The sequence below is a fragment of the Chloroflexus sp. genome (genome assembly GCF_049970315.1).
Lineage (GTDB): Bacteria > Chloroflexota > Chloroflexia > Chloroflexales > Chloroflexaceae > Chloroflexus.
In genome coordinates this window covers 160820-208836 of record NZ_JBMFNE010000005.1, presented here as the reverse complement: position 1 = coordinate 208836, position 48017 = coordinate 160820, and the positions used below count along the sequence as shown (strand labels likewise).

At 56.4% G+C, this 48017-nt stretch carries 36 protein-coding genes, 1 tRNA gene and 1 pseudogene; 22 read left to right on the top strand and 16 right to left on the bottom strand.

The features are described 5' to 3' along the window. Window positions 1-470: 470 nt before the first annotated feature. On the top strand, window positions 471-1202 hold the full coding sequence (locus tag ACP5OT_RS05880; RefSeq protein ID WP_424676340.1) for a metal-dependent hydrolase: 732 nt from the start codon (window positions 471-473) through the stop codon (window positions 1200-1202). A gap of 100 nt (window positions 1203-1302) precedes the next feature. Further along, entirely contained in the window at window positions 1303-2559 is a 1257-nt protein-coding gene (glyA, locus tag ACP5OT_RS05875; RefSeq protein WP_424676341.1) for a serine hydroxymethyltransferase, read from the top strand. A gap of 74 nt (window positions 2560-2633) precedes the next feature. On the opposite strand, the gene ACP5OT_RS05870 is transcribed toward glyA, so the two are convergent. After that, window positions 2634-4013, bottom strand: coding sequence for a peptidase MA family metallohydrolase (locus ACP5OT_RS05870; protein ID WP_428131620.1), 1380 nt, complete (start codon window positions 4011-4013; stop codon window positions 2634-2636). Window positions 4014-4175: 162 nt separating this feature from the next. On the opposite strand from ACP5OT_RS05870, the gene ACP5OT_RS05865 reads away from it, so the two are divergent. After that, window positions 4176-5369, top strand: coding sequence for a DUF3095 domain-containing protein (locus ACP5OT_RS05865; RefSeq protein ID WP_428131617.1), 1194 nt, complete (start codon window positions 4176-4178; stop codon window positions 5367-5369). Here the strand turns inward: ACP5OT_RS05865 and ppk1 are convergent. Further along, complete coding sequence (ppk1, locus tag ACP5OT_RS05860) at window positions 5353-7455, bottom strand: polyphosphate kinase (protein WP_428112820.1); 2103 nt, start codon at window positions 7453-7455, stop codon at window positions 5353-5355. The genes ACP5OT_RS05865 and ppk1 overlap by 17 nt on opposite strands. A gap of 153 nt (window positions 7456-7608) precedes the next feature. Here ppk1 and ACP5OT_RS05855 point away from each other — a divergent pair. The 7 genes from ACP5OT_RS05855 to pgl all read left to right on the top strand — a co-directional run bounded on the left by ACP5OT_RS05855 (window position 7609) and on the right by pgl (window position 17161). Next, window positions 7609-7685: transfer RNA gene (locus ACP5OT_RS05855), tRNA-Val, on the top strand. 95 nt (window positions 7686-7780) lie between these two features. Then, complete coding sequence (locus tag ACP5OT_RS05850) at window positions 7781-9031, top strand: MFS transporter (protein ID WP_424676345.1); 1251 nt, start codon at window positions 7781-7783, stop codon at window positions 9029-9031. Between the two features lie 23 nt (window positions 9032-9054). Next, entirely contained in the window at window positions 9055-9342 is a 288-nt protein-coding gene (locus ACP5OT_RS05845) for a hypothetical protein (protein WP_424676346.1), read from the top strand. Between the two features lie 93 nt (window positions 9343-9435). Further along, complete coding sequence (locus tag ACP5OT_RS05840; protein WP_428131614.1) at window positions 9436-11880, top strand: flippase activity-associated protein Agl23; 2445 nt, start codon at window positions 9436-9438, stop codon at window positions 11878-11880. Window positions 11881-11986: 106 nt separating this feature from the next. Beyond that, window positions 11987-15355, top strand: a complete 3369-nt coding sequence (locus tag ACP5OT_RS05835) for a flippase activity-associated protein Agl23 (RefSeq protein WP_428112816.1) — start codon at window positions 11987-11989, stop codon at window positions 15353-15355. After that, complete coding sequence (locus ACP5OT_RS05830) at window positions 15352-16359, top strand: aminoglycoside phosphotransferase family protein (protein ID WP_424676540.1); 1008 nt, start codon at window positions 15352-15354, stop codon at window positions 16357-16359. The genes ACP5OT_RS05835 and ACP5OT_RS05830 overlap by 4 nt, the downstream gene beginning before the upstream one ends. 61 nt (window positions 16360-16420) lie before the next feature. Then, window positions 16421-17161, top strand: coding sequence for a 6-phosphogluconolactonase (gene pgl / locus ACP5OT_RS05825; RefSeq protein WP_424676539.1), 741 nt, complete (start codon window positions 16421-16423; stop codon window positions 17159-17161). 70 nt (window positions 17162-17231) lie between these two features. Here the strand turns inward: pgl and bchL are convergent, their stop codons facing one another. The 7 genes from bchL to dps all read right to left on the bottom strand — a co-directional run bounded on the left by bchL (window position 17232) and on the right by dps (window position 25229). Next, window positions 17232-18053: a ferredoxin:protochlorophyllide reductase (ATP-dependent) iron-sulfur ATP-binding protein gene (bchL, locus tag ACP5OT_RS05820; protein ID WP_424676538.1), complete on the bottom strand. Its 822-nt coding sequence runs from the start codon at window positions 18051-18053 to the stop codon at window positions 17232-17234. A gap of 107 nt (window positions 18054-18160) precedes the next feature. Beyond that, on the bottom strand, window positions 18161-19450 hold the full coding sequence (locus ACP5OT_RS05815; protein ID WP_424676537.1) for a Coenzyme F420 hydrogenase/dehydrogenase, beta subunit C-terminal domain: 1290 nt from the start codon (window positions 19448-19450) through the stop codon (window positions 18161-18163). Continuing rightward, the gene (locus ACP5OT_RS05810; RefSeq protein ID WP_428112814.1) at window positions 19447-21081 is read right to left on the bottom strand and encodes a ferredoxin:protochlorophyllide reductase (ATP-dependent) subunit B; all 1635 of its coding nucleotides are present in this window, start codon (window positions 21079-21081) and stop codon (window positions 19447-19449) included. The genes ACP5OT_RS05815 and ACP5OT_RS05810 overlap by 4 nt, the downstream gene beginning before the upstream one ends. A 53-nt stretch (window positions 21082-21134) precedes the next feature. Next, on the bottom strand, window positions 21135-22412 hold the full coding sequence (bchN, locus tag ACP5OT_RS05805; RefSeq protein WP_424676535.1) for a ferredoxin:protochlorophyllide reductase (ATP-dependent) subunit N: 1278 nt from the start codon (window positions 22410-22412) through the stop codon (window positions 21135-21137). A 365-nt stretch (window positions 22413-22777) separates the two neighbouring features. Continuing rightward, a complete protein-coding gene (locus ACP5OT_RS05800) occupies window positions 22778-23323 on the bottom strand; it encodes a zinc ribbon domain-containing protein (protein ID WP_424676534.1) in 546 nt (181 codons plus the stop codon). A gap of 96 nt (window positions 23324-23419) precedes the next feature. After that, window positions 23420-24733: an extracellular solute-binding protein gene (locus tag ACP5OT_RS05795; protein WP_428131611.1), complete on the bottom strand. Its 1314-nt coding sequence runs from the start codon at window positions 24731-24733 to the stop codon at window positions 23420-23422. Window positions 24734-24737: 4 nt separating this feature from the next. After that, window positions 24738-25229, bottom strand: a complete 492-nt coding sequence (gene dps, locus ACP5OT_RS05790) for a DNA starvation/stationary phase protection protein Dps (protein ID WP_428131608.1) — start codon at window positions 25227-25229, stop codon at window positions 24738-24740. Between the two features lie 191 nt (window positions 25230-25420). Between dps and ACP5OT_RS05785 the strand changes: the two genes are divergently transcribed. The 3 genes and pseudogenes from ACP5OT_RS05785 to ACP5OT_RS05775 form a co-directional block, all read left to right on the top strand. Next, window positions 25421-26803 carry a CAP domain-containing protein gene (locus tag ACP5OT_RS05785; RefSeq protein WP_424676531.1) on the top strand — a complete coding sequence of 461 codons (1383 nt, stop codon included), beginning with the start codon at window positions 25421-25423 and terminating at the stop codon, window positions 26801-26803. Window positions 26804-27131: 328 nt separating this feature from the next. Then, window positions 27132-28685, top strand: coding sequence for a hypothetical protein (locus ACP5OT_RS05780; RefSeq protein WP_428131606.1), 1554 nt, complete (start codon window positions 27132-27134; stop codon window positions 28683-28685). Between the two features lie 18 nt (window positions 28686-28703). Continuing rightward, window positions 28704-29666: pseudogene (locus ACP5OT_RS05775) on the top strand (AAA family ATPase); the annotation flags it as partial. Between the two features lie 161 nt (window positions 29667-29827). Here ACP5OT_RS05775 and ACP5OT_RS05770 read toward each other — a convergent pair. Together ACP5OT_RS05770 and ACP5OT_RS05765 are read right to left on the bottom strand one after the other, a co-directional pair. After that, window positions 29828-33130, bottom strand: a complete 3303-nt coding sequence (locus ACP5OT_RS05770) for a sensor domain-containing protein (protein ID WP_428112807.1) — start codon at window positions 33128-33130, stop codon at window positions 29828-29830. A gap of 157 nt (window positions 33131-33287) precedes the next feature. Then, window positions 33288-33713: a hypothetical protein gene (locus ACP5OT_RS05765; protein WP_424676528.1), complete on the bottom strand. Its 426-nt coding sequence runs from the start codon at window positions 33711-33713 to the stop codon at window positions 33288-33290. A 229-nt stretch (window positions 33714-33942) separates the two neighbouring features. On the opposite strand from ACP5OT_RS05765, the gene ACP5OT_RS05760 reads away from it, so the two are divergent. Beyond that, on the top strand, window positions 33943-34455 hold the full coding sequence (locus ACP5OT_RS05760) for a hypothetical protein (protein WP_424676527.1): 513 nt from the start codon (window positions 33943-33945) through the stop codon (window positions 34453-34455). A gap of 89 nt (window positions 34456-34544) precedes the next feature. On the opposite strand, the gene ACP5OT_RS05755 is transcribed toward ACP5OT_RS05760, so the two are convergent. The 3 genes from ACP5OT_RS05755 to ACP5OT_RS05745 all read right to left on the bottom strand — a co-directional run bounded on the left by ACP5OT_RS05755 (window position 34545) and on the right by ACP5OT_RS05745 (window position 36386). Then, complete coding sequence (locus ACP5OT_RS05755) at window positions 34545-34763, bottom strand: hypothetical protein (RefSeq protein ID WP_428112806.1); 219 nt, start codon at window positions 34761-34763, stop codon at window positions 34545-34547. 121 nt (window positions 34764-34884) lie between these two features. Further along, on the bottom strand, window positions 34885-35397 hold the full coding sequence (locus ACP5OT_RS05750) for an arsinothricin resistance N-acetyltransferase ArsN1 family A (protein WP_424676526.1): 513 nt from the start codon (window positions 35395-35397) through the stop codon (window positions 34885-34887). After that, window positions 35394-36386 (bottom strand): MDR family oxidoreductase, encoded by a 993-nt coding sequence (locus ACP5OT_RS05745; RefSeq protein WP_424676525.1) that lies wholly within the window; start codon window positions 36384-36386, stop codon window positions 35394-35396. Before ACP5OT_RS05745 ends, ACP5OT_RS05750 begins: the two co-directional genes overlap by 4 nt. Window positions 36387-36558: 172 nt before the next feature. On the opposite strand from ACP5OT_RS05745, the gene ACP5OT_RS05740 reads away from it, so the two are divergent. The 8 genes from ACP5OT_RS05740 to ACP5OT_RS05705 all read left to right on the top strand — a co-directional run bounded on the left by ACP5OT_RS05740 (window position 36559) and on the right by ACP5OT_RS05705 (window position 45786). Further along, the gene (locus ACP5OT_RS05740; RefSeq protein WP_424676524.1) at window positions 36559-37308 is read left to right on the top strand and encodes a VOC family protein; all 750 of its coding nucleotides are present in this window, start codon (window positions 36559-36561) and stop codon (window positions 37306-37308) included. 7 nt (window positions 37309-37315) lie between these two features. After that, window positions 37316-38587: a hypothetical protein gene (locus tag ACP5OT_RS05735; RefSeq protein ID WP_424676523.1), complete on the top strand. Its 1272-nt coding sequence runs from the start codon at window positions 37316-37318 to the stop codon at window positions 38585-38587. Between the two features lie 474 nt (window positions 38588-39061). After that, a complete protein-coding gene (locus ACP5OT_RS05730; protein ID WP_428131604.1) occupies window positions 39062-39949 on the top strand; it encodes a family 16 glycoside hydrolase in 888 nt (295 codons plus the stop codon). Between the two features lie 16 nt (window positions 39950-39965). Beyond that, window positions 39966-40427, top strand: a complete 462-nt coding sequence (locus ACP5OT_RS05725; protein ID WP_424676521.1) for an SRPBCC family protein — start codon at window positions 39966-39968, stop codon at window positions 40425-40427. Window positions 40428-40463: 36 nt separating this feature from the next. Next, window positions 40464-42065, top strand: coding sequence for a H(+)/Cl(-) exchange transporter ClcA (gene clcA, locus ACP5OT_RS05720; protein WP_428131601.1), 1602 nt, complete (start codon window positions 40464-40466; stop codon window positions 42063-42065). A gap of 51 nt (window positions 42066-42116) precedes the next feature. Continuing rightward, window positions 42117-42815 (top strand): rhomboid family intramembrane serine protease, encoded by a 699-nt coding sequence (locus tag ACP5OT_RS05715; RefSeq protein ID WP_424676519.1) that lies wholly within the window; start codon window positions 42117-42119, stop codon window positions 42813-42815. 21 nt (window positions 42816-42836) lie between these two features. Beyond that, a complete protein-coding gene (locus tag ACP5OT_RS05710; RefSeq protein ID WP_428131598.1) occupies window positions 42837-43664 on the top strand; it encodes an SDH family Clp fold serine proteinase in 828 nt (275 codons plus the stop codon). A gap of 220 nt (window positions 43665-43884) precedes the next feature. Next, window positions 43885-45786 (top strand): hypothetical protein, encoded by a 1902-nt coding sequence (locus ACP5OT_RS05705; protein WP_424676517.1) that lies wholly within the window; start codon window positions 43885-43887, stop codon window positions 45784-45786. 235 nt (window positions 45787-46021) lie between these two features. On the opposite strand, the gene ACP5OT_RS05700 is transcribed toward ACP5OT_RS05705, so the two are convergent. Next, window positions 46022-46729 carry a PHP-associated domain-containing protein gene (locus ACP5OT_RS05700; protein ID WP_428112798.1) on the bottom strand — a complete coding sequence of 236 codons (708 nt, stop codon included), beginning with the start codon at window positions 46727-46729 and terminating at the stop codon, window positions 46022-46024. A 148-nt stretch (window positions 46730-46877) separates the two neighbouring features. Next, a complete protein-coding gene (locus ACP5OT_RS05695; RefSeq protein WP_428112797.1) occupies window positions 46878-47864 on the bottom strand; it encodes a hypothetical protein in 987 nt (328 codons plus the stop codon). Window positions 47865-48017: the final 153 nt, after the last annotated feature.

Sequence of the window (48017 nt, the reverse complement as noted above, 5' to 3'; positions counted from 1 at the left end):
AACCTTCTGTCATTTCGAGCGCAGCGAACCTTCTGTCATTTCGAGCGCAGCGAGAAATCTTCAGGATTTCTCGGGCGCTGGCGCGCCCTCGCAATGACAACGCGGACGGGCATCGCGAGCGTGCCACGGTTCCTGTGAACAACCTTCTGTCATTTCGAGCGCAGCGAACCTTCTGTCATTTCGAGCGCAGCGAACCTTCTGTCATTTCGAGCGCAGCGAGAAATCTTCAGGATTTCTCGGGCGCTAGCGCGCCCTCGCAATGACAACGCGGACGGGCATTATGACGGACAATCACCGGTGATGCGTTGGTGGCCTGCGCGGCACGAGTTTTTGTCCCTGCCTCAACTCATTTTCGAAATCTGAATGGGATGCTCTGTGTTATACTGAAGAAGCAAGCGACGCTATACCTTATCCATCAGACAATCTTCGTTACCTGGTTGTAGTGTTTTGTGACCAGAAGGAGGCAACCCTTGGTAACCTTAGGGCGCAATGTCACGATTACCCTCATCGGTCATGGTACGTTTCATCTGACCACACCGGAAGGTCGTAATATTATGATCGATGCTTGGGTAGATGGCAATCCGGCCTGTCCAGAACCGTGGAAGGCGCGGGTGCGTGAGAAGCTGGTAGCAATCTTTGTGACGCACGGCCATTTTGATCATATCGGCGATCTCGTCGACATAGCTCGTGACACCGGAGCGACGGTTGTTTGTCAATATGATCTGGTCTCCTACTTTGAGGGCGAGGGCATTCCGGCAGCGCAAATGGTTGGGTTTAATAAAGGGGGGACGGTGACGGTCGCCGATGTGCGGGCCACGATGACGACGGCTCACCATTCGAGTACGATCTACGAAAATGGTCAGATTATCCCGCTCGGCACGGCAGCCGGCTATGTGTTACGGTTTAGCAATGGCTTTACGATTTATCATACCGGCGATACCTGTGTGACCATGGATATGCAAATCATCGGTGAACTGTACCGGCCCGATCTGGTCATCCTGCCGATTGGTGATCACTTTACGATGGATCCGCGGCAGGCGGCATACGCGCTGAAGCTGATCGGGGCTAAGTATGCGATCCCCGAACACTACGGTACGTTCCCGATCCTCACCGGCACGCCTGAGGCGTTGGTTGAGCATTGTCGTGAGTTTGGTGTGATGACTGAGGTGATCGCACTCAAACCGGGCGAATCGGTGAGCTAAGGAAGGAAGGCGAGAAAGACGCTCTCGTTCTGTCTGTCGCATCAACGACAGGCAGAACGCATTTTCTCTGGACAATACGTGAGTTACGGGGAGAACAACTATGCTTGAACATCTGCGCGCAACTGACCCGATCATTGCCGATTTGATCGAGCGGGAAGCGCAACGCCAACGACAAGGACTTGAGCTGATCGCCAGCGAAAACTATACGAGTCTCGCGGTGATGGAGGCACAGGGTTCGGTACTGACGAATAAGTATGCCGAAGGGTTGCCTGGTCGGCGTTACTACGGTGGCTGTGAGTTTGTCGATGCAATTGAGCAATTGGCCATCGATCGCGCGTGCCAGTTATTCGGTACGTCGCACGCCAATGTTCAGCCGCATAGCGGTGCGCAAGCCAATATTGCGGTGTTTACTGCTCTCTTGCAGCCCGGAGATACCATTCTTGGTATGCGGCTTGATCACGGCGGTCATCTAACCCACGGCAGCCCGGTGAACTTTTCAGGGAAGTGGTACAACGTTCATTTCTACGGTGTTGATCCCCAAACGGGTCAGATCGATTACGACGATTTGGCGGCAAAAGCGCGTGCTATCCGGCCTAAACTGATTACGTCGGGGGCGAGTGCTTATCCGCGTTTGATCGATTTTGCCCGTATGCGCCAGATCGCCGATGAGGTTGGTGCTTTACTGATGGCCGATATTGCCCATATTGCCGGGTTGGTCGCTACCGGCGAGCATCCATCGCCGGTCGGTCATGCCCACATTATTACGACTACCACGCACAAGACGCTGCGTGGGCCGCGTGGTGGCTTGATCCTGATGGGCGAAGAATTTGCCAAACAGATCAACTCGAGCGTCTTTCCGGGCACGCAGGGCGGCCCCTTGATGCACGTCATTGCCGGTAAAGCAGTAGCGTTTGGCGAGGCTCTCCGCCCTGAGTTTAAACAGTACGCGGCTCAGATTCGGCGTAATGCCAAAGCGTTGGCCGAGGGGCTGCACACTCAAGGTTTAACGCTGGTGAGTGGTGGGACCGATAATCACCTGATGTTGGTTGACCTGCGGAGTACCGGCCTCACCGGTGCGCAGGCACAGCGTGCGCTTGATAAAGCTGCGATCATCGTCAATAAGAATGCGATCCCCGATGACCCCCAGCCACCGATGAAGACGAGCGGGATTCGGATTGGGACGCCGGCGGTCACAACACGGGGGATGCGTGAGCGTGAGATGGCGCAAATCGCAGCGTGGATTGGGGAAGTTCTGATGTATCCCGATGATGAGGTACGTTTAGTACGGATCGCAGCCGAGGTGGCCGAGATGTGTCGCCATTTTCCGGTACCGGCAGATATGGTGCAAGTACGGTAAGGCGTTCCTGCGGTGGAGCGTGACGTAAAGTAGGCAGATCGTTCAGATTGCACCGTCACCGACCACCGGACAGATTACCAGGGTTCGGTGGTTAGCCACAGTTGGCGACTAATCTGTCTGATCGCAAGCCCGGCTGCGCCAAGGAAGAGCAAAGCAGCCGCTAATGTGCGCTGCTGTTCATTGAGGGTACGGCGGAGAGCGAGAGCGTTATCGCGCCGTACCTCATCGCCAAGGGCGGCAAACTCTTGGGCAGCGGCGTCGGCGCTGGTCTGAGCGCCAATCCAGTCAAAGCGCCGTGCTTGCTCGTTGGCTTGGCGTAACGTTTCACTCGCGTGCAACCCGCGTGCGACCCTTCGACGGTATTCGGCTAACACCGTTTCTTGCCGGCGGTCGCCGATCTCGGCATAGGCCTGCTCGGCTTGTCCGATGAGGCGACCAGCTTGCTCGTATTCCCCTTTCAAGAGCGCAGTACGCGCCGCCTCGGCGAGCCGGTTGGCCCGTTGTCCGGTTTCTGCTTTAGTTTGCAGTTCGGTGAGTTTAGACTGAGCCGCCGGGTCGGCAATGGCGCTCAATTGCTCGATCTCACGAAGCGCTCCCTCGTAGTCTCCGGCCGTCAACAACTGTTGGACCGAAGACAGATCGAGCGCAGCGGTAGATGTGGACGGAGCTTCAATTTGTAAAAAGCCCGGTAGCCATGCTCGCCATTCTGCTTCGAGCATGGTGGCCGAGACACCGTACACCGTTGCCATCGCTAATCGGTAGCCACTACTCCGTCCAATTGTCACCAACAGTTGTCGGAATTGGTTGAACCCGTCGCGTTCGATGAGGAATGTAACAATCGACCAGGTTTGTGGGTAGCTCAGATCGGGTTGCCCATAGATCGCGTTCCGATCATCGAGGGTCGACCATGGCCACAGTGCCCCTTGTTGGGTCAGCGCACGTAAGATTGCGATCTTGTCGTCACGATCTGGGAGTTCCATATACTGCGCAATGCCCTCTTGCAAACCGACATTCAAGCGGCCATCACTCAGCTCGGCGGCGAAGATATGGGTCAACTCGTGACGTAAGTTGTTGATCTGAGCTGTTTCACTCTGTAACCGTGCGCGTTCGACAATAACCACCACTTCACGGCGACGAAAATCGGCGTGGGCGATGACGCCCGGTACTTGACGTGCCGTTGGGTTGGCTGCGAAATAGTCGTTGCTGGTCGGGTAGAGGCGTAACATGAGCGGTGGTGTCGGACGCAATGCAAAGACGGTGCTCAATTCTTCGTAGATGCTATCGATGATAGCAGCGTATTGATCGGCTATCAGTGCATCGCTCGGGGTGTAGATGATGTGAAAATAGGAGGTGCGCTGCTCGATCCACTGTGGTTGGGCGAGAAAGGTACCACGTGTGACTAACGCCAGCAGGATGCCGAGAAGGATCGGCCAGATTCGTGATCGGATCATCATCTTTATCATTTGGCAATCCATGACGAGATCAGTGTACCATGCCATTAGTTCGTCCGCTAGTGCTGGAAGTGGCAACGTAGGGAGACATGAGGTACAGTACAGATAGGATTGAGCGTGACGTGCATCGCAGGGTAATGGACGACACCTAGGAAGAGTACACACATGACAGCCGATTTCTTTACCCAGCTTCCCTTGCTTACTCGCTTTCGCGAGATTACCGATTTGAACGCCTATCGGCCATTGCCCGCAGATTGGACGATTTTTGTTAGTGATGTCCGCGGATCGACACGTGCCGTCGCCGAGGGTCGTTATAAAGAAGTAAATATGGTTGGTGCAGCAACGATTACCGCAGCGTTGAATGTAGCCGACGAGATAGAAATACCGTTTGTGTTCGGTGGTGATGGGGCGGTTCTGGCAGTGCCACCACCTTTGGCTGAACCGACGAAACAAGCCTTGAGTGCGGTAAGTGGGCTGGCCCGCGAGACTTTCAACCTTGAGTTGCGGGTTGGCGCCATACCGGTGCAGACGATTTTAGATGGCGGGTATCAGGTGTTTGTCGCACGTTTAGCACTCAATATGCAGGTGGCACAGGCGGTATTTAGCGGTGGCGGCATCCGCTACGCTGAACAACTGGTCAAAGATGCCGTCACGGGCGCAGACTTCAACATTGCACCGAGTGATCCCGCTGCGGCCAATCTGAGTGGCCTTGAATGTCGGTGGGATACTATTCAACCTGCGCATGGTACGGCGCTCTGCGTGATCGTTCAGACACTACCACAATTTGATCCGGAGATAACGATGGCGATCTATCGTAACGTGATCGATGAAATTGAACAGATTTACGGTGGTGATCAAGCGTATCATCCCCTACACTACGATCTGATGCAGATAAGTGCCAAACCGCAGGCTCTTTGGTCAGAGGCGCGGTTGCGTGGTGGTGCGAGTAGCTTGTCCCAATTGACCTATTTGATGCGGATCTATGCGCTCAATCTCGGTATGTACGGCTATCGCTGGCTCCAACAGTTACGAGGTGAGCATCCGTGGTGGGATCAGTATCGCAAACACGTAGTAACTGCCGCCGATTACCGCAAGTACGATGATACGTTGCGTATGATTATCTCCGGTACCGAGGCACAACACGAAGCATTGCTGGCGCGCTTAACAGCTCATTTTCAAGCCGGTGAGCTAGTCTTCGGCGTTCATCGCTCGCCTGAGGTTATGCTAACGTGTCTGGTTTTCAAGCGGATGGAACGGCAAATTCATTTTGTTGATGGTGCTGATGGCGGTTTTACCCTTGCTGCTCAAGATTTGAAACAGCGTCAGCGGCAGTACATGGTCGTTAACAGTCGGGAATAATGCGGGCAGGGTCTTGGCTGTCGATAACTTCGTGACCGTCGGGATGGACGCGCACATAACGACCATCAGGTTGGAGTTCACGGGCGCGTAAGTTATCAGACAGATAGGTAGGAAATAACCGCTCGGTGACGTATTGGATTGCGATTGGGTCGGAGAGGGGGAAAAGTTCTTCAACGCGCCGGTCGAGGTTCCGTTCCATCATATCGGCGCTCCCGATATATACTTTAGGCTTACCACCGTGGGAGAAGTAGTAGATCCGGCTGTGTTCGAGATAGCGACCGACAATCGAGCGCACCCGAATATTGTCGGAGAGGCCGGGAACTTGTGGGCGCAATGAGCACATCCCTCGCACGATCAGATCGATCTGTACTCCGGCTTGTGAGGCAGCATAGAGCGCATCAATTATCTTGCGGTCGACCAATGCATTCATTTTGAAGATGAGTCGCCCATTACCGTACAAGCGGTGAAGTGCGATCTCTTCCTCGATCAACTCGATCATGCGGTGACGCAGATTAACCGGTGCAACGAGTAAGCTGCGATACTCTTTTTGCCGGCTATACGCGGTGAGATAATTGAACAGATCGACCACATCGGCGGCAATCTCGGGTCGACATGTCAGTAATCCAAGATCGGTATAGACACGTGCAGTCACCGCGTTGTAGTTACCGGTACCAAGGTGGACATAACACTGAATACCGTCACTCTCTTGGCGGACGACCAGTGCGAGTTTGGCATGCACCTTCAGGCCGACCAAGCCATACACCACGTGGACACCGGCTCGTTCCATTGCGCGGGCCCACGTAATATTGTTTTCTTCATCGAACCGAGCTTTTAACTCGACGACCACCGTCACCTGTTTACCGTGCTCGCGGGCATGCATCAATGCCTGTACGATTGGCGAGTTACGCCCGACACGGTAGAGTGTCTGCTTAATTGCCAGGACATTCGGATCTTCAGCGGCGGCTTGAATAAAATCGATCACCGGGCTAAACGAGTGGTATGGATGGTGTAATAAGATATCGTTTTTCTTAATCGCCTCGAAGATAATCCCACTATTCTTAAGGATAGCCGGTACATGCGGTACGTAGGGTGGATCTTTCAGATCAGGCCGATCAAGATTGGTTAGTTGCATCAGATCGCTGAGTCCGAGCGGGCCACGCACGGTATAGATGTCATCGGAGCTAACTTTCAGATTGGCGGCTAGCAGTTGGCAGATCCGTTCAGGCATGCCGCTATCGATAGCGAGGCGCACGACCTCACCAAACCGGCGTTGACGCAATCCTTGTTCGATGGTAGCCAGCAAATCGTCGGCTTCATCCTCTTCGATCTCCACATCGGCATTGCGTGTTACACGGAAGGGGTAAACCTCAACCACATTCATGCCGGGGAAGAGCTGTTCGAGATGATCGGCGATCACCTGTTCGATCCAGACGAAGCAGTGGCAACGGCTCGGCGGTAATTCACCGATCGGCGGGCAAAGTTCTTGCGGAAGTGGTATCAGGCGTGGTAGAACTTCGGGAACTTTAACGCGGGCAAAAAGTTCCCCCTTCGCCTGATCGCGAATGACTACGGCGAGGTTGAGACTCAGGTTTGAGATGAAGGGAAACGGTCGGCTCGAATCGAACGCAAGCGGTGTAAGCACCGGAAAGATCTGGCGACGAAAATAATCGGCAACCCATGCCCGTTGTTCCTCGTCGAGCGCAACCGTGTTGAGAATACTAATCCCCTGCTCGCGAAGAGCGGGGAGCAGCTCGTTAAGGAGCAAATCGCGCTCTTGATCGAGCAATGGAAGCAGGGCACGGCGAATAGCACTTAACTGCTCACTCGGTGTCTGGCCGTCAGGTGAACGTTTTTGCACACCGGCGCGGATTTGTTGTTTGATACCGCTCACCCGGATCATGAAAAATTCGTCGAGATTAGAGGCAAAGATCGCAAGAAACTTCACCCGTTCGAGCAACGGGTTTCGCGGATCCATCGCCTCTTCGAGTACGCGACGATTAAACTCGATCAGGCTCAATTCGCGATTAAAGTAACGCGACTCGGCGAGCGGTGGCGTATCGAGTGTTGGTGATTCAGGTACTGTCATCGTAAGTAAATCGTCGGTTGTGCCTGGAATCAGATGGCTGAATACCAAGTATGAACGTATCTACCAATGCCTGCCTTGTGTATGTGCATAGTATAGCCGAGATAGGCTATTTGCACAAACCGTCCAGATGTGCTATACTCTCCGCCAGAACGCGGGCGATTAGCTCAGTTGGTTAGAGCGCATCGTTCACACCGATGAGGTCACTGGTTCGAGTCCAGTATCGCCCACCACCCCACCTGCGCGGCCAATTGGCCGCGCACTGATTTTCACGCCTTTATTCGGGTCACTCGCCACGTGTTGCGAGTTGAGCCAAGGCAGAACAGGTATGCGACCGCTCATTTCGCGCGCCGAGTTACGCGCGCTTGTCCGCCCAACCAATGTCACCGAGCACAACGTGCGTAATGTGTTAATCGATGGCATTGGAGTTGGGATCGTGACGGGGGTGGGTGTCTTTCTCCCCGTCTTTTTGGCTCGTTTGGGTGCGTCGAGTTTGTTAGTCGGTTTGATTACCTCATTACCGGCGCTTACCGGTGCCTTATTTGCCTTACCGATCGGTCGTTTTCTCGAACGGCAGCGCAATATTGTGGCCTGGTATTCTGGGATGCGCTTTTGGGTGCTAGCCTCGTATGCTGTATTCGGCCTCTTGCCGTTTGTACTCCCGCTTGCGGTAGTGCCGTGGGCGATCATCGTCATTTGGGCGTTGGTAACGATCCCATCAACCTTTGTCAATGTCGCCTTCACCATTGTTATGGGTGAGGTTGCCGGACCGCAGCGCCGTTATGCGCTGATGAGCATGCGTTGGTCGAGTCTGGGTTTGGCAACGGCAGTGACGGTAGCGGTGATCGGCGCACTGCTTGATCTGATCCCGTTTCCGCTCAACTATCAGGTGGTCTTTATCGGTTCAATGGCGGGTGGGTTGCTCAGTTTCTTGTTTTCACGGGCGATTACCTTGCCTGAGCGAACGTTCGTAGCAACGCAGCGACGTCAAGAGTCGCTGTTCGTGGCGTTACGCCAAGCTCCGCCGGCATTTATGCGGTATGCGTTGAGCGCCTTCGTGTTTCGCAGTGGTGTGGCAATGGTGATACCCTTGATACCACTGTATTATGTGCGTGAAGCAGGTTTGAACGATGCATGGATTGGTTTGATTAGCACGGTGGGGAATGGAGTCTTGCTGGTGGCGTATGCGGTGTGGTCGGCAGGTGCGCCACGGTTGGGTAATCATGGAGTGTTGTTGCTGAGCAGCCTTGGGATGACGCTGTATCCGTTTGGCGTTGCGCTAACCGAGACGCCGTGGTTGTTGGCTATCTTGGCCGGCTTAGCAACGTTCTGTGTTGCTGGGAATGATTTAGTCAATTTTGATCTGGTATTGAGTGCGATCCCGCCCGAACGCCAGGCAACGTATATTGGGTTGTTTCAGACGTTACAGAACCTTGCGTTATTTGTCATGCCGCTGGTAGCAACGGTATTGGCCGACGTAGTGGGAATTGTGCCAATGCTCGTGATGGCCGGTGGGTTGCGATTATTAGGGGTAGCACTCTTTGCCTGGCTGAAGGTGGGCAAACCTGCTCGTGCATAGTGTGGGGGAAATCATTGAAAACTATGGCGCAACCTTCACTGCGAACAATCTCGGTACTCCGGCGCGGGTATGGCCGGCGCTATACCGATTTGCCGGTTGACGAATTGACGCATCAGCGGATTGTGATTGACTGTAGCGATGGTTATCTGCGCCCAGAGCTGATCGATCTTCGTCAAGGCGATATGGTGTATTGGCGCGAGCAGGAACGGTATGTAACGGGATCCATCGCACAGGTGCGCCGTGAGGGAATGCGATTGGTAGCGCTGTTGAGCGATGTCAAGTTGATGCCGGAGGATTTCTTTCCGTATTGAGAAACGTCTAGCTTTCCCTTGCTACGCCTGTAGCGTTCGTGTACAATGCCTGCGGTTTATCGAGATTGTTTGCAGCGCGAAAAGATGATGTCGATGTCTCAAGCCGTTCATCGGCGCTGGATACCAACTGTTGAACAGCTTGTTTATGCCGGTATTGCCGTGCTGGCGATTATTAGTCGGCTGTGGGCGCTGGGTGATCGTGCGCTGCACCACGATGAAACGCTCCACGCCGCGTATTCGTGGTATTTGATGAGTGGTCGTGGCTATATGCACGACCCGCTCTTGCACGGGCCACTCCTGTATCACCTCGGTGCCTTCTTCTTTTTTCTCTTCGGTGATAACGATACTACGGCACGGCTGAGCGCTGCCCTGTTCAGTATTGCCCTCACACTAAGCCCAATCCTATTGCGCTCGGTAATCGGACGGACGGCGGCGATCTTGGCAAGCCTATACCTGCTTATTTCGCCGGTTGCACTTTACGTTGGGCGCTTTTTTCGCCACGATATCTATTCGGTGCTGTTCGAGCTGTTGGTTTTTGTGGGGATTGTGCGCTATGCCGCCGATCCACGCCCGCGCTGGCTCTATCTCGGTGTTACCGCGTTGGCGTTGATGCTGACGAACCAAGAGACAACGTACCTTTATATACTGATCGTCGCCGTGCCGTTAGTGGCGATATTTTGCTGGCAGGTCTACCGTCCGGGGTTGGCACTGATCGCCGGTTTAGGTTTGGCCTTAGTGCTCCTGATCTTTGTGTTGCCCGGTACGGCAGTCGTTGATGGTGCGCATCATGCGCGACGTGACGCTAACGGTGCAATTATCGTTGACCGACCGGGACCGATTTTTGGCTGGCCACCGCTCGAGACGGAAGATAACGGCTACGCCCTGTTGGTGCGTAACCGCAGTGATACGGATGGTGGACGGACTGTATGGGAAAACGCGGTACGCTATTTGGCCGATATTGGTCGTTTTGTGTGGCATCCGGCGGTAATCTGGGCGCTGATCGTCTTGACCGGTGTGGTAGCCCTCTTGATCTGGCAGATCTGGTTTCGGCGTGATGCGAGTGGGACAACGCGGTGGGAGCAAGCACTGGCCCGTGGTGAACCGGCTGCACTATTGGCCGATAGCCTTCGTCATGATCGGCGCTGGCAGGTAGCACTGGCGATCGCCGCGACCATCTATACGTTGCTGTTTACCGCCATATTTACCAACGTGCTGGGCCTGATTTCTGGAGTGGCCGGCTCGTTGCTCTACTGGTTGACCCAACACAATGTGCAGCGTGGAAGCCAACCGGCACACTATTACGCGGTGATATTGGCAATTTATGAACCGCTACTCATCATGGGGGCAGCCGTTGGGTTGCCATTGGCAGTGCAAGCGGTCCGACGGTGCTGGCCGGAGGCGTTGACCGTTGGCTTGATGGGGTGGTGGTCGGTAGCGGCGTTTGCTATCTACACGTGGGCCGGTGAGAAGATGCCGTGGTTGACAATTCATATTACGCTGCCTCTGACCCTCTTGTCGGCGTGGGCATTGGCGAAAGTGGTGGCGTTAGCGCAAAAACAGACGGTGCAGTGGCAGCAACGTTGGTCAACGCAGATGTTGTCAACGACAGTGACAGCGGCGGTGATTGCCGACAATGAAGTGTCTGGGTCGGGTGATGTCGCTTCTCCGCCTGGCGGTGGTTGGCGTTGGATCGAAGATTGGCAGTTGGGTGCTTTGGGTCTGCCTAAGGGATCGGTATGGAGTTTTGGTCTTCTCTGCGGCCTGATCATTGGCCTAGGCTATTTGTTGCTCTCGATTACTATTGCCGCAGGTCCGGCATCACCGATTCAACCGTGGATGGCTCTCCTCTTTGTCTTGATTTTGTTGACTCTCTTGTTCGTCGGTAGTGGATTGCGGTGGGGGTGGAAAATTGCTGCTGCGATCACAGCGATCTGGTTGGCAATGTTCATCGGCTTGTACACAGTACGAGGTAGTGTACGGTTGGCGTACCAGACCGGTGACGTTGCCCGTGAGATGATGGTATATACTCAGACCTCGCCAGATGTAATGCGGGTTGTCCGGCGGTTGGAAGAGGCGGCGATGCGGCGTGGTGGTGGCACACGTTTGCCAATCCTGTACGATAACGAGACGGTTTGGCGTTGGTATTTTCGTGACTGGCCGGGTGCGGTGTATGTACCAGATGGCCGCTTGAACGGTCCACCCTCTGAAGATATCCAGGCTGTGTTCTTGCTGCAAGAGAATCTCGACCGTTATCCCGAAAATCGAGCGTATTTAGAGGGGTTTGTCATCCAGCGCTACCCGTTGCGGTGGTGGTTCCCCGAAGATCAAGTTTACCGTCTCAATGGCGGATCGTTGCTGGATCGGTTGCTCAAGAACCCGTTTGCGTATGACACAATGGCGCATATGTGGAACTATCTCATGTTTCGTCAACCGCCGGCGGGGTTGGGTTCAACCGATTTTATCATTGCCGTGCGACCCGAGTTGGCGCGACAGATCGGGATCGGTTTGGGTGGGACATTGCGAATGTCGGTGCCGTAAGGTGAGCGAACGCTCGGCCTGAGTCTTAGCGCGAAGGGTTCTCGCTCACTGATTGGACAATGAGAAGGTTCATTTAGGTCTGATCGAGACGCTGATCGGTATTGGTATGGCCGTACAAACACTGACAACGGAAACTGTGCTCGACCGACGATTACGGGCCGGTTGGCTAAGGTGGGAGACGGCACTCTACACCTTGATCGTGATTGCCGGTGTCCTGGCTCATCTGTGGGGGCTGGAGCGTATGGCTCTGCATCACGATGAGTCCATCCATGCGTGGTCGAGTTGGCGGCTCTATAGTGGGGCGGGGTCGTTTTCGTGCTGGAATGGACTGGACGAGAACGGGAATGCACGGGGCGGCTTGTTTCACGAGACATATTGCTACGATCCGGTTTACCACGGCCCATCGCTCTACTTTCTCACGGCATTGATCTATTTTCTGTTTGGTGATGGCGATGCGCAAGCCCGTTTACCGATGGCGCTAGCCGGGATCGGCCTGGTGATGTCGGCGTGGTGGTTACGTCCATACCTTGGCCGTGTAGGAGCATTGATTGCAGCAGTGTTGCTCGGTTTTTCGCCGTCGTTGCTGTACTATACCCGTTTTGCCCGCCACGATGGCTTGATGGTGCTGTGGGAATTGTGGATGGTCATCGGGGCGCTGCGCTGGATCGATAGTGGGCAGCGACAGTGGCTCTATCTAACGGCGGTAGGGTTGGCGTTGGCGATTGCCACCCATGAGCTGTACTATATTTTGCTCTTCATTTTTGGTGTGTTTGTGCTGATGCGATTGTTGGCGGAAAGCCGGTTTGCTCGGTATCAAAATATTGTGCTGCCGGTGATCATCGGTATCTGTGTGGTGTTGATGGTTTTCAACCCGCCGCTGCCGTTTGGTAGAGGGTTATACATCGGTGAGAAAGCCTTCTTGGTTGCCTCAGCCCTGACATTAGCATGGCTTTGCCAGCGCTTGTGGCCGCCGGAGCCGATCCTGCTACCACGCCTGCAACACCTCTGGCGCAGCGAACGTTCGGTGCTCTGGACGGCGTTAGCGATATTGGGTGGGATTTATCTGGTTCTATTCACGAGTTTCTTCACCTACCTGCCCGGTGCGATTGATGGTATCACTGCCGGTTTGATTTACTGGCTGGGTAGTCAGCAAGAGTATGCGCGTGGCGATCAGCCGTGGTACTACTACCTCATCCTATTGCCGCTTTATGAGCCACTGGCCGTACTAAGCGGGATTGGGGTTGTGGTGGCGATGATCGTGGCAGTTGTGCAACGCTGGCGGGTCGATCGAACGGTACCACCGCCGCTCGCTGATGTGACAACGTCGGATACGGACGATGTTGATGTAGCTGCCCGATTGCATGTCGCAAAGCCATGGCCACTCTATCCATTGTTGGTCGTATTTTGGTTTTTTACCGCGATCATTATCTTCTCGTGGGCCGGTGAAAAAATGCCGTGGTTGGTAACACACATGGCGTTGCCGGGCAATCTGTTGGCGGCGTGGGTTATCGGCCGTCTCAGTGACATTATCCAACGCGAGCAGATGTCGGCGCGAATCTGGCTTGTTCCCTTACTTGTGATGTTGCTGCTGGTGGCGGTAGGGGTAGCCTTTTGGCGGTTGGGAAGTGGTGGTACAACGGCATTCTTGCAGGCAATTGTTCCATTGGCGATTGTGTTTGGTTTGATCTATGCCCTGTTGACGCTGATCGGGCAGTTGGGAATACGACAGGCGAGTGCCGCGATTGGGTTGACGGTCGCAGCGCTCTTGGCGATGTATACGATTCGGGCTACGTGGCTGGTTGTCTACGATCATCCCGATGTACCGATCGAGCCGTTGATCTACACCCAAACCGCGCCTGATGTGCCGCGCTACGCCGCCGATATTCGTGATTTGGCGATCAATTTGACTCGTGGTAATCGTAGTCCACAAGATACCACCGGTGGTTTGACGATGCCGGTCATTCTTGATGGTGGTGATCGTACTGCCGAGGGATCGCTGGCGTGGCCGTTGCAGTGGTATCTGCGCGATTTTAAGAATATCGTGTGGGTGAACGGTAGTGAACTAGGGCGGGTGCCGTCGGTTGAGCAACTGACCGTGACGATGCCTGATGGGAGCCGTGATTTGGCGCCAATGGTCATGCTCTACCGCCCGTATGTTACCGACCGGTTGCGCAATATCTTGCGCGAGTCGTATGTGCAGCCCTACGGTACAGCGGGGGTGTTTAACTGGTGGTTCCCTGAAGGCAACAAGTGCGCTCCGCAAAGCCCCGGCTACAAGAAGTTTTACTACAGTACGTGGTCGGCAGCGGCAGCACAGGCCGCTTGTGGTCGTGATCTGAGCAGTGAGTTACACGGGCCGTTTGATGTGCTGTTGTGGCCATTTCAACGCGAGAACTGGCCGGCGTTAGGCCGCTATCTTCTCTTTCGTCAATTGCCGAACCCACTCGTACCCGGTGCGCGTGAGGTGGAGGTCTGGTTGCGACGAGATTTAGCCGGTGGCGTTGGGCAGACGACGACGGCGACTACTACGCCGACGTTGCGGTTGGCTGCGCTAGCCGAGATTCGGCTGTCGAGTGGTGGGAATGGTGCTACCGGAATTGCCTTCGACCGGCAGGGAAATATCTATGTCGCTGATACGCTCAACCATCGGATTGAAGTCTTTGCGGCGGACGGTACGCCGATACGCACGATTGGTACGCAAGGCAATGCGCTCGATCAGTTCTATGAGCCGCGTGGGTTGACCTTCGATGCGCAAGGTAACCTCTACGTGGCCGATACGTGGAACGCACGGATTGTGAAGTACAGTCCTGATTTGCGGCCAATAACGAGTTGGGGTACTGGCGATCTCGATCTCGGCGATGGGCGACGAGCGACGATCACCGAAGGTGATCCGGCACGAAACGCTGCGGCACCGCTTGGTTTCTTTGGACCACGCGGGGTAGCGGTTGATGCCGCTGGTAACGTCTATATTGCCGACACCGGTAATAAGCGGATCGTTGTGACCGATAGTAATGGAACGTTCCTGTACCAATTTGGTGGTGCGGGCAACGCACCCGGCCAGTTCAATGAGCCGACCAGCCTTGCGTTTGATGCTGCGGGTAATCTGTATGTGGCCGATACGTGGAATGGGCGGGTCCAAGTGTTTACCCGTACCGCCGATGGTCGGATCGATCCGACTCCGCTGGCGATGTGGCCGGTGGCGGGTTGGCAGCCTAATACCTATGACGATCCGATGTTGGCAGTTAGTACTGATGGGACGGTATATGTAGCAGTACCGGTGCGCCAGTATATCCTTGTGACGAGCGCCGGTGGCGAGGCGCTGTTGCAATGGACCGGATTTGGAAGGGATGGCGTACCGATCACGAGTCCGAGTGGGTTGGCAGTTGCGACTGATGGAAGCATTTGGGTGGTAGACCGACTCGGTGGACGAGCAGCGCGCTTCGATTTACCGGCACTGGCACCGACGCAACCATGATTATCTCTGATTTTCGTCATCTCAACCAAACTGTTTCGCCGGCGGCTACAGAGTTGGGTGAGGCGTGGCAACGCACGCTCAGTCGGTTAGGCGACTATACCGCTATCGTCGTGCGGGCACTTAACTTACGCCCACAAGCGGCGACGTTGTACCGGCAGACCGAGCGCCATGTGCTGGTGCGGTTGACGTTGCCGACGGAACACGTGGTGTTGCGCATCTCACCGGAAGACGATTTGGCAGCACACGTCGCCTTTTTCCGTGGGATGGCGTTGGAAGGTATTCCGGGCGCACGGATTATTCAGCGCGATTTGAGTAAAGCTGCGGTACCCTTCGCCTATACCCTAGAGAGCTTTGTTGCCGGGCAAACGGCTGACACCCTGCACGACGATCATCTGCTGTACAGCATTGCCCGCCAAGCAGGACGTGCATTACGGCGATTGCACCGGCAAGGGATGCCAGGTGCAGGCCGACCGACGATTAGTGGGCGCTGGCCGCGGCTTAGTTGGCGGCATGTGTTGTTGGCGATTGGACAGCGGCTGGCCAGTCCGCCAATCCCGCAACTGATTTTTCAGACGGAAGAAGTTGCTATATTGCAGGCGATCGTACATAATCCGCTGCTCGATTGCGCAACACCGGTGCTCATTCATGGCAACTTTGGCCCGCAGGCGGTACGCTGTACGGTGGGTGGTCAGTACGTTCATTTGGAGGCATTAGAGGAGCCGGGCTGGTTTATCAGCGGTGATGGTTTATTCGATGTGGCCTTGGGGATGTGTGCCCATCTCCCGGCTGCGTGGCGCGAAGGTCTCTATGAAGGGTATTGTAGTGCTGGCGTGTTGCATGACAGCGAGCGTGAGCGGTTGCAGATGCTCCGTTTACTGGCCTCTGCGTGGAGTGCCTGTGATCACTATGCTCGTGGGTTGCCACACGAAGCGGATCTGGAGGAAGCGCAGCGATTGATTCGGGCTATTACCGTGGCAGATGCGAAATGTCTATCGGCGCAGTGATGGAGCCACCGCTGATCGGCGGCCTGCATCAACCTCGCGGATGTGAAGGGAGGGAACAGTTATGCCGGTACAACGAACGATCCGCGTCTACGATAGTGCTGAGGCACTCTACCAAGCGGCGGCGGCGTTAGTGTCCGAACAGTTGCAAACAGCGATCAATGAGCGCGGACGGGCGCTCGTTGCGTTTTCTGGGGGGAGTTTGACAGCCTACCTCTATCCCTTATTGGCCGGAACGCCGTGGCGCGAACAGATCGAATGGCCGCTGGTAAGCGTACTCTTCGCCGATGAACGGTATGTGCCATTCGATGATGCCGAGAATACCTACCGGGCTACCCGCCAAACCCTGCTCGATCACGTACCGGTGCAGGCCGAGCAGGTCTTTCCGGTACCCACCTACTATCGTGAGCCTGAGCAAGCGGCAGCGATCTACCACTGGCAAACGGCAGCGCTCCTTGCCGCCCATGGCGGCAAATTTGATATGGTCTTACTGGGAATCGGGCCTGATGGACATACCGCCTCGCTTTTTCCTCATCATCCGGCGTTAGCAACACCGGCAGACAAACTAGCGGTCGTCGTGCGTGATGCACCAAAGCCGCCACCGGTTCGTCTCAGCTTGACACCGGCAGCCTTCAATGCAGCCCGATCCATCGTGTTTATCGCCAGTGGTGAAAGCAAAGCTACGGCCGTTGCCGCCGCACTGACCGAGCCAGGTAATCCGCATGCGCAACCGACACGGCTGATTCAGCCGGAAGGTGGCTCACTCTATTGGTTAGTCGATCGGGCGGCAGGCAGATTATTGTAGCCACTGTTTCAACTACAGAGGAGCGGGTTGACGGTGTAAGTACGCACCATCCGCTCCTCTGACAGCGTGATCAGCGCCACCCACCGATAGCCTCAAAAATCGCGCGGTCGTGATAAGGGTTGGGTACAGTAGCTTTGGGTTGGGCCAACAGATACTCGGCCATTTCTTCAAAGGGACGGGTGCATTCCTCTTTCCCCGGCCCTTCCATCTCGAACAGGGTCTTACCGGCGAGCCGCGAGCGGCGGATGAGATCGTGGTACGGGACGCGACCAATTACCTTCGTGCCTACCTTCTCGGCGAACTGGTCGAGCAACGATATCCCGCCACCGTACTCATAATCGACGCGGTTCGCGATAATCCCGGCCAGCTTCACCTTGTGGCGCTGCGACTTCTGGGCAATTGCCAGACAAAGTCGGTTGGCGGCGAAAATACTATCGAAGTCGTTACAGGCGATAATGAGACCGTAGTCGGCATAGTTCAACGGTGCGGAAAAGCCACCGCACACCACGTCACCAAGCACGTCGAAGACAATCACATCGTATTTGTCGTAAAGCCCAAATTCTTTGAGCAACTTCACCGTCTCACCTACGACATAGCCACCACAGCCACTACCGGCCGGTGGACCACCCGACTCAAGGGTATCGACGCCGGCAAAGCCGGTGCGGATGACATCCTCTTTGCTCACATCTTCAAGGTGGAAATTCACACTGTCCAGCACATCGATCACGGTCGGTTGGAGATGACCGGTGAGAGGGAACGTGCTGTCGTGCTTCGGATCACAGCCGATCTGCAAGACTTTCGCACCCTTAAGCGCCATTGCCGCCGAGAGATTAGCCGAGGTGGTTGATTTACCAATCCCACCCTTGCCGTAGATCGCGAGGATCAGAGACATAGACAACTCCTTGTCGTAGGCCGGCTGTGCCGGCGTGCGGATACCGAATCTGCTATGTGAGGCGGAGGCAAAAAGGTGCCAACTTTCACGACTCCGCAGGTTTACCGTTAACGTGCCGGTGGCTGCAATTCACACCCAAATTCACGGCGATAGACATCGGCATAGCGAACGAGCGCGCGATAGACATAACCGGGAACGATCCGCCGTTCGAGCCGACCGTGCCGCTCGCGGACAAATTGCAGATTACGCAGCAACTTCATCTCGATCACCGAGCGGGCAAACTCCAATCCCTTCGGCCCACTCCGCCGCTGGATGAACGCGACCAATTGGCGGATCGGCCATGGCGGACGGCGGCGCGGTTTGCGCAACATCTGGATATAGGCAGGCATCCCGCGCGTGCGGTCACCACCACTGATCGGCGCGCGCTCTTCGATATAGGGACGCAACAGGTTAAACAACTCCACCCCACGCTCGGTGCGGACGAGCGTCCATTGCCAGCGTTCGTCCGGTGGAAGTGGTGCGCCCATATAGCCAATGGTCAAGTCGGAGAGACCGTTTTGGTAATCAAAACAGCTCAGACATGCGGGTGGAAAGACGCCTATCTCACCACCGAGCTTGGCTACATCAAGATCGACAAAATTGACCTTCTCGACCGAGCCATCTTCGTGTTTCAGCCAGATGCGAAAATCCTGCATGAACTCGTGATGGACGACCGTATCCGGCGAGCGTGAGACGACTTGCAAAAAGCGTTGTAAATCGGGATAGGTTGTATTATCGGTGCAGGGTATTCCAATGACGTAGAGACGTTCGAGACCGAGCTGATCCTCAATCGCACGCAGCGCATGGACTTGGCAGCCGGTGCCAATGTACGCAATACGGCGGAGACCGGCTTGCCGCACTTGGGTGAGCACATCGAGGGTAGGGGCGAGACACGGTTTATTGCCACGGGTAGCTCGCACCTCGTCGGGGGTACGGGCAAGGATGGGTAACGGTGCATAGCGAGTACCGGGTACCGCACCGGTGGTAATAACCCCTTCCACCAAACCGTGTTCGAGGAGCAATGCCCCAAGACCGGTCACTGCACCGCTCCATTGCGCACCGGGGACCGGTGGCTTCATACGAAACACGTGTAATTCACGGTAAATACCGAACAGCAGCTCATCGCCATCGTGCCGGTTGCGTCCGTGTAAACGACGCTCGATCTCCTCAGCGCGGTTATTGACGAAGACACAACTCTGTGCCATCAAAGGACGCAGCGCGCCGGTACAGATTCCGCAATCGCTACATAATTTCGGGCGACCGGCCAACCGCTCTTCACGCGACAGGAGTGCAATTTCACTGAGCGGGCGTGGTGGTTGCAGATGGCGCGGTGCTTTAGACGGAAGAGCAGAATTCATGCGCCAAGCTCCTCTTTCGCCGCTAACAGTACTTGGGCCGTAATCACGGCGTGGCCGTGCTGACGTGCGTATTTCTCGACATTCCCGCGTACCCGTCCACGGACAAAGAAGGGAACTTTCTTAAGCATTGCTTCGGCGTCAGCAGCCCACACCGGATCGACCGGGGCAGCAGGTGCGGGTGGGGTAGCAACGGCCGGTGTTAGGCTAGACACCGCGACGGTAGCGACAGCCGGTTCCTGTTCCGGTTTTGGACTCTCGACTGTAATTGCCGCCGGTGCCGGTTCGACAGCCCGAGCTGCGCCATGTTTAGCCTTCTCCGGCAGTTCAAGGCCGGCGTCGCCAAACAGATCGATCAGGTGCTTCTCCATACCGAGGGTGCAGGTGGTATACACCTCATCGGCGATCACATCGGCGCCATCGAAGCCGAGGAAGGGGCGATAGGCCAGCAAATGGTTTTCGATATGGGTTGGCGGTGAAATGACCATACAGTTCAGATCGTAGCGGCGCGACGTATGGCGTTCCATCTGGGTGCCACAGACCAATTCAGGGCGAAGTTCAGCAATACGAGCCGCGACGGTTTGGAACTCATCGGTCACCAACACCTGATCAACATAACCGGCCAACTGTTCGCGCACCCAATCGGCTTGATGCTTAACATACGTCCCGGCACCGGCGATCGGCATCCCCAGCTCATCGTGCAAGAAGCGGGTCACTCCTACCACGTGAGTTGCATCGCCAAAGACAAACGCCGGCTTACCGGAGAAGCTATCCATATCGGCGGTGCGGGCCAACCACGGCACAGCGGAAGGCGCCGACAGACCATCGAGCGAGAAGGCGGTCAGCGGTGGCATAGGAATATCGGCGCCGGCTTGAGCCAGTAATTCACGCAGCCGCTCGATCCAGCGTAGCGTTGGTTGCACGCCAATCGGCGTATCGAGCAGCGCTGGCACACCGAACTGTTCTTCGAGATAGGTAGCGGCGCGCAGACCCAACTCGCGGTAGGGTGCGATTGTTAACCAAGCCGCCGGCAAGCGCCGCAAGTCGGCGATAGTGGCACCCCAGGGTGCCACGACGTTAATCTCTACTCCTAGCGTCTTCAGCATGCGGCGGAGGCTAATCAGATCGTGACGGGCGTGAAACCCAAGTGAGGCCGGGCCGAGGATATTAACGGTTGGGCGCTCGGTGCGTGATTGTGGTTTGGCAAACCGCTTGACCAAATCGGTGAAGAGGCTTTCGGCAGCGACAATCTCTTGCATCCGATACGGATTGGCATCGTAGACCATCACCTCGCACTGCAAACCGGCGTGCTGGGCAGCAATCTCCAGATTTTCTTGCAGCAAGATCGTCGAACACGAAGCCACCACGATGATCAAATCGGGATGCACGCGTTCTTCAACCTGTTTCAACGTATCGGGTAGGCGGATCGTCCCACGGGCGAGATCGGTTCCACTGACCACGCTCGTCGTCATTGCCGGGAAGTTCGGCGAACGTTCGAGCATCGCGAAGATCGCATTGACGTAATCATCACCCTGCGGCGCATGGAAGACAGCGTGGACATTGCGCATACTGTTCGCGATCCGACCAACGCCGTGATGGGCGGTACCCTCGTACATCCAATAGGCTAGACGCATAGATCTGCTCCTCTGCACATAGTGCGACAGTACAGCTTTTTGGTGTCAAGCGACTACGATTGCAACGAAATAACGCCGCCGGGCGCACTTGGCATAATACCGGTCAGCCAAATCGGATCGGAACCAAGTGGGTCGAGCTTCGCGTGGCGTTCGAGTGCGCGCGTGAACGACGTTACTAATGCATTCACACCAGCCCAGCCGTGAATAGGCAGGAAGCAGTACTCCGTTCCCCACTTTGCGACCGTTCCCTGACCGACCAGTGGGTTGGTGGTAATAATGTTGGAGATAATCAGATCAGGCTTTGTTTCGGCAATAGTTTGCAACTGTCGGTGGAAATTGGCCTGTTCAACTAGCCGTACTCCTTCGAGCGCAGCGAGTTCGGCAGCATGGAAGCGACGATTGATGTACGGGGTCGAACACTCGACCACATCAGCACCGCAGGCTTTGAGGAAGCGGGCCAACGGCAGTTCCATCAATGTATCACTGGCGAAGAAGATCTTCTTACCGCGTAGAAGATCGGTATGGCGTTTAATCCGCTCCCATGCGGCAGCTTCGCGATCACTCAGATCGACCTTAATATCGAAATGGGCGGCCAAATCCTCCCAGAAACGGCGTGTGCCGTCAGGACCAAACGGGAAGAGCGATGAGAGGATCGTACAGCCACGTTCGTTGCGCAATTGTGTGGCCGTCTTGTGGAGATAGGGCTGGAGTGGCGCTACAATCGTTCCCGGCCCGATGGGTGGCAATTCATGGAAATGGCTGGCGGGCAAGAAACCGGCAACCGGAATACCGAGACGGGCTGCTTCGAGTGAAAAGTCGTCGGCAATCGCATCGTTGACCGAGCCGAGGAAGACGACCCGCTTATCTTCGGGTGGGGCAGGTGGACAGAAGGGGATGAGCGCTTGCAATACCGAGTCTTCGCTTTGGGAGAAGGTGTAATCGAGACCGGAAGCGGGTACAAACAGCACCGGCACTTCAGGTGTACTAACCGACGCTGCGAGACCTTCAAATTCCACCTTCATCACTTCAGGCGTGCATGACGAAAGGAGGAAGATCACAGAAGGGTGGTGCTCGCGCTTAATCTCTTCGATCTGGGCTGAAATGTCGGGCTGCGACGAGCTGAGATCCGATTCTTCGAGGAGCGATACGGCAAAACGTGGGCGGGCGAAGATCATCACACCAAGCGTGTTTTGGAGCAGGTGAGCGCAGGTATGGGTCCCGAGGATGAGGAAGAAGCTGTCTTTGATCTTCTGGTAGAGCCAGCCAACGCTTACGAGACCGCAGAATGAGTGGTACAGTCCATCCTCACGGATGGTGCTCGCCTTGTGCATAGCGCCTCCTAGCAAGCTGTAGTGCCTATTTGGAACTACCGAGTTTAATAACATTGTAGCATAAAAAGCAAGAAGGTGAAGTATAAACAAATCTGGTGCAAAATTAGTGCATAAGGTGATAAAAAGGATTGAGCTGCTCGGGTTACGCGAGTATAGGTCGTGCGCAGCGAAGAACGGTTCGACCAAGACGCATCGAGCAGGGGATGATACGCGCGTGTGGCGACGTATATACAACAGGCGTACTCCTTGGTAAGATGGTGAGTTATCGGTAGTACGCGCCGTGCAACAACTGGTGAACCGGTGTAATGGTAGTAGATGTGAGGGGGTGAGCTAGACTGATGGGTAACGAACTCAACTCTGTTCGATTACGACCTCTTCCCTCGCCATTGCCAGCTTTCGAGCAGCAACGTCAGCCCAACCAATACGATGAGGCCGGGGAAAAGCAGTCTCGGTATCAGGAACAGTACTCCCATGCCGAACAACCAGATCGCATTGCGCATCCCAGATCGGATGGTGCCACGGCGAATGTGAAAGATTAGTTGGGCAATCCCGATAACCATCAGGATATTGGACCAGATCATGGGTGGTAAGCGAAAGATGATCGGGATGAGCAAAGCGGCTCCGATCAAGAGCAACGTTGCGTTCCAATTAGATACTTGGTAGGTTGGATGGAGCTGTGGTGATGGCGGGGTGGATACCACCGGCCCGCTCGCCGACAATGACTGACCGCAGTGCACACAGAAACGGGCATAACGCGGATTGATAGAGTGGCAATGTGGGCAGGTAATGGTCGTATTGCCTCTGCTCGACAATGGCACTGTTTCACCGGTTGCGATACGCACCGCGGTACCACACTCGATACAGAAGCGCGCATCGTCGGGTAGTTCAGTATTGCAATGCGGGCAGTGCATAGCGCTATCCTTCTTCTAACTCAATCGTGATTGATGTAGGATGCTGCACGGTAGCTAAAGCCCAAGCATTTGTCGAATATGACGTTACCGAGCCGGTTAGGGTTGCACGAATTGGTGCAAGCAGGCCAACGCTGCGCGTTGCATACGGAGAGGGGCTTCGTTGATCGGGAGATCGCCGGTGGTGGCGCTGTACAGGTACGATTCGACGCCGAAAATGGCGCAGCGGGCGGCAGGTGTCGGGGCAAGGCCGGGGGCGTCGGTCGCTTGCATCGCGGTTATAGCCCGGACCGGATCAGTTTGGATGCTGGCGTCGGTTAACAACTCACGCCGGGCCGGTAGGCGGCCTAGGGCTGCACTCAGCCGCAGTTGCACCTCTGGTTGGTAGAGAGTTGCCAGCAGTGTCATCACATCCTCTGGCGTAGCTTGTCCATCGCGATAGCGCATCAACAGACTGCCGCCGATCAGTGAGCGGGCTGGGTTATCGTTGAACGAGGGTAGTGGCGCAATCCCGATCTGGAATGTATCGCTAATGGCGTGATAGGTCGCCCAGGCCCAGTCACCATCGATTGCATAGGCGGCAAATCCTTTGGCTAGCAGACGTTGGCCACGCGCATAACTATCACCGTTGCGTGGCGTAGCCCGGTAGAGGTCGCGAAGGAGGGTAAGGGTTGTCGTCATTGCCGGTGTGTCGAGAGTTGGCTCAGTACCGTCGGGGTTGGTAAATGAGCCACCGGCAGCGTAAAACCACGGTGCGAACCAACGGGCCGCGCCCCAACCTTGTACAAAGCCGGCTCGTTCGGATGTGCGGGCCGCTTGTGCTGCCGCCACCAAATCAGCAGCCGTCGCCGGCGGCGAGCGATCGAGCTGGTAAAGCAGCAGCAGCATATCTTGCGCGGTAATTGGTGCTCCCCACAGCGTATTGTTGCTGCTCGCTAGAGTACGCAAGCCGGGTAAGAGATCGTCGGGCAGTTGAATATCAAGCGGGGCCAGTACCTGATCGGCCAATAACCCGATCAATGCCTCTTGATCGGCCCAGATCAGGTCGGGCGGTGGCAGGCCGAGCAGGCGATCGGTGGCGAGGCTGATGAGCAATCCGTCGGGGTCGCGGGGAATTATGGCGAGTTGGAAGTTGCCGGCTTGCGCAGCCTGTTGCAACTCGGCGGCAATCGCAGATTGGGCCTCAGCCGGTTCGGCGACCCAGATCGTCAATTGGCGCGCCACCGGGGTTGCCGTAGGGGCTGGCACTGCGGTGGGCATTGTAGTCGCCGTGGGCGCTGGGGACACGGTTGGCGCGGCGGTCGCCGTGGGCGCTGAGGTCACGGTTAGCGCGGGCGCCGGCGCAGCGCAGGCGGCGCCAATCAACGCCGCAACGCAGATCAGCGCCGCGGCGCAGGCAATACGAAGGGTCACAGTGCTATCCCTGCAAATGGGCTTCGAGGAACCAGAGATCCTTGTCAATCGTGCGGGCGATTTCGGTCAGCAGATCGGCGGTAGCCTGATCGCCCAGATCGGCGGCGGTCGTAATAGCTCGCCGGGTTGTATGGGCATAGGCGGCGAAGCGGTCGGCCAGCGCAGCAACATGCGCCATACCGTCGATAATGTCGGTAGGGTATTCAGGCAGGCGTGATGTCCCAGCGGCTATGCGGACGGTTCCCATCGCCATACCGCCGAGGGCTGTGACCCGTTCGGCCAGTGTATCGACGAAACCGTTCAAGTGGCCGGCCAGTTCGTCAAATAGTTCGTGCAATTCCATAAAGTGCGGGCCTTTAACGTTCCAATGGGCCTGCTTTGTTTGACTCATCAGATCGAACGTATCGGCCAGTTGTTGATTGAGCATCGCGGTCAATGTCCGCCGCTGTTCAAGCGGCAGATCGATCCGAGTTGCAAATTCCGTGGTCTGAGTCATTGTGTCCCTCCTTGCATTGAACTTTTCAACCGACTTTGCCAAGGCAGTGGGCCTACGACACCGGTGATGACAGCAGACGAGGGTGCCATCTTGGTACTTACATCATACCAAAGTCAGGCTGGTTATGCCAATGTTGGGTTGGTACAATAGCCTGCAGACTTGCCGGTTGAGCGCGTTGTGAGGAGGCTGGAATGTGGTGTTGGCGCGGCTTGATCAACCTGATCGCCAGTGTTGTGATGTTCTTGGCGTTGTTGCCTGTGCAATCCGCGCAGGCCCAATCCCGCATCTGTTTCGCTGAAGTACCCAATTGCATTGAAGGCCGGTTTGCCGAGTATTGGCGGCAAAACGGCGGGTTGCCAGTGTTCGGCTTTCCGATCTCGCCCGCCTTTACCCAAGCAGTCGAAGGGCGGGCGCGGCTCGTGCAGCTCTTTGAGCGCAATCGTTTTGAGCTCCATCCCGAACAAGGGCGGCCATACGATGTCTTGCTAGGCCGGTTGGGCGATGATCTGCTGCAATGGCGGGGGACACCGTGGCAAAACGAACCGAAAGCGCCGGTGACGCAGCAGGTCGGTTGTCGTTATTTTGCTGAAACCCAACATCTCGTCTGTGATGCATTTCTGCGGTATTGGCAATCGCATGGACTTGAGTTTGATGGGCGACCGGGGTTTAGTGAAGCGGAGAGTTTGGCACTTTTTGGTTTGCCGCTGACCGAACCACGGATAGAGACAAACTCGTCAGGTGATACGGTACTGACGCAGTGGTTCGAGCGGGCACGGTTTGAGTTGCATACGCAGCTTGGGCCAGATGTGGTGTTGCTTGGTCTGCTGGGTCGGGAGGTATTCGGCTCACCTACCGATGTTGCTCCGACGCCAGTTTTACCGAGTAATTGGTTGGAGCGGCTCAATAGGTATCGAGCGGCAGCCGGTTTGGCTCCAGTGCAAGAAGATGCAACGCTCAGTGAGCAATGTTGGCAGCATGCCCGCTATATGGCCGAGAACAACGATCTGACTCACAATCAAAATCCATCGCTTCCGTATGCATCGCAGGCAGGACAGCGCTGTGCTCAGAACGGCAACGCCTGGATTGGTTTGGGCACAACGTGGCAACCGGTGCATGCCATCGATAGTTGGATGGAGTCGGTTGGGCATCGGCTGTGGATGTTGTATCCAACGTTGCAGGTAGTTGGGTTCGGTTTCTATACAACGGCGAATGGCGTACAGAGTGCGGCAGCTCTCGATGTGTTGTCGAATTTTAATGAAGGTGTTGATTATCCCGGCTGGCCGGTGCGTTATCCGGGGGCCAACCAACAAGGGGTGCCAGCGACCATCTATCCGATCACGCTGCACTGGCGCTACTTCGGCAATGCTCCAGTGGTCACGGCGACCGAGCTGCGGGTGGTGGGCGGTGCGATGTTGCCGCATACGGTTTCGACCGATTTGCCTGTTGGCCATAAAGGGATCGTGATCATACCAGCACAGCCGCTGCCGGCGTTGGCAACGATTGAGGTGATGGTGGGCGGTAGCTACGATGGGCGACCGTTTACCTATCGGTGGCAGTTTCAGACGGGGTGGTGAGCGTTACCGGTTGATGTGAAATGATAACTGTGGAATGCGGCAGTTGCACTGTCGCACTCCATAATCGGGCGGTATGGATGTGTTGAGCGGGGTGGCAGTTAGAGTTAGACTGCCGCACTCCAGCATAGGGGTGAAGGCGCTGAGTGGGGCGGCAGTTAAACTGCTGCACTCCAGCATGGGACGATGCTGGGCATTCGTGAACGTATCGTTGGGTCAAGAGGTTGCTAACCGGTGTGTGTTGGACTGGGCGTTTGGAGCAGATTGCTTGGGGCGAGATACAGCAGCGTGATCGCCTGCCGCGCTCTTGCCGTAACATAAGGAGGTTGGGATGCGTCAATTTCTGATCATTATCTCATTGCTGTTCGTCGTTACACTCGCTTCTGTCCAAGCCCAAGCCAACCCGGTGACGGTGTGGGTGCCGTTGGTGCAGGCTCCGCCGCCTACGGTGGCCGGTTATCTGGGGAGTGCGCAAGATGATAGGCTGGTCGCGGTGGGGTTTACCCCTGCCGGCGCATTGGTGCTGGCGGGGAATGTGCCGGTGCTGGCTGATGCGCCAGAGACGATCGTGCCGGAGGGTGGGGCTGGCGCGTTGATCCAAATTGCCGCCGATGGGCGGACGATCAGCAGGGTGGTGCGAGTCGCTGCGACACTCAACCACGCGGCGTTAGCCGCCGATGGCAGCGCCGTCGCGTGCGGGCCAGACGGGGTGATCGTGTTGGAACCTGATCTGGTGACGGTGCGGTGGCGGGCGACGCCGGGTGCGATCGCGCGTTGTGCAATTGGCGCTGATGGTCGGGTGGCGGCGTTGCGAGCCGTCGATCGAACGGTGCTGGTCTATCCGCCTGCTGGCGGCTCGCCGTTGGCGATTGTCGTGGCCGGCACTGCGGTCGCCGATATTGCGCTCGATACGGCGAATGGGCTGCTGGTTGCCACTGGCTACACCCAAGCGGCTTCTGATCTGAAAGTGGCCTTTTTGCGCGCCTACCGTCTCGTTGATGGCAGCGTGGCATGGCAGCGCTACGGCTTTAGCGACGCGGCTGTCAAGGGGGCGAATCTGGCTGCCGACAGCGAAGGACGGCATTTGGCGCTAGGGGCGGATGGTCTGCTCTATTTCGCCGGCTTCACCGATGGCGGCAATTCCATCTTTGGCCGCGATCCTGCCGATCTGAACCGCGTGCTGAGCGCGAGCGAGTTAATCAAGTTCGACCAATACAACAATCCGTTCAATCTCAGCGGCGCAAAATCGTTGGCGTGGTATGGCCGGTTCGATCCGGCGACCGGCACGCTGTTGCGCGGGCAGTGGCTGCTCACTCGCCTGAGTAATGGCAAGGGCAATTCGATCAAGATCCAGGCGTTGACAGCGGCGGCTGACGGGACGCTGCTGGTTGTGGGTGATACCGCTTGTTGTCTGCAAGGCCGCAGCGCGATGCAACTCTTTGGCCAGACCCTCGGCAATTACGAATCGGGCGAGCCGTTTGCATTAGTGGTTAGTCCTGACTTCGGCCAACGCCGGCTGTGGACGGCGCTGGCTGCGCCGGGGGCAACAGCGGGGAGTTCGCCGGCAATCGCAGCGGCGCTTACCAATGACCGGCTGGTGCTGGTGGTGAATGTGACGCCGAACCCCGCCAATACGCGCGCCTTGGTGACAGTGGGCAATCCGGTGTTTGCGGCCAGCAATGGCGGGAGTGAGGGGTACTATCTGCTGATGGCGCGGCTTGATATGGGGGTAATGTTGTTGGTTGGCGGTTCGCTGCACCTTGTGTTCCAGCAATCACTGGCAGCAGTGAACATGTGGAGTGCGGCAGCTGCACTGCCGCACTCCATATCAACCGGCGCACCGGCGATGCTGGGATCGTGGTACGATACCATTGAGAGCCTTTGACCGGCAAGGAGTTGCATCGTGTCCACCGTTTCGGAAACCGCTATTGCCGAGATTCACCGGGTCGTAACCGCCATTCGCGCTCGGATTGGCCAGATCATCGTCGGTAAGGAAGCGATTATTGACCTTTTGCTGGCAGCATTGCTCTGTGAAGGGCATGTCTTGCTCGAAGACGTACCTGGTACAGGTAAAACTACTCTTGCCCGTGCCCTCGCCGGTGCGCTTGGTTGTACGTTTCAGCGCATCCAGTTCACCCCAGACCTATTGCCCTCTGATGTGACCGGTCTCTCGTTTTATAACCAAAAGTTAGGCGAGTTTCAGTTTCGTCCCGGCCCGATCTTTACCCAGATCGTATTGACCGACGAAATCAACCGGGCGACGCCGCGCACCCAAAGCGCGCTGCTCGAAGCCATGCAAGAGCGGACGGTCTCGATCGACGGCGAGACGCGCCCGCTGCCGCGCCCGTTTCTCGTTATCGCGACACAGAATCCGATTGAACTGGAGGGTACCTTCCCATTACCGGAGGCACAACTCGACCGATTCTTGATCAAAGTCGCGATGGGCTACCCAAGTGCCACCGAAGAAGAGGAGATTGTCCGGCGCTCGTTAATTCCGGCCAACCCAACCGCTGTATCGCCGGTTGTCAGCGCCGAAACCGTTCGCACGCTACAAGCAGCAGTACGCACCGTCGCAATCAGCCCACCGGTACGGCAGTATTTGGTAGCAATTGCCCGTGCCACGCGCGATCATCCCGATATTGAGCTAGGCGCTAGCCCACGTGGTTCGCTGGCGTTGGCTCATTTAGCGCAGGCGCGAGCGGCAATGGCCGGGCGGAGCTTTATCTTACCCGATGATGTCAAAGCGATAGTGGTTCCGGCTCTTAACCACCGCCTTATCCTTACTGCCGAAGCGCGGCTGCGTGGGCAGACGACGACGGCGATCCTCGAACGCATTCTCGCTCAAATCCCGGTGCCGGTAGAGGGGGGGTGTTCCTCTATCCCGGAGGAGAATAAGGTTTACTGCAAAGGCACAGAGGGAATAGATGAGGTCGCGAGGATGATCACCATCCCCAACCATCTTTGCGCCCTCTGCGTTCTTGGCGTCTTTGCGTGTAACACCTCTGCGCCTTTGCCCCCTTGGCGTCTTCAATCAGTTGGCGTATGCCGCCCTTTCAACCGTATAATCGTGGGCCACACCTCATCGGCGGGAATGGGGTGTGCAATCAGGTAGCCTTGCAACACATCGCAGCTCATACTGATCAGCGCAGTACGTTGTTCGTTGGTCTCAACGCCTTCAGCAATCACAGCCAGCCCAAGACTGTGGGCAAGGTTAATGATCGCGCGCAACAGAGCACGGCTGTTCGTGACAACATTCTGTTGTTCGTCAATGGCGCGCACAAACGCTTGGTCAATCTTGAGCGCATCGAGGCGGAGCTGGCGCAAATAGGCGAGCGACGAATACCCGGTCCCGAAATCGTCGAGCGCAATTCGCACCCCCATTTGGCGCAACTGATCGATCTGGTGCGCCGCGAAGATCGGGTCATCAAGCATCACGCCTTCGGTAATCTCTAGTTCGAGATACTGGGCCGGCAGACCGGTGGCGTGCAAGACCGCTGCCACTTCGGCCACGAACTCAGGCCGCAATAATTGGCGGGCCGAGACGTTGACGCTGATGCGCAAGAGTGGATAGCCAGCCTGTTGCCATGCCATTGCTTGCCGGCAGGCTTCGCGCAGCACCCACGACCCAATCTCGATAATCAGATCACTCTCTTCGGCAATCGGCACAAACTCGCCGGGAGCAATCGGGCCGCGTTGCGGATGGTTCCAGCGCACCAGTGCCTCGACGCCGGTGATGCCTTCGCTGACTAAATCGTATTGCGGTTGGTAGTACACCACTAGTTCGTGCCGTTCAAGCGCGCGGCGCAGTTGGGCTTCCAGCGCGAGGCGAGTATAGGCGCGTCGGCTATGTTCGGGCCGGTAATGCAGAAAACCGCTGCGTTTGAGTTCCTTGGCGCGATGCATGGCGCTGTCGGCATTCTTGAGCAAGGTCACCACATCGACGCCATCGCGCGGGAAGAGGCTGATCCCGATGCTGGCGGTTAAGCGCAATTCATGCCCATCGTAGACATACGGCGTCTGAAGGGCATCGAGTAAGCGTTGAGCGGCAATATCGGCTAATCGTGCATCAGGCAGATCAGGCATCAGCAACAGAAACTCATCGTCTCCCATGCGGCCCAGCGTATCTTGGGGGCGGGCGCATGCAGCGAAGGCCTGGCTAACATGTTTGAGAAAACGGTCTCCGACGGGATGCCCAAGCGAGTCATTCACCTGTTTAAAACCATCGAGATCGATAAAGAGGAGTGCAACCAGATGATGTTGTTCGCGGGCGTTATCGATGGCGAGAGCGATCCGTTCTTGCAAAAGGTTCCGATTAGGTAGGCCGGTAAGGGCATCGTAACGCACCTGATATTGCAGTTGCGTGTTGAGATGCACGTGATTGGCAATCAAATGTAAAAGGTCGGTCACCACGCGCAAGAGCGCTTGATCGGATTCGCTCGGCCAATCGGTTTGCGGGTAAAAGATGGCTAATGCGCTATTGCTACCGGTAATTGACCAGATCAGACCATGGGTAACACCGTAATGGTGTAACCACTCCCATTGGGTACGTAAATCGATAGCAATCGGCTGCTTATCTTTGTGGTGGAAGATACATTGGCGTAAGCGTGGGGCAGTCTGCTCAGATTCTTCGGCCAATCGGCTACTGTACGCTACGGCATGATTATTAATAACGGCCCACACCAACCAATTCGGGCGTTGACGTTCAATGAGAGCTACGAGTTTATCCAGAATCGTCTTGATCGAAGCGTGCTGCAACAACAAGGCTAATAATTCAGACCGATCCTGTTCGAGAAACACCGCGAGCTTCTGGGCACTAATATCGCGGTGCAAAAGGATCATATGTGTGGCGATGCCAGATTCGTTAATGACGGGTGAGAGGCTAGCATCAACCCAAATCGGGGCACCGGTACGCGTATAATAGAGCAATTCAAGACGGATCGGGGTGTGTTGTTCCATCGCAGTCCATAACTTCGCCAGCGCATCGGGATTCGTCGCAGGTCCGTGCAAGATGCGTAAACTACGCCCGATCAGCTCGTGTGAAGCATAATCGGTCAGGCGGCTGCAAGCAGCGTTTGCATAGCGGATGAAAGGGCCGGGAGTATGGAGTGGTTCGGCATCGAGGATGAGTACTGCGTCGTTTGTATGAACTACTACCGATTCGAGCAAACGTAACCGCTCCTCAGCCTGTTTACGGGCAGTAATATCACGCACCACGATCAATGTTCCGCCGTTGACCATTTCATTATGGTAAAGTGGATCGATGCTCGCCTCAACGATCATGCTACGACCGTCAGGTAAGCGGTGGATCAATTCACCGCGCCAGCCTTGCATACTACTGTTTGTAGAGGTCTGGAGCGATTGATAGGGGAGCGGTTCAGCCGTAAAAAGACGACTAAGTGGTTGGTGAATCACCGCTTGGGGATTGACCCCATACAGATAGGCGGCCATATCGTTGAGATAGACGATAGCTCCACTCTGGTCGGTGACGATCACAGCTTCCTGAATCTGGGTTAGCACGCGCGCGCGCAGATTGAGCTGTCGTTCAGCCTCGATCCGGTCGGTAACATCGTGACCGATGGTAAGTACTTGTCGTTCACCAGAACCCTCGATAAGGACGCCTTGGGTCTCGATCACGCGCACAACTTGATCACGGGCATAGATATGGTAACGGGCCGGTTCAAGCGTTTTTCCCTCGCTCAACTCAACGCGCCGTTGGTGCATCTGCTCGTGTTCTTCGCCGGAGATGAATGCAGTAAGCGGTTCGTTGATCAGTTCGGCAGGATCACTTACCCCGAAGATGCGGGCGCCGGCAGGGTTGCAGTAGCGAATAATCCCGGCGGGAAAACTACTTATCAGAATCATCCACGGTGCGAGCTCGAGTAACTGGCGGTAGCGTAGATCGCTGTGACGCAGGGCGTGATCGGCGGCTAGTAAGGCAGTGACATCGTAACCATTGACGATGATCCCCTTGATCTTCGGATCGGTGCAGTGATTGCATAAGATCAGCTCGCAGATCCGCCAACCACCATCAGCGTGGTGTAGTCGTACTCGTATCGGTTGACGGATACACTGCTGTACGGACGATTGGAGAGCCTGCTGTAACCCTGCTTGATCGTCGGGATGAGCCAGTTCTAAGAGTGATTTGTGATGAAGGTCGGTTGGGGAATAACCGAGCAAGGTAGTCACGGTCTGGTTGGCGAAGTAGATGATGTAGTCAGGGGTAAGGATGAGGACAAACTCGGCGAGGCATCCGACGATAGTAGTGAGTGCCGTTGTTGAGAGTATGTCGATGGGTAATGACGTTGAGGATAGTGCAGCATCATCGGTCATACGAATTGCTACCGGATGTAGAAACTAATACTATCCTTAGTATACTGCGGTTACGCCAATCGTTTGCAGTGGGAAGTATCGTGGAACCTGTCGGTAAGCCATTCAGGCTACCGACAGAGATCATTAATACGATATTGCTGGCGTAGACAATTTGGGACTATGAGAGGAGCTGCCAAATATCAAAACCGAGCGAAAAAAGAATGATAAAGAGGATCACACTCGACAGTGGTAACATATCGAACCGACGTGGATGGCGTGTCTGCCAGAAGTAACGTAGGCTGCGGACGAGCATTGTGATTGCCAGTAGATCGAGCAAAATCACCATCGGCAAAGAGATGTCAGTGGTTAGCCCGATCAACGGCAGCACAACCGGCAAGAGCACGTATTGCAGGGTACAGCGTGTTGCCGAAATAAAGAGAGAGAGGCTGAAAGCGCGCTCACCGGGACTCGCAGGAAAAGCATCTTCAAGCTCGGTTACCTCATCAACCGCCGGTTCGTCAACCGGTTCTGGGATTGGTGATTGAGGTGGTAGAAACAGCAGCCGGTCAAACACGCGATCGAGAGTTTCGGTGATAGCAGACATAGGCAGCACACATCTCATGGAGAAAGTTAATTAAAGACGTTACATTGCAACGTCTCTCTACCTATATTATAACAGCATCCGGTTAGGCTTTAAGCAACGCTGGGGTCAGCATGGGGAAAAGGTGGCACCTTGGCTGCGGTATGCCAGACTTAGCTCGTATCCGCGCAATCTGCAACTTGCCCCTATAATAATAATTGAGTCGACTTTTACTCTTTATGAATGAACTACTATGCGACATCTGAAATTGCTTCTGTCCCTTGCTGTGCTCCCCATTGCCGGTTGGTGGTGGTTTGAGAGCAACGTGTTTACCACCGAGTGGTTACTCGGCCATAGTGAAGGTTTTCAGCGGTTTGTGATCTGGATGATCTCGACGTTACAGAGTAGCGGTTATGTCACAATTTTGGTGTTGGGAGTAGTCTATCTCGTAGCTAGTCTTATCGAGCTGATCTTTTGGCCGACCGGCACACTTGCACGGCAATGGGGCGTTTCAGCGCTGGTGTTCTGGCTAGCAGTCGTTGGTCTTGATGCGATCGGAATTTTTAACGGCTATAGTGTGCGTTATTTCGGTATGTTTTCAATTGATGGTCAACCACCACCTGAATGGGGCCGCTGGCTGAGCGGCGTGCCGCTGGCGCTGCTCTTTGCCATTGGCCCCGAAGGGCTGCTTCGCTGGTCGTTGCTAACGATGCTCGCGTGGGGCCGGCAATTCTTCAGCCGTCCGGTGGCGGTCGGGGAAGGGTAGCGGTTCGTTCTGCTCCTGCAAGGTGTACACCGGCTTCCCGCTGACAAAGACCTGCTGCATCACCGGATCGGGCATCCGGCGCACGACGATCAGGTCGTGGTGGTGCAATGTTCGACCGGACGTCCAAATACCTCACCGACCACCGCGCTGAGCGCTTCACGAGCATCCTTAAGTTCTGCGCCCAATTCGCTAGGGAGCCATGCGATGACGATAGGGCAATTCTGGTTGGCAGTACTACCGCCAGTACCATATGCTGCTAGCACGAATGCTGTGACCGATAAGACCAACAAAAGCCGCAAAGACCACATACAGCGCATGCTGATGATACCGTTACATCGCCGTATGCAGTCTAAGCAGTGTTGATCATACGCAGATGATCTATTGACTATGTGTGCGTCAACACGGTGCAAGAAAATTGTGTAACAATAATCACATCTCCCTATCGGCGAGATTTTCGGCAATCAACCGTTCGACGATGACCACGTTACGCCAGTGGCCATCGAGACGGGCATGCTTCTCGTAGATGCCGACCTCACGAAAGCCGACCGAAGCCAACATCGCTCGGCTAGCGGTGTTTTCCACAAACACCCGCGAGAGCAGCTTCCAGAAACCGGCCCGAGTAGCTGCCTCAATCAGGGCCAGCATAGTGAGTCGGCCGATCCCGCGCCCACGCCATTCACGTTCGACGTAGACCGAAAACTCGGCGATCCCGGCGTAGCAGTCGCGGGGACGATAGGGAAAAGTGGCTGCGAAGGCAACGATCTGATCGTTGATGATGGTCACGACGATGGGAAATCGATCGCCGAACCAGCCTGCCACTTCTTCGGCCGTGCGTGGTCGCGTTTCAAAGGTGGCGATGCGGTCGGCGATGCCTTGGTTGTAGATCGCGGCAATCGCCTCCGCATCGGCTACGGTTGCAGAACGGGTTAAGACGCTACTCATCGGTTAATATCCACGACAATTCGCCCACGAGTTTGCGCATTTGTAATTTGTTCGGCGTAAGTGGGCAGCTCGGCAAAAGGAATGACTGTCGTCATCCGGTCGAGCAATTCAGGTGAAAGGTCACGGGCAAGCCGCTCCCAAGCGGCGAGTCGTTCCTCGCGCGGCACCATCACCGATTCGATGCCGATCATCGTCACACCACGCAAGATAAATGGGTACACGGTCGTAGTGAACTCGGCGCCGCCGGCATTACCGCAGATGGCGACTGCGCTACGCATCGCCATTGCCCGTAGGACACCGGATAGCACCGCTCCGCCGACGGTATCGACTGCGCCACCCCACCGTTCGCTTTCAAGTGGACGACCGGGGGCGGTGAGGGTATTGCGGTCAAGGATGCCGCTCGCGCCGAGTTCGCGCAAGTAGGCCTCTTCGTGGGGTCTGCCGGTGGCGGCGATCACCTTGTGCCCGGCTTTGGCCAGCAACGCCACTGCCACGCTGCCCACGCCGCCGGCAGCGCCGGTGACCAGTACTTCACGACCGGAGATGAACCCATGCCGTTCGAGGGCCAGCACGCACAGCATCGCCGTAAACCCGGCGGTGCCTAACGTCATCGCGTGCAGCAAGCTCATTCCGGCGGGCAGCGGCACTAACCACTCGCCCTTCACCCGCGTGTACTGGCTAAACCCGCCCCAATGCCGCTCGCCGACACCCCAGCCGGTCAGTATGACTTCATCACCCGGTTTGTACCGGGGATCGGACGACTCGACGACGGTACCGGCGAAGTCGATTCCCGGTGCTAGTGGACTAGTGCGCAGGATTTTACCTTTGCCGGTGATTGCCAGGCCGTCTTTGTAGTTGAGTGTCGAGTAGGCGACTTTGACCAGTACCTCGCCGGGCGGTAATGCGCTTAACGGTAATTCACGGAATTCAACCCGCCGGCCTTCGGCTCCTTCTTCTACCACCAGCGCGGTAAAGCGTTCTTCACTCATCGCTATGGCTCCCTTGCTTTGCTCGTACACGATTCATGTATTGTCGATTATAATGAAGAAAGATACGGATGCCAACAACGTGGGCCCAGCTCTGTCAAACATTGATCGGCTTGTTGGGAATAACACTGTCGATGCAGTTGTCGTCTTTGTTGCGTATTCATATGAGGGTGCTATGATTCGTGCGCTTGATCACGTGGTGATCCTGGTGGAACAGTTGGCATCGGCAATAGCAGCGTATACGGCAGCCGGTTTTGTTGTTGCTCCTGGCGGAGAACATGCCGATGGTGCAACACACAATGCCCTGATCAGTTTTCCCGATGGTACCTATCTTGAGTTGATCGCTTTTCGACGACCGGCTCCGGAACACCGCTGGTGGCGGCATGTAGTGGCTGGGCCTGGATTGATTGATTTTGCTCTGCTACCAACCAACACGACGATTGCAGTTGCTACTGCTGCCGACCGTGGGCTGATGATGAACGGGCCGATCCCTGGTGGGCGGATCCGGCCCGATAGCATCAGCCTCGCGTGGGAGACAGCGTGGCCGCCAAGTCCTGATTTACCATTTCTCTGCGGTGATATTACCGATCGGGCGTATCGGGTGCCTGATGCCGATTTTTGGGGGCACAGCAACGGTGCAAAAGGTATTGCTGAGGTGGTGGTGGCGGTAACTGATCTGGTCGCGAGTGTCGGGCGGTATGCCGCTTTGCTTGGTGTGACGCCGCAAGCTTTTCCCGCTGAAGCGCGCATCCGGCTCGGTGAGAGTGAGATTGTGTTGCGCAGTCCCGATTCTGGTGATCCGCACGTGCTCGACCGTCTGACCCGACGTGGTGAAGGTATTTGTGCGATCACACTAAAAGATCTTCAATTTCCCGATCTCTCGCCGCAGCTTGGCGCAGCGATTATGGCTGCTCCGGTAGCATAACCCATCTATGGTAGCCGACTTGGAACGATTTGCCCAACGAGTGCGTGCCGAGCGAGGCGGTTTTTTTGACCGTGATCGCTCGATTACGTTGGTACGTGCGCCGGGTTGGGTTGACCTCTTCGGTGGTCTTGTCACCGAGGCCGGGATGTTGTCATTGCTCTGGCCTACCGGCGGTGGGGTAATGGTTGCGCTGCAACCCGATCCCGAACCGGTCATCCGTTTTCGATTGGAGACACGCATCGATTCAATCCCTTGCACGGCCCTCTTCTTGCATAGTGGGCCGCGCGAATACGAAGATGTCGTAGCCGAGATTGACCGTTACCAACCGCCGCGTAGCCCGTGGTGGGGGCCAGCGCTGATGGCGTGGGTTGCCCTCATGCGCGAGGAGTTTGTGCGGTTTGGTGGCGGTGCGCGGGTGATGCTCCAGCTCAACCCGAATCTGCCCGGTCTGGCCGCAGCGGTGATAGCTGCCGTCGCACAAGCATTAGTGACGGCGTATGGCGTTCATCTGTCACCACGTGAACTTGCCATCACCTGCGCCGAAGGGTTGGTCCGGTTTGATCGGCGTGGGGGTGAGCTGATCGGTGCGTTTGCTACCGTCTGCGCGGCGGCAAATGAGGTGTTGGCCGTCTGGCCTCACAGTGCACAGCTCGCGGGAAGCGTCCATCTCCCCGCCGGCTATGCGATTTGGACAATTCGCGTTGGTGATGAACCGCGCCAACCGCTGGCACGGGTGCATGCGGCGTTTGCAAAGATCGACCGGTTACTTGCCGGGGCGTCTACTGAACCCGGTGCAGCATTAGTTGCGATGGGCCTTAACGACTTTCTGCGCAGAGGGCGCCAACGGTTATCGACGACCGACTCTGCCGGCGAGAGTGCTGGTTCGTTGGCGGCTTTGGCGATGTTTGCGCTCGAAGAGCAGCAGCGTGGTCGAATTGCGCTGGCTTTGTTACGTGCCGCTGCTCATCGCGCGCAGCGCGAAGATGACGTGCGGTTGATCGGTGAGTTGCTCACGCAGAGCCATTGGTCGCAGGCGGCATTGGGCTTGACCGATCCACACGCCGACGCACTAGCCGAGCGATTCGTGGCGCCGGTAATTTTTGGCGTTCGCCAACCGGTGGTTGCTACCCGGGCTACGCTGGTGGTGTTTGGTCGTTCGGATGCCGAGGCTGAGGTGCAACGTGTGGTCGCAGCGTACCGTGCTGCTAGTGGCCTTCCGGTGAGTGTGATCGGCGGGAGTTTAGCGGGTGTGCATAAAGCCGGTGCGCGAAATGGGTGATAGGTGTTGCAAGAATGTGGTAGTATGGTGACGTCGTCCATGGTTAGGCAATGGGTGCATGGTTGCCAACCTGGTATCTAGCCACCAACGAAAGGATCATCGCGTGTTATCCTTCATTCGCTCGCATCCTTACATCACCGTCTTCGTAATCGTGTTTTGCATCATTTTCTTCGTCGCCGTCTTTGGATTGGGCTTTGCATAGAGCGAATCGTTACTCGCTGCGGCGGTGATTTCCGCCGTAGGTGTGGCTGTTCAGTGGTGGCAGACGAATGGGTTGGGCTAGGCGACGGTTGATACACTGTTGAGCTGTATCTTGAAAAGTGGTGTAAGATAGGCGGAGCGCCGCACGATGATGAGCTGTGCTACCGCCTATTCTTGTTTGTATTGTCGATGACTATGGCTTACCCTCGCGTTTGCAGGCAATGTGGAGCACCGGCGACGCAGAAACGATACTGTACCGAGTGTGGTGCGCGGATGCCGGTACCGCGGATATTGGCTATTACCAGGTGGTTCATCCTCTTGGCGGTGATCGTATCGGTACTGGTCGGCGGTGGTGTTGGCTGTACGTTTACGCAGTCATCGTCGGTAGCCGGTTCGCCATCACCGTTCGCCGTAGTAACAGCGACGACCACGGCTATCACCGGTATCTTACCCACGGCGACACCGGTAACTGGTGTCGCAAGACAACCTACCCCGCTTGAAGCAACCACGTTGATCCGTACAGCTCAGGCGGGTACTGTGCAAGCCATCCAGATCGTGACGCAGACGGCGCATGCGCTTGAGATAGAGATTGCTGCGCTGTTTGCCGGTGCTCGTCGGGTGTTTTACGATGAGTTTGTCGATAACCGCAATGCATGGTTTACCGGTGTGTTTCAAGAAGTCGAACTTGACGTTATCGAAGACGGTGTCTTCAAAGTGTTCTGGACGGGGCGGGGGGCATCGTATGAGTTGTACGAACTCAGCTCCTTTACCGATTTTATCGCCGAAGTTGATTGTCGAATCGCCCGTGGTAGTGGTGATGGGAGCTGTGCGTTGGTGTTTGCGCACCAGAAAGATGTTGGCTTTTACAAGTTCGAGTTGTTCATAGATTACTATCGGCTTTCGGTCATTGCAGCAGCGGGCGATCCGGTCATACTCGCCGAAGGTGATCCACGCCGGTTGACGACGGTTGATACCTTCAACCGGCTGCGCGTGATTCGGCAGGGTGCGCGGATTCGGGTGTTTATCAACGATGTGCTGGTTGCTGAGGTGAACGACACAACCTATCCGAGCGGACGGATCGGCGTTTCGACGGCGTGTTACCGTGCAGAGGGTGGGGTCGAGGTGCAGTTTGATAATATTGCGATCTGGTCGTTTCCGTGATGGGAAGGAACATCGCATGCAATCGCCGTTTCCCTATCTGCTTGAGGAATTTGTGATCGTCAACGCACCGATGGATCGGGTTGAGCGGGTGATGACTGAACAGGCGCTGATGGAACGTTGGATATCGCCGGCAGTGCAGTTTACGCCGCTCGATGGCTGGCGCTTTGATGCCGGTGCACCGTGGCGTTTGCGTCTCACCGGCGTTGGCCCGTTGCTTGAAGCCGGCTATGTAGTGGCCGAACGACGGCCCGGTCTGGTGTTGTGGGCTTTCGATGGCTTCTGGGAGGGGTTTGATGCGTGGCAGTGGTTGCCGTGGCAGGATCGTACCGATCAGACGTTGATCCACAACCGGATCGAGTATCGGTTGAAGATTCCCGGTCTCGATATCATTTGGCCTCTGACGATAGCTCCGTTTATGAAGTTTGACGTGCAGGTGCAGATGGAGCGGTTGAAGCGGGTCTGTGAGATAGCTCATTAGATGTATCGAGCTATCCTTGGTCGGAGGGAGATTGGCGTGAGTTCTGTTTCTACGGTGAAGGAGCAAGTCACTGCCAGTGAGTTGGCCGAATTTCTCGATTCGCGCCAGCAGCGGCGGCGTTTATTGCCTATCGCCATTGGGGTTGGTGTCCTTTCTGGCAGCGTGACCTTGCTGTTTCGCGGGCTACTCGGTCTCGGTGATAGTTCACGCACCAAGCTGATCGAATGGAGCCAGCAAGCGCCGATGGTAGGGTGGTTGCTCCCGGTCGTGTGGGCTATTACCGGTGCGACGTTGGCTGTCTGGCTGACTCGTCGTTATGCGCCGGAGGCATCGGGTAGTGGGATTCCTCACATTGAGGCAGTGTTGTACCGCTTACGCGATTTGCGTTGGCGACGAATTATTCCGGTCAAGATAATCGGTGGTATGTTGGCAATCGGTGGTGGTTTGGCGTTAGGACGGGAAGGGCCAAGTGTGCAAATCGGTGGTGCGCTGGGTGGTGGGATGGCCGAATTGTTGCGCAGCGGTCCACGCGAGCGCTTGACTCTTATTGCAGCCGGTTCAGGGGCCGGCTTGGCGGCGGCGTTTAATGCACCGCTGGCTGGTCTCGTGTTTGTGCTGGAAGAATTGCAGCGCGACTTTCGTCCGTCGGTGTTTGGTGCAGCTTTCGTGGCCGCAGTGGTGGCGAATGTCATCACGCGCTTGTTTACCGGGCAATTGCCGGTCTTTGCAATACCTGATTATCCGATCCAGCCGCTCAGTACGTTGCCGGTGTTTATCGTGCTGGGAGTAGTCTGTGGTTTAGCCGGGGTCGTGTTTAACAAGGTGCTGCTGGCGATGCTGGAAGGGGTTGCTCGGCTCCGGCCACGCCAAAAACTTGCCTACACGATGCTAACCGGCGTGTGTGTTGGATTAGTTGGTTGGTGGTATCCGAACTTGATTGGGGGTGGTCACCATTTTACCGAAGATGTCTTACGTGGTCGGATTGATCTGACCCTGTTGCCTATCCTCCTTGCGGTTCGTTTTGCGCTGACAATGCTGAGTTATGCGACCGGTGCTCCGGGTGGTATTTTTGCGCCGTTGCTGATTTTAGGTGCGCTTATCGGCTACGGTGTCGGTGAGACGGCGCATAGCATTGCACCATTCTTAGCGCCGCAGACCGAAGTCTTTGGGGTGGTCGGGATGGCAGCTCTGTTTACCGGCATTGTGCGGGCCCCACTCACCGGCATCATCCTCATCGCGGAAATGACCGGTAACTACAATCAATTGCTCCCGTTGTTGTTGGCTTGTTTTTTTGCCTATGCTGTAGCTGAAGTATTGCGCGATCGACCGATCTACGAAGCACTCCTGCGCCGTGATCTGCGCCATACGCCATCTGCCCATATGTTGGCGGAGCCGGTCGTGGTTGAGCTGACGGTAGCGCCAGAGGCGCCTTTCGTCGGGCGCACGATTCGCGAATTGGGCTTACCTCCCGGCTGCATTATTGTTCGTTGTCGAGATGGCAATCGTGAATGGATTGCAACCGCCTATACCCGGATCGAGCCACATATGCAGCTCACCGTGTTGGTTTCGCCCTCGGCAGCCCATGGTTTAGCGATGTTGCAAGCCGGTTGTGCAGCTCCTGACCGAGCAACACATTGAGCATACCGATTATGATAATGATGTTGATCAAGCATATCGAGAGGAGGCAGTATGCTGCCATTAAAAGATACGATCCCCTCACGCTCGTTTCCGGCGGTTAACTGGGCGTTGTTGGCAGCGAATGTGGTGGTCTTCTTATTAATGGCGCGTAATGCGCAGCTCGCCGAAGCCTGGATTGATAGCTTAGCCTTAGTGCCGGTGCGTCTCCTGACCAACCCGCTCGATCCGACCGAGTGGCTCACCATTTTTACCTCGATGTTTATGCATGGCGGCTGGCTTCACCTTTTCAGCAATATGCTGGCGCTTTACATCTTCGGCGATAATGTCGAAGATCGAATGGGTAGCCAGCGCTATCTAATCTTCTACCTGCTCTGCGGTGTGGCGGCAGCATTGACCCATGTGTTTTTTAACCCAACGTCACCAACTCCGACGGTGGGTGCGAGTGGTGCGCTGAGTGGTGTGTTAGCGGCGTACCTGCTCTTCTATCCCTCGGCTCGGGTTATTACGCTTGTCCCAATCTTCTTCTTACCTTGGTTTGTTGAAATCCCGGCAGTTGTGTATCTAGGGTTTTGGTTTCTTTCACAATTGGCTAACGGCGTCTTTTCAATTTTGATCGATGTGCAGGCGATGGGCGGTGTGGCATGGTGGGCCCATATCGGCGGCTTTATCGCCGGATTGGTGTTGGCCCCTATCTTTCGACAGCAGCGCTACATTCGGCGCTACTATCTTGATCAGTATTATCCATGGTGATAGTTTGTCCAGAGGTGAAGTATGGATTTCTTCTCGCTGCTGTGGCTCTTTTTCATCATCTCGTCGTTGCAGCCGGTGATTAAGCAGCGCATGCTCGATGTGGCACGCCAGCGACTGCTTGAACAGTTGGAACGCAAGCGCAAAAGTCGGGTGATTGTGCTCATCCACCGTCAGGAAACGATGAGTCTCCTCGGTTTTCCGTTGGTGCGGTATATCAACATTGAAGACTCCGAAGCGGTGTTGCGGGCAATCAAGATGACCGACCGCGACATTCCAATTGACCTGATTTTGCATACACCGGGCGGGTTAGTGTTGGCCGCCGAGCAGATTGCCCGCGCGTTGCAGAAGCATCCGGCTAAAGTGACGGTCTTCGTCCCACATTATGCGATGTCGGGTGGTACATTGATATCGCTCGCCGCCGATGAGATTGTGATGGACGAGAATGCTGTATTGGGGCCGGTTGACCCGCAATTGGGCCAGCATCCGGCGGCGTCGATCTTGCGTGTGCTGGAACGCAAGCCGATCAGCGAGATTGATGATGAGACGCTGATGATGGCCGATATTGCCGAGAAAGCGATCCGACAGGTCAAGCATACAGTTTGTGAGTTGCTCAGTGATAAAATGTCGGTGGAAAAGGCTGAAGAGGTCGCTCATACACTCGCCAGTGGTGTTTGGACCCACGACTACCCGATTACGGTCCGCGAAGCTCGTGAATTGGGCTTGCCGATCAGTACCAATATGCCGGATGAGATCTATCAGATGATGGCCCTGTATCCGCAAACGGCCCAGCGTCGTCCCTCGGTTGAGTACATCCCCGCACCGCGTTCGCGCCAGTATGATGTGTCGTAGCTCTTATGGAATGCGGCAGTCATACTGCCGCATTCCATAAGGTTTGCTTGTATCGATTATGAGATAATTCCTCTCCCCGCTGTTGCCTGTTTTCCCCTTGAGCGTTTTCTTTAAACAGATATAATCATTACTTAACAAAATCTTGATACCGGTTTGTACGGGCAGAGCGTCGCTCTGCCCTTGTTAGCCTGTTCGGCCCGTAGCGGAAAAGGTGCTAGGCATGACGCTCTCGCTTCGTCTCGTCGATATCAATGGTCCGTTTATCGATCCATTCGCCCCAGTGCGGAATTGGTCGTCGTTTCCCTTTAGCCAGATCGATCTGCCGGCACCGCCGTATGTCGATGAGGCGCGCTTGCAACGCGGTGTGGCACGGGCGCGGGCCTATCTGGCGGCAGTGCAGGCGCAGGGCTATACCGGGATCATCATCGATAATCTGGCCCATTTGGTGACGCTCGATCACGCGCCGCCCCAACCATACTATGCACCCGATAGCCCCTTCCGTCTCCGGGCGCTGGCGTACCGCCGTGCTCTGCTGCCGTTGTTGTACGATGCCGCTGCGCGCGGGATGCAGGTCTATGTCACCTGTGATATGCAGTGGATGACCAACGACCTGCGCCGTGTCGTCGGGCCAATCGCGGCTGATAACCCCCAACTGGCGGCGTTGAACCGGGCGGCTCTGATCGATCTGTTCACAGCGCTGCCGATGGTCAGCGGTGTGATTGTACGAATTGGCGAGACGGGTGGCGCGCATGATGTCGCTGGCTATACCGGCCATTTGATCTACCACGAGGTGGCCGCGATTCGCCATCTGATCGCGACCTTGCTGCCGGTGTGCGCGCAGTTTGACCGGCACTTGATCATACGCACGTGGACGCTCGGTATTGGTGAGGCAGGTGATTTGCTCTGCTCGCCGGAACGTTACGCCGCTGTTTTTGCCGATCAGCGCGATCCGCATCTGCTGGTCTCGATCAAGCATACGCCGGCCGATTTCTTCCGGCTGTTGCCGCCCAATCCGACGTTAGGCCTGCACGGTCCTTGCCAGATCGTCGAGTTACAAAATCGGCGCGAATACGAGCTGTTTGGGTTGGTGCCGTCCGGCTTGACCGGCTTGCACGGTGCTGCTATCCGGCGTGCTGCTCACGAACCGCAGTGTGTGGGGATATGGGCATGGAACAGCACCGGTGGTTGGGGTGGCGGCGGTGCGTCGATTGGGCCAAATGGCTGGAATCTGTGGACGGAAGCCGGCAGTGCGTTGACCGCCGCACTTGCTGCGCATCCCGAATGTGATGCCGAGCAGTTTGTGAGCGAATGGTTTGATCAACGATTAATCGGCTATGATCCTGCGTTTGTCCGGGCAGTGACAACTGCGTACCTGGAATCAGAACGTTTGATCGAACAGGGTTGGTATCTCGGTCACGCGCCGGGAATGTGGCGGGTCGGCGGCATTGTCGTACCTTCGCTGTTGTGGGTGTGGTGGATGCGTCCCACCGCTGCCTTGCCGGTCTGGGTCTATCTGGTCGAGACATTAGGTGAGATCGAGCCGGTCATTGCGTGGACGGAGCAAGCTGTGCAGGAGGCGCAACATCTGTACGAACAGGTGGCGATGTATGCACCACCGGACGATCCGCTTGCCCAACAACTCGTGACGAGTCTGGCGTATCTGGTTGACGCGCTGACGATTGCGTGGCACACTCGAGCGTGTTTATTACGGTTTGTGACGATGGTTCAGCGCGAGCAAGCTGATACGGTGCGCTTACGCACGTTGTTCCGCAGCGAGGGAACACGGTTGCGTGCGGCCATACGGTATCATCTTGAGCGGTGGGGCGGGCGAAGTGACTTTCCACCGCTCGAACTCACCGAGCTGACCGCATTTCTGGATCGTTGGAAGCGAGCGCCGCATTGGGTTCGGCAGCAGGTGCGGCTGGCGGCGTGGTTGGTTGCACTGGCTCGCCGCCAGCCGCCACGTTCAGCCCATGCATGGGCCTTGTTCAATGTCCTCTTCCCCACTCGCTGGCGCCGGCGCTTGCTGCAAACCACGTTGCCATGGCTCAGTCGGCGGTTCGATCTGCTACCGACGATCTTCTTTGAAACCGGCCCGTCGATCGGTGAATGGGCGCGGTAAAACAGGTCGGTAACGCAAAGGCGCAAAGGGCGCGAAGGCGGTAACGCAAAGGCGCAAAGGGCGCAAAGGGCGCAAAGGGCGCAAAGGGCGCAAAGGGCGCAAAGACGGTAACGCAATGGCGCGAAGGGCGCAAAGGGCGCAAAGGGCGCAAAGACGGTAACGCAATGGCGCAAAGGGTGTCACCCGTAGGGGCACGGCACCGCCGTTCCCACAGTGCAGAGAGGCAGTGGTACCATTACCTAACCGGCATAGGCCACAAGGAGTTCCAACGCCGTAACCGTTCACGCAGTGCACCGGCCACACCGCGCCACCCCCACTGTTGACCGACCACCTGGGTCTCGCCGCGCTGCAATGCCCGCCGCAGATCGGCGGCGCTCGTCCCGGCAAACAGCGTGCGCCCATAGCCGATCATCGCGAGATCGTGGGCGTCGCTGCCGCCGATTTGGGTCAACCCTAGCGCTTGCGCTTTCTGCGCTGCGCGCCGGTTGTTGGCCGGGTTCCACAGGCTGGCATTGAACACTTCGAGGCCGTCAAGCAGATGCCAATCGAGATCGGTGCGTTCGGGGCCGAGTAGATGCCGCCGCCCTACCGATGCGACCAGCGCGCCGAAGGGATGGGCAGCGAACGCCAGCCCGCTCTGCTCATGCACCAGCTTGATCGTCGTAGCTAGATCGAGACCGGCAGGGATCGGCTGCTCGATAAACAAGGCTAAGACGTGCCCAATCGCAGTCGAGATTTCACATCCCACAATTACGTCAATCCCATACCGCGGCGCTAACCGACGCGCCGCGAATGCCCCTTCAAGCGTGTCGTGGTCGGTAATCGCGATCACGCGCAAATCAGTTTCTTCCGCTACATACGACAACACCGCCTCGGGAGAGGCGGCGCCGTCGCTGGCTATCGTATGGATGTGAAGGTCGGCAGCGTTGTACAGCAAGGTCACGGGTTACACTCCTTCCCCATAGTACCAATCCCGTGGCGAGTGTAGCCCAACTTGATGAAGCCAGCATCATGGCAAGGTCAAGCCAAGACGAAGAGCAGGTAAAGCGTCGCAGAGCATGGTCAATACGCCGCCTTCGCTGCGGTGGCTATTATCGTCCCGGCAACAAGGTATATTCGGCCACTGCCCGCCGCTCGCTACGGTTGCCGTAGGCACTGATCGCGTAGCGGCCCGCCGGGTCTTGCTCGCTCAGGTACAGTTCGGCGGCAAAACTGCCATCGTCGGCTGCCGTCACGTCACCGAGCCATTCGGTCGAGTAGTCGGGTAAGGTGGCCCAGACGGTGATCACTTCACTGGGTAGAAAGCCGCTGCCCTGCAAGCTCACTGCACTGCGTTGTTGGCTGCTGCCTGGCCCGACGGTAAGTGTAGCCGTACCGCGCGGACGCAATGTATCGCCGGCCACGACCTCGAAATCGGCAATGCCGTTGCTGCCGCTCTGCAAGCCGCGCGCTGTCAGCGCGTAGCGCCCAACCGGGATGCTGTTGCTGGCGATGGCGAGGCCGATCCGTCCTTGCCGATCAGCGGTCTGGGTGCCCAAATCGGCGACGGCGTTGTTCGGGTAGCGCAACCAGAGCGCGACCTGTTCACCCGGTTGGTAGCCGCTGCCGCTAAAGGCGAACGTTGCGCCTTGGGCTTGGGTAGGCTTATCAACCGTTACCTGCACGCCAGCCGTCACACCGGGAGCCGGCGCCATTTCAACCTCAAGGCTGGCATACGCTTCCCGACCGCTTTGCCAGCCGCGTGCTGTGTAGGTGTAGCGACCGGTTGGAGTGAAGGTTGCGCCAAGGAAGTCGAACGGGTAAGGGTGGTTAAAGCGGCCTTGCGCGTCGATCGTCACCACTGCCACGCCATAGACGGTATAGTCAGGGTAGGTAATCCAGATGCTGGCCGTCTCACTGGGCAAAAAGCCGCTGCCGCTGAGGGTGACAGTCGCATTCTGGCGCGCCACGGTGGGGGAAACGGTTAAGCTGGTGGTTTGCGCGCCGGCTGGCCAGCTCCAGATCGCAATGATCAGCGCCAACGCGCCGGCAAAGACGAACGTGAAGGGAGTGAGCAACGAGTGGTTGATCATCGACATACACGCCTCCGTTGTGAGGAACAATCAACGTTTCCACGCTTACGAACGATGATCGCGCTGATTGCTTGCCAACTAGCAGATTACGGGAAGCTGACGAGATTGGGGTCATAACAATAGCCGCAAAGTGGGCAAAGACGCAAAGGGTTTTAACGC

Coding starts and splice junctions, on each gene's coding strand:
- glyA (WP_424676341.1), top strand. CDS start 1,303: ATGCTTGAACATCTGCGCGCAACTGACCCGATCATTGCCGATTTGATC.
- ACP5OT_RS05870 (WP_428131620.1), bottom strand. CDS start 4,013: ATGATGATCCGATCACGAATCTGGCCGATCCTTCTCGGCATCCTGCTG.
- ACP5OT_RS05865 (WP_428131617.1), top strand. CDS start 4,176: ATGACAGCCGATTTCTTTACCCAGCTTCCCTTGCTTACTCGCTTTCGC.
- ppk1 (WP_428112820.1), bottom strand. CDS start 7,455: ATGACAGTACCTGAATCACCAACACTCGATACGCCACCGCTCGCCGAG.
- ACP5OT_RS05850 (WP_424676345.1), top strand. CDS start 7,781: ATGCGACCGCTCATTTCGCGCGCCGAGTTACGCGCGCTTGTCCGCCCA.
- ACP5OT_RS05845 (WP_424676346.1), top strand. CDS start 9,055: ATGGCGCAACCTTCACTGCGAACAATCTCGGTACTCCGGCGCGGGTAT.
- ACP5OT_RS05840 (WP_428131614.1), top strand. CDS start 9,436: ATGTCTCAAGCCGTTCATCGGCGCTGGATACCAACTGTTGAACAGCTT.
- ACP5OT_RS05835 (WP_428112816.1), top strand. CDS start 11,987: ATGGCCGTACAAACACTGACAACGGAAACTGTGCTCGACCGACGATTA.
- ACP5OT_RS05830 (WP_424676540.1), top strand. CDS start 15,352: ATGATTATCTCTGATTTTCGTCATCTCAACCAAACTGTTTCGCCGGCG.
- pgl (WP_424676539.1), top strand. CDS start 16,421: ATGCCGGTACAACGAACGATCCGCGTCTACGATAGTGCTGAGGCACTC.
- bchL (WP_424676538.1), bottom strand. CDS start 18,053: ATGTCTCTGATCCTCGCGATCTACGGCAAGGGTGGGATTGGTAAATCA.
- ACP5OT_RS05815 (WP_424676537.1), bottom strand. CDS start 19,450: ATGAATTCTGCTCTTCCGTCTAAAGCACCGCGCCATCTGCAACCACCA.
- ACP5OT_RS05810 (WP_428112814.1), bottom strand. CDS start 21,081: ATGCGTCTAGCCTATTGGATGTACGAGGGTACCGCCCATCACGGCGTT.
- bchN (WP_424676535.1), bottom strand. CDS start 22,412: ATGCACAAGGCGAGCACCATCCGTGAGGATGGACTGTACCACTCATTC.
- ACP5OT_RS05800 (WP_424676534.1), bottom strand. CDS start 23,323: ATGCACTGCCCGCATTGCAATACTGAACTACCCGACGATGCGCGCTTC.
- dps (WP_428131608.1), bottom strand. CDS start 25,229: ATGACTCAGACCACGGAATTTGCAACTCGGATCGATCTGCCGCTTGAA.
- ACP5OT_RS05785 (WP_424676531.1), top strand. CDS start 25,421: ATGTGGTGTTGGCGCGGCTTGATCAACCTGATCGCCAGTGTTGTGATG.
- ACP5OT_RS05780 (WP_428131606.1), top strand. CDS start 27,132: ATGCGTCAATTTCTGATCATTATCTCATTGCTGTTCGTCGTTACACTC.
- ACP5OT_RS05770 (WP_428112807.1), bottom strand. CDS start 33,130: ATGACCGATGATGCTGCACTATCCTCAACGTCATTACCCATCGACATA.
- ACP5OT_RS05765 (WP_424676528.1), bottom strand. CDS start 33,713: ATGTCTGCTATCACCGAAACTCTCGATCGCGTGTTTGACCGGCTGCTG.
- ACP5OT_RS05760 (WP_424676527.1), top strand. CDS start 33,943: ATGCGACATCTGAAATTGCTTCTGTCCCTTGCTGTGCTCCCCATTGCC.
- ACP5OT_RS05755 (WP_428112806.1), bottom strand. CDS start 34,763: ATGTGGTCTTTGCGGCTTTTGTTGGTCTTATCGGTCACAGCATTCGTG.
- ACP5OT_RS05750 (WP_424676526.1), bottom strand. CDS start 35,397: ATGAGTAGCGTCTTAACCCGTTCTGCAACCGTAGCCGATGCGGAGGCG.
- ACP5OT_RS05745 (WP_424676525.1), bottom strand. CDS start 36,386: ATGAGTGAAGAACGCTTTACCGCGCTGGTGGTAGAAGAAGGAGCCGAA.
- ACP5OT_RS05740 (WP_424676524.1), top strand. CDS start 36,559: ATGATTCGTGCGCTTGATCACGTGGTGATCCTGGTGGAACAGTTGGCA.
- ACP5OT_RS05735 (WP_424676523.1), top strand. CDS start 37,316: ATGGTAGCCGACTTGGAACGATTTGCCCAACGAGTGCGTGCCGAGCGA.
- ACP5OT_RS05730 (WP_428131604.1), top strand. CDS start 39,062: ATGCCGGTACCGCGGATATTGGCTATTACCAGGTGGTTCATCCTCTTG.
- ACP5OT_RS05725 (WP_424676521.1), top strand. CDS start 39,966: ATGCAATCGCCGTTTCCCTATCTGCTTGAGGAATTTGTGATCGTCAAC.
- ACP5OT_RS05715 (WP_424676519.1), top strand. CDS start 42,117: ATGCTGCCATTAAAAGATACGATCCCCTCACGCTCGTTTCCGGCGGTT.
- ACP5OT_RS05710 (WP_428131598.1), top strand. CDS start 42,837: ATGGATTTCTTCTCGCTGCTGTGGCTCTTTTTCATCATCTCGTCGTTG.
- ACP5OT_RS05705 (WP_424676517.1), top strand. CDS start 43,885: ATGACGCTCTCGCTTCGTCTCGTCGATATCAATGGTCCGTTTATCGAT.
- ACP5OT_RS05695 (WP_428112797.1), bottom strand. CDS start 47,864: ATGTCGATGATCAACCACTCGTTGCTCACTCCCTTCACGTTCGTCTTT.